Here is a 46,775-nt window from a genome sequence, read left to right as displayed (position 1 = left end):
TAGCTATCGTTTCCGATAGTTATCCCAGTCTTAAAGGCAGGTTACCTACGTGTTACTCACCCGTCCGCCGCTAGCTTAYCCCRAAGGATAAACCCGCTCGACTTGCATGTATTAGGCACGCCGCCAGCGTTCGTCCTGAGCCAGGATCAAACTCTCCATAGTAGAAAGATGACTTGCTCATTTGAAGCTAGCGAGATTTTGCAATCTCTTTTATAGTCGATTGCTCGACTGTGCTTACTCACTCGTTGTTCAGTTTTCAAAGATCAATTTCTTTCTTTTCCAATCCGCTCTCACGAACAGGAATTACAATATAGCATATTCATCCAACCAAATGCAAGCTTTATTTCTACAAATTCCGATAAAATTTGCGGCTCGTTTTGGCCGGACCAGTAATATACCATGGGTATTTGGATAATGCAATACCTTTTTAAAAAGAATATCGATTTAACTCTTGCACCACAAGTTCTTGCTCAAATTGCTCTTTCAATGAATCATTGCTCGGAGAAGTCGCAAGACCAATTTCCTTGAACTCACGAATTAGATTCTGAATCTCATGAAGATTACCCTGCTGCACATAGTGCTCTGTCTGATTAATGACGTGGAAGGCCATAGCCTGATAAGCATCCGTAAAACTTTGATCAACACCCTCTGCGCCTCGATAATCAGCATAATACCTCTTGAACGTATCCATTAAACTTTCTTCCATCCTAACCATCTCCTCTCCTGATATAGCATAGTTTCCCATTAACCTTTCCAATTTATACAATTTAATGTACAACAAGCCCCCTGCGAATTTATGCAAGGAGCTTGTTGTGGGAATCTAACCTTTTTCATCTCTTTATATATCTATAGTAAGAATGCAACTTATTAGCTTTATTTAACGTCAATTGTAGTAACGGATTGATTTTGGCCTTTAAGCTGAATCACATGACCTGCTGAGAAGTTAGCTAGGTTCCCCGTCAAAGCGAAAGTCGAAGACACATTGTATGTAGTTGATTGATCAACGCCATTGATATTTTGTGTGATCGTGATTGTTGCAATTTTACCTTGAGCGTTAATTGTTGTTGAAGTCAATGTACCCAAGATGTCGAATGAAGTGTTTACAGGTGCATTACCTGTTACTTCTACAAATACAACAGTATTGTTGAATGTACGTACTTTAACTGTATCGCCAACAGCAATTTCAGTTGCAGCTACCTTCACGCCATTACGCAAAACGAAAGCATCTGGGTGCAAGTTATACACAGTAGTTGTACCGTTCTTCGTTAGGGAAAGAACATTGTTGTACACAGCTGCATTTACAGTTCCTGTGTTTGAGTTTTGATCTTCGCCAGGCAATTGCTCGTTTGTACGATCTAGAAGAGCTGCCAATTGCGCACGTGTTACGCTTTGATTTGGTTTGAATGTGTTGTCTTCAAAACCGTCGATTAAGCCTTTATCAACAGCTACTTTCACATAACCAACAGATCCAGCTGGAATTTGCTTCGCATCCTTAAATGTAAGTGTGCTTGTCATGTTTGCTTTTGCTTCTGCTTCTAATTTCAATGCTTTCACTAGAAGTGTAGTCGCCCATAGACGGTTTGCATCTTCATTAGGTTTAACACTGTCATCACTCTCTGTGAACAGGTCGTTCTCAAGAGCTACAGCAACATAACCTACTGCCCATGCTGGAATTTTATCCGCATCTTTAAAATTCAATTTTGTTTGCTTTTCAGCATCGGACTCGGCTTGCTCACGCAATCCCATCAAACGAACAGCAGCTGTAATCGCTTCAATACGAGTTACTGTTTTCTCTGGTTTAAAGCTTCCATCTTCATATCCTTCAAAAACACGTTTGGATGCTAGGCTTGCAATGTAGCGCATTGCCCACTGAGAATTTTTCATATCGTTGAAATTAATGTTAATGGTAATGTTTGTGTTTCCTTTGGAGTCAAATTTATTGTTATCATATTTTTGCGTGTAGCTATTGTTATTGTTACCTTTACCACGATCATCATTTTTACTTCCATTTGCAAATGCGGCAGTTCCGCCACCTGCTACCATAGTTAGAACAAGACCTGTTGCTACGAATTTTTTCATTAGGTTTTTTTTCATTTTAAAATCTCTCCCTTAGTCATTTTATGGTTTATACATAAGATTAAGATGGAGCCTTCGCGAAGGGTTCCTGGTTATGCTACAAGGATTCGCCAATGCTTGTCAGTTTTTGGGGGTGCAGGTTGTAAATCTTTCAGAATCAATTCGCAAAGTCTATTAAATCCACCCTGAAACTGCTAAACTTAGACCATATAGTTTAACGCTAAAGGAGCTTATGTATGCGCTTACGAAACCCGCGAGTTCAGCTCGTTATTGCTCTGGCTGTACTCCTAATTGTTGTATCAGCCTTCTCATTCAGCAAGATTTGGTTCAAACAAGGAAGCATGAACGTAACCGCTGTAGTTCCAACTGTTACCCACCAAGATACCCCTCAAGTGAGCGAAGTACCTTCAGCCGTACCCAGTCCAGATACGAAAATAGCGAGCGTTGCCACATATCCAACTGAAAACGTAGATGTTGTTGTAATTGGTAGTGAGCTTGAAGGCCTCTATTTGGCCCGCGCTGCCATGGATGAAGGTCTCAAAGTGAAAATATTAGATCCCCATCAAGCCTTCGGCGGTCAAATCCTTCAAAGTCAGATGTTGTTTCTAGATGAAACACGAGATGAACAAGGACATTTACTCGTACAGGGCCGCGCTAAAGAACTATTCGATGGCTTCCGAAACGCTAAGATCCGAAAACTTTCTGAATTCACGACATACATGGACAAGTTAAGTAAAGATATCCCGATTGAGTCAGGCATCACGATTCAAGAGGTTGAACAAATTCAAACACCTGATTTTATGCACAAAATCCCATCCATCCTATATAAAACCAATAAAAATGAAATTAAGAAAATTACGGCCTCCTATTGGGTAGATAACAGTGATTTTGCCGCATTAATGAGCCGCTTGGATGCTAAACGTCTACCAGGTCTTGAGAAATTCTATGGGCAAAAAGATATTGAGTACATGAGCGCAGGCATGATGATGAAGTTTAAAAACGTAGATTGGAAGAAGTTCAATACGACCTTCAATGCATTAAAGCCAGAGGACAGATCGAAGCAATTCGGAGGTGGAAGTGTCAGCGATAGTTTCGCTATTGGGCTTAGCGGCATGACGAAGGCGTATCATCCTTCTAATAATCGTGTTTTCCTTAGAGGTTTGAATGCCGTGAATCAACGTGATGGCGAAGTCCTCATTAATGCGTTGCTAGTCTATACTGTGGATCCTGCCAAGCCGGCGTCTGTGCAAGAAGCAGTCTATTTGGGAAATAAGGAAACTGCCCTGATCTTGCAGCATTTCCGTAAAACATTACCAGGCTGGGAGAAAGCTGAACTAGGCGAACTGCCAACTTACCCTTATATTCGAGAATATAATCACTACGAAATGGATTACACTCTTAAACCATCTGATCTCCTCGCAGGTACGATGTTCTGGGACAATGTCAGTATTGGCGGTTATCCGCTTGATCTCCAGGGTACGAGTGCCAACAAATGGGGAATTGAGATGGGACGCCCTGACAAATACGGCATGCCGCTTCGCAGCTTTTTACTGAAAAATTATGAAAATGTCATAGCAGCAGGAAAAAATGTTGGTTCCTCCGCGATCGCATACGGCAGCACACGTATTCAGCCAAACACGAGTTTGGCCGCAGAGTCCATCGGTGTCATCTTGGGCCAGCTTCATGGCAAGCAGAAACTTCGCGAAATTAAGCCCGAAGACATGCTGAAGCTCCAAACGTACTTAGCTACTCGTTATCAAATCAAACTAACTGGCGTAACAGGAACCAACAAGATCACGGGTTGGAATGAAGAGGAAATTCGCAAACTGGATACTGGCGAAATCACTTATCCTAGCTATGTTCAAACACGTAAAAAACCAGCCGTTAAATGACATATAGATATTATTGACCGTGTCCTCGTTCAAGTAACGAGTGAGCACGGTTTTTCTTTTCAAAAAAGGATTGAAAGCCAAGCAACATGCGTATACAATAAGTAATATACTTATATTCACTTACAAACGCTTAAGTAAAGGAGGTTATCATCTTTGTTTCAAGAAGAACGACTCTTTTCCATCCTTGAATACTTAAAATCAAATAAGCGTATCTCCGTAGATCTGATTTGTGAGCTCTATGAAGTTTCTCGCGATACGGCTAGGCGGGATATGGTCAAATTAGAGGAGCAAGGATCCATCGTTCGTACGCGAGGTGGTGCAATTCTTCCCACACTTTCTAAAGAGGTCGGCAATTATGATCAGCGCCTTCAAGAGGAATCCTCTTCGAAACTGACGATAGGTAAAACAGCTGCAACCCTCGTTCAAGATGGCGATTATCTGATGATGGATGCTTCAACAACTGTTCTGCATGCAGCTACTGCCCTGGCCTCTAAAAACAACATTGTCATCACAAGTTCCATTCAAACTGCCGCTATCCTTACTCGTAAAGATGGTATTACGATTCATATGCTTGGTGGTGTGCTAGATAATAAGCAACATAGTGTCTACGGGGCTAAGGCGATTGAAATGTTAAACGAGTATCACGTCGATAAGCTTTTCATTGGCACTTGCGGCATTTCCGAAAATGGGCTATCCGCCCCCAATGAGGAAGATTGTTATTTAGTAAGAGCGATGATGGAGCATGCTGATCAAGTGATCGTTCTCGCAGATCATTCGAAATTCGGCAAGCGTCTGTTCCATCGTGTCGTAGGATTTGAAAGTATTGATATTCTGGTAACGGATCAAGCGCTGAGCGAGGAAATGAAAGAGCGCTTACTGGCCAGTGAGGTTGAAATTGTACTAGCAGGAGGAGAAGAACAACATGATTAAACTAATCGTAAGCGATCTGGACGGCACGCTGCTTGACCATCATAAGAAAGTCACGGAACGGGAGCTGAAAGCTCTACAACAAGTGAGAGACGCAGGAATAATGCTTTGTCTGGCCTCTGGTAGAATGAATTCGGAGATGCAGAGAGTACTTCAAGATATCAATCATCAAGCTCATTCTGTTTCCCAAAATGGTGCCTTCATCCATTTGATAGATGGTGCGCTTCTGCAAGCGAAGCTATTTGAGCCTTCCATTGCCCACCGAGTGTATCAACTCATCGAATCTTTCGATGTAGTTAAGTTTATATGCTCCGGAAGTGCCAATTATATTGAGCGCTTGAGTCCCGCTTCGGACGAGATTCAGAAGAGAATGTTCGAACCTTTTATCGTCAAAAGCGAGATGGAACAATCCCTGAAGGATGAGTTTCCGATTTGTAAATTCTCACTATTCGGGCAGGAAGACGATTTACTTGAGATCAAGTCGCTGTTAGAAAAAGAGCTCGCTGATCAATTGGATATCTATATGGCTGATACAGATTGCCTCGATATCATGCCTCACCAAGTTTCCAAAGGCAGCTCCCTCCTTACACTTCTTGCCCACTTGGGATTAAAACCTGAAGAGATCGCTTGTTTTGGAGACTCCTTTAATGATGTCTCAATGTTCGGTATTACTCCGCATAGCTTCGCCATGCACACAGCTCATTCTGATGTGAAAAAAGTTGCCTCGAATACGGTGAGCTCTGTTTCCGAAGCGATTGCCCATGTATTAACTTATAATGAAAAGTTTACGACTGAACGTAAAGGAAGCGCCACATTATGAAAAGATTATTAATTATGGGCTGTCTCTCCTACTTGTTAACAGGCTGCACGCACGTAATTTTTGGCGCGGTGTTACCTGAACTACTAGCCCATTACGGACGAAGCTACAGTGGTGGCGGCATGCTCGTCTTTTTGCAATTTGGAGGTTTCATGCTTGGTGTGCTTGCTATGCCTACACTCATTCGTACCATCAGTCGTCGAAGCACAATTACAATGGCATTTTGTTTACTCTTTATCGCTATGCTGGCTATAGGGTTGTTGCCCCCTTGGCCAATGGTCGTAGGTCTGACATTCATTGCTGGTATCTCCTTTGGACTTGTGGAGTCTAGTATCAGCACCTTTGTCCTCATGGCTGCCAAAGATCAACAAGCTGTTGCTTTCAGTAAGCTTGAGGTATTCTTTGGACTTGGCGCCTTATTCATGCCGCTTGTATCCAGTTTACTCATTGCAAATGGGCTATGGAAATTCGCCTTTATGCTGCTCGGACTAAGTGCTCTTGCAACAGGCATCATTTGGTCAAAGCTATCCTTAGGCGAGCATGATGAATTACTTGCACATAAAGCGGATCGTTCGCAGAAAGCAGATCGAGTTCCTGTACTTTCTAAAAAATCGTTCATTTTTTTATGCTTACTTATGACCGTATTCTTCTTGTATTGCGGCATGGAAAATACGATTGTAAATTTCTTACCGTCGATCTTTAAGGACCAGCTACAGGCTTCAAGCTCTGTCTCTACACTCGGTGTGACCGCTTATTGGTTAACCATGGTTGTGGGTCGCTTATTCGCGGGTGCACTAGCTGAGAAGATGACCTATTTCAAATACTTAGCTTTCTCGTTCGCTTTAAGCTTAATCACCGTAATCGTATGGGTTTTTAGCACGAATCTTTGGAGTAGCTTTGCCGTGATCCTCTTGCTTGGGTTATTCATGTCAGGTATGTTCGCCGTTGCCCTTATTTATGCGAATCAACTGTTGCCAGGACGTACAGAGCAAACGACGAGTGCGCTCATTGCCTCTGGTGGTTTAGGCGGAGCTATCTTGCCGCTTGGTGTTGGTTGGGGTATGGATCACTTCCATGTAGGTGTCTCGATCTGGTTTGTACTGATTAGCATGTGTGTTGTGTTTGGCATTATTATGTATACACGTAGATGGCAGGCTCCTGTGTTGGGTGCAAATTAACTGGATAAACTACAGCTGTTTTTTGAAGTTTTCGCTCCAAATTCCAATTAGATGGAAAATATGTAGGTAATTTTCGCCAAAACGACTAATCTAACCTTTTCGGGGTAAATTAACTGCATAAAATCCATCTACTTGCTAAATTTCCGTTAAACTAGTGAAATTAACTGTAGAAATTACAGCTACTGTGCCAGACGGGGTGTAGTGGGTGGAGAACAATCCAAAAAGCAAAAGACCCTTCACATCCACTTAGGTGGAATTGAAGGGTCTTTCGTTTTACTGAAATGGCTTTAGTTGAATGAGAATCGCATTGTCTTCAAACACAACATTTTTAATGCCAATTAATTTAGGTAAGTAAGATTGCAATGGAATTTCAATCGGAGCTAGTTGAAGCCACTCGCTAGGCAGTTGCCAATTCCGGATTTGAGTATTCACATGCTGAATGACCAAGTTAGGTGGATCCCATGCCAATGTGAATGTCGTGTGAGCACCAATTGGAATCCGATCGTGCCACCTTACGTTTACATCCGCCTCAACCCTAGCACCCTGCAGATCCAACTCTGCACCTTCCATCCGAAAGTCATGCGGCAGTGTGCTGTGCGAGGCTAACTGCTTTTTGAGCAAATGATTAACTTCCTCTTCCGAAAGCCGCACGTCGAGTTTTCGGGAGAGGATCATTTCTGCAATTTTGCTGCTTATGGCGATCTCTTTATATTGTAGATCTAGCGACTTTGTTGGTTTCACATACTGAATGATGATGAATAGCATCACCGCGGCGATGACAGCCAGCATCAGGAGTGTGATCGTAACTTTCTTCAGCATGCCAATACACCTCGCAGATCATGAGTAGTAGGCTTCGCGAGGAAGCGCGCTACTCATCTTTATTCTGCTGCTTCTCTTTCAGCCAGCGCGGAGCGCCCTTGCTCTTGCGATCGCGCTCGCGTTGCGCTTTGCTGACGGCCTTGCCTGCGGCGGCCGTCTTCCCTTGCGCTGCCGGCTTCGCCGGAGCAGCGCCCTGCTGGCCGCGCGCGTCAGGCGCCGCGGCACTTACACGCACCGCGCCCGCAGGCGCGGCAGCCTCATGCGCGCCGGCGGAGCCGCTGCGCGAAGGTGCTGCGCTTGGGCGCGCAGCTTCACGGCGGCTGCGCATCGTAGCCGCGCTGCGATCTTGGGCCGGGTCAACTAACCGGCCCTCGTACATGGCCTTCGGCTCGATCGTGATGCCGAGCTGTTTCTCGAATTTCTCGATGATGAAGAGCTCTCTCGAGGTCACGATAGAAATCGAAGTCCCCTCACGGCCCATCCGGCCTGTCCGACCTACACGGTGCAGGTAATACTCTGCATTCGTCGCCACATCCAGATGGAATACGTGCGTCACACCTTCAATATCAAGTCCTCTGGCTGCAACGTCAGTTGCCAACAATAATTGGAATTTCCCCTCACGGAAATTGCCCATCACTTTGGCACGATCCTGCTTGCTCGCTTCTCCATATAGAGCTTCAACAGAAAGCCCAACGTATTGAAGCTTACCAACGACTTGTGCAATATCATCAGTTACATTAATGAAGACAATCGCTGAAGTCGGCTTTATCATCCTAACAAGTCTTCGGAGTGTGTCAATCTTTTCACGTTCCTGACACACGACATAGTGATGCTCCAACGTTTCAGCCGTACGCTGGGAGGGGTTTATTTTGATAATAACCGGATCCTTCAACCACCTGCCTGCTGCTTGCTCCGTACTTTGAGGAATAGTCGCCGAAACAAACACCATTTGACTCGTGCGAAGCATACCTTTGAGTACCGCTTCTACATCCTGCATAGAGCCAAGTTCAAACACTTGGTCAACTTCATCAACAATGCCCATTTTCACATGATGCAGCGTAAGCTTGCGAACTTTCATTAATTCCAACAATCGTCCAGGCGTTCCAACTACGATATGCGGGTGAAGGCGCAGCTTTTCGATCTGTCTGGCAACAGCCGCTCCACCGATTAAGGATTGCGAACGAATAGGCCCCCCGCTAGTCAATTTCTCAATTTCCTGCATGATCTGCATGCCCAACTCTCGCGTAGGGACAATAACTATGACTTGCAATTGTTTCTGTGTTGGATCAATTCGCTCCAAGGCAGGCAGCAAATAAGCTAGGGTTTTACCCGTTCCTGTCTGGGATTGAATAATCGCATCTTTCCCTTGCAGGAGAACTGGAATACCTTCCGCTTGAATCGGTGTTGGCTCACCAATCCCTAATTCTTGTAATTTATCTAAATAAGCCTGTGCAATCTGCAGCTGTTCGAAACTCGTGCTCAATACGATATACCCCTTTTCTCTTCCAACCTCATGCCCATATTATATGCTAGAGTGCCTCAGCAAACAAATATGCAGACGCCGCCCTCTATCTATCTGATCCCCATTCGTCCAAAAACTTCTGTTTAATCGCATCCCGTGCACGAAAAAGCCTTTGTCGCACAACGCCTTCGGTCACACAAAGTTCACTAGCCATATCTTTATAAGATAAATTATGAATCCATTTCATAGCGATAATCTGTCTATAAGAAGGATTAAGTTGATTGATATAAGCAATAACGGCTTCTCTCATGACTTTCATTTCAACCTCTACGTCTGGCGCAGCCGAATAATCCGAAGTTGGAGCTGACTCCTTTAAGGAAAACAATACCTCTGTCTCGAGTTCATCACGGTTACGTCTATGTTTGCGCAAATGATTGAGAGTCACGTTCCGCGTAAGTCTCTTGAGCCAGCCCTCATATTTATCAATTTCCGTTAATAAAGGGGCTTTGTGAACAGCACGGAGAAAGGCTTCCTGGATAATGTCCTCCACGGCAGCGTGATCTCTCAAAATAAAATTAATCATCGGATAAACKAGCAAGTAAAATTCTTTATAAATTTGTTCCTGCAACCCTTTATCTAATGTATTAAAGTCCCTGTTAAATATCTCTCTCAGTGACTTCATTTTATCCCCCCTAGCCTACAGGTAAAAAGACCCATCGGTTATCTACCTTATTTTAGGTTAAAAAAGGGGAGTAAACAATCGTTACCGTTAAAATAACATGAAAAATTTTCCCTTCACGAGGATGCATTACATCTTGAAGGCAGAATACTTCGCGACATTTTGACAGCCTCATCTCCATCTATTAAACTAAAAGTGCTCCAACTATTCTATTTCCATCCGAAGGGATGACGTGCATGCCTACCAATTTCGAAAACGATTTTAACACGTTGGTCGCCAAGACCGCAGAACTTATTACAGGTGATACTTCCCCAGAAATGATCGAGAAAATCAAAATATGGGCTTTCTTCAATCATGTTCACAAGGCACTACCCGCACTCGCTTCCCACTGGAATCAATCTCATCCTGAGGGCAAGGCAGAAATGCGAAAGATTTTCGAAGAAATCCGCGCACTAAATCAAGCGAAGCAAGCAGCGAAGTCTGATTCATCCGAAACGTAGCAAAGGCAGAGAAAAAGCGACCCCAATGTGATTGGGAGCCGCTTTATTTTTTATTCATGATATGGGATGCCAGCTTGTTAAAAAGGCGTGGAAACAGATGAAATAATTTAATACCAACACCCGCTACAAAAGGCAGGTTCTTCTCTGGTATGTTTTTCTCGATCGCATGAATGAGCTCTTTGACTACTTTGTCCGGCTTTAACATAAACCAAGCGATGTTCTTGACATAATTACCGCTCGGATCCGCCTTGTCGAAAAATGGTGTCGCAATCGGACCTGGATTAATCGCTGTCACGGATACCCCTGTTCTCGCTAGTTCCATCCGCAAGCTATTCGTGAATCCTAGCACCGCATGCTTGGTTGCCGAATAGGCTGTTGATTTGGCTGAACCAATTTTACCTGCCATTGAGGCAACATTGACAATATGACCACTACCTGCCTTTAACATGTGCGGAAGCACTGCCTGCGTGCAACGCACGAGCCCCAGATAATTCACATCCATCATCTCTTCAAAATGAGCAAGTGGCGCTTCCGTAAATGATTCAAATATACCATATCCAGCGTTATTAATGAGTATATCAATTCGCCCAAACTCGGCGATGATGCGGCTCACAACTTGATTGACCTCATCTGTATGTGTAACATCCATGGCGTAGACAGCGTGTTTCCCCGCCAAGCTCGAAGCAATTTGTTTCAACATATCCGTACGCCGTGCCGTCAACACAGGAATAGCACCCTTAGCTGCAAATTGCTGCGCCATCAATGCTCCAATTCCACTTGAAGCCCCTGTAATCAAGACGACTTTGTTCTTGATTTCCAACTTATTCCACCCCCTTCGATACACAAAAAAAATGGAGCTACCATCATACTGGTACTCCAACGTTTCTACTTATATTACGTAATTAGCACTTGAATGTCTAGTTCACCAATGCCATCCATGATTAAAGGAATGGTTAATGCTCTCTTCGGCACAAATCCTGCTGCCGTTGCAGATTGGACTAACTTCGGTGGTGTAATGTCGACCCGAACGCCTTGGTTAAAGAGCATCGTGCTCGCATTACCACTAATCATATTGCCCAATTCAGAAATGGCACTCTTTCCCATTTCATCCATCTCAGTGATGACGAATCCGCCCATCATGGCAGAAACCATTTTTAGAGCAACATCTTCAGCCAAGCCGAAAACGACGTCGCCTTCCATTTGTCCAGTCATACCAATTTGGATCCAGATATACTTTTCCACAAATTTGACGTCTTTAATGCCGAGCTGTCCTGTCGTTGGGCGAATGTTAGCAACTTGCTCGATGACGATTCTAGCCGACTCCAAAAAGGGATTAATGTACTCAGCCTTCATAGCTCCGCTCCGATCTCATTTGTGAATAAGTTCCACAGAAAAACGACCTTTTTCAACATTATACATAATATTTTAGGACAAGTATACTGTCAATTTAACAAAAATAGTTCCATCTACTCAGTTACATGCCACAATTCTACCTTCATACTTAAATTGTCGAAACCTAGTATCGATGCCTCCAAATAATTAAAATCCAAAAACAATGGTAAATTATACAAAATAATAACTATTCCTGTTAAACTAAGAAAGAGAATCCCAATAAGGAGAGATGAGAGTCAATGACGATGAACCCCCCTCCTGCAAGTACCCAAAAATTCACGATTTACCTGATAGCCGTCATAGCGATCTTCGGTATTCATTTAATTTATTTGCACCATCTGCCTTTTTTTCAAAATAACCGCATGGCAAGCATCGCAATCGATAGTGGTTTGTTCGTCGTATTTATGTTACTCATCCTATTAGGAATACGGTTACTCAAGCGACGTGAAACGAGTATTTCGGAAAGTGCTGAGCGATATAAATCACTATTCGATAACCACCCTGATTCCATTATTTCCTTTAGTTTGGATGGAGATATCCTTTCTTCGAATCATGGACTTGAAAGCTTGCTCGGATTGGGTGAAGAATCGTCAAAATCTGCCTCGTTTCTTCCAATGATCCATCCTCCTGATCTACTCAAAACGCTGCACCATTTCCAAGTAGCTTCAGAAGGAACGCCCCAAAATTTCGATGCTTCTTTCTTACATCAAAATGGTTTCCCTATCCCTTCTAATGTCACTTTTGTTCCTACTAAGGTGGGCAACCAAATCATTGGGGTGTATGCTATTCTGAAAGATTTGACCGAGATCAGAGAACAGAAGAAAGAAATTGATAAGCTCTATAAGCAAAATCAACTTATTCTCAATTCGGTATCAGAAGGCATTTATGGCATTGATACGAATGGACGCACTATTTTCTGGAACAAAGCCGCAGAAGCCATCACCGGTTGGAAAGTGGATGAAATGCTAGGTAGACGCATACATAACCTAATTCGGCCGCTTCATGAGGATGGAACTTTGGTCATTCCTGAGGATAACGCGACAGTAAATACGATGCTTCAACGTGAAGGCGCGATCATGAATGAAGATTTGTTTTGGAAAAAAGATGGAACCAGCTTTCCAGTAGAGTACATGTCCAGTCCTATGTTAGATGGTGGTGGTCAGTTGCTGGGTACCGTCATTACATTCAGTGATATCACCGAATTGAAGAAGACGCAGGAATTGCTTATTAAATCAGATAAGCTATCTGCCGTTGGACAGCTGGCTGCTGGTGTTGCGCATGAGATCCGCAATCCGCTGACCGCGTTAAAAGGATTCCTCAAGCTGCTCAAGACAAGCTCTGCCAAGGAGCAATATTACATTGAAATTATGCAAAAAGAGCTGCAGCGTATAGAATTCATTGTGAATGAGTTTTTGTTTGTATCCAAGCCACAAGCTACCCACTTCGTTACTAGTACGTTATACACGATCATCATGAGCACGGTAGAGTTACTTCAACCACAAGCACTGCTCTCTAATATCGAAATTGAAGCAGAGGTTGACTCTGGGCTTCCCCCTGTCATGTGTGATGAGAATCAAATCAAGCAGGTCTTCATTAATATAATGAAAAATGCGATTGAATCGATGTCGCAAGGTGGGAGTCTGCGCATTCATGCAGAGCTGAAAGGTTCGGGCAATCAGATTCTTGTTCGTTTCGTGGATCAGGGCTGTGGCATTGCACCTGAACGTCTTCCCAAGCTTGGAGAACCTTTCTATAGTACAAAGGAAAAAGGAACAGGACTGGGCCTAATGGTTTGTTTTCGGATCATTGAAGCACACGGTGGGTTCATGAACATTAGCTCTAAACTTACGGAGGGTACGATCGTCGAGATCACACTGCCGACAACAACTTACCTATCTAAAGGAGAAGCAACAGGATGAACGGATTTCTAATCGATCTAGATGGCACACTTTACAGAGGGCACGAGCCAATCCCTGGTGCCGCTGCTTTCTTGCAATGGCTCCAGCAGGAGCAATTGCCTTACCTCTTGGTGACGAACAATTCGTCCCGCACCCCCGAGCAGGTTGCCGAGCATCTACAAGCGCTCGGCATGGAGGTACCCGCGGCAGCCGTCTATACGTCTTCGCAGGCGGCTGCGCAGTACTTGACCGAGCAGCGCGCTGGCCGGCGCGTGCATATGATCGGCGAAGACGGCCTGCGGATTGCGTTGGACGCAGCCGGCTTCGCGTTGGACGAGACGACGCCGGATTACGTCGTCCAAGGCATTGATCGCAGCTTCACCTATGGGAAGCTGACGGAAGCGGTCCGCCATCTGAAGCATGGCGCGACCTATGTCTTAACGAATCCCGACCGGATGCTTCCGTCGGATGGGGGGCTTATGCCAGGGGCTGGCTCCCTGGCAGCTGCGATCACCGCCGCCTCCGGCGTGGAGCCGGTGGTGATCGGGAAGCCTTCGCCGATCATCATGGCGTATGCCATTGAGCGGCTCGGTTTGCCTGCCGCCGATGTCTGGGTCATCGGCGATAACGTGCACACCGACATCCGCGGAGGCAGGGTGGCGGGGTGCCGCACTGCCCTTGTCTTGACGGGCGTCGCGACGCCAGACAATGTGCATGAGCAGCTGGCGTCGGCTGGCTTGACGCCGGACTTGGTCTGCACGGATTTGCCGCATTTCATAGCGCAGCTGAATGGAGATAACTAATCCTACTCTTGGTTGCTAAAGAGGACAGACTCACAGTGAACACACTGCGAGCCTGTCCTCTTTTTCTCAATCGTTAATCCTTTATTTCCCGTTGAGCTCGGTAAGCCGTCGGTGTAACCCCGAAAGATTCTTTAAACCGTTTCGTGAAATATGCCGGATTGCTATATCCAACCTGTAATGCGATATTCTCAATTGTTTCGTCTGTGGACACAATCATCTTTGCTGCAGCGTTCATACGTTCCTTCGTCACGAAATCAACAAAGTTCTCTCCAGTCTCTTGTTTGAAAATTTTACTCAAATATCGTGGACTTAAGAAGACGATACCTGCTGCAGCCTCTAGAGATAACTCTGCAGACAAATGAGTGGTTATAAAATCTTTCACCGTTTTTATAAAATCCGAGCTCTTGCTTTTCGTATTAACTTCGATAAAGCTGAACGTCGTTTCAATGACGTTTATGCTCCATCTTTCGAATTCATCCACGTTTCGGATTTTCTCGAATTCAGCGAACAGTTCCTGCGTCAATATATCACGTGTACTTAAATTCATATCCTTTACAAAGCGATAGTAAACATAAACAAAATCTCGCAGCAACTTATGATAGGAATCAGATGAACAACTTCCTGTCTTAACAATCTCCATGAATAATTGAAGTGAAGCCTTGACATCTTCCAGCCGCTTCCCTTTAAGCACACGAGCGAATTGCTCTAGAATCTCATCAAAGTTTTCTCCAATCTTTTGCTCTCTGCCAATTAGTTCCTCTACAAAGAACACCGACCGGGACGGTTGAAAGTATGAGTATTTAAACAATTTCTCCGATTGTTTATATAGTACCTCCATTTCCAGTGGATCCTTCTGCCAAGGACTTACTAAAGCCACTATGGTCACTAAAAAGTTGGCAGCCAAATAACCAGATATTTCATGAATTAATGTTACAATCTCATTTCGATCAGGCTCGCTCGAATAAATGAGTACTTCAATACGATAACGTGATGATGATTCACAGGCAAGATGATGCACCTTGGATGTACCATATCCTTCGATCAAATCAATCAAGCTATAGATGATAAACTGCCTATTTTCCAAGCTGAGATGATGCATGAACTCATAGTCCAGTTCAAGAATCACGAAACAATACTGCTGTGTTGTTGGCAAATTCGTTTTGAGAAGCTCAAAGCGCTCTGCTAGATCTTGATGGTTGTCGATATTTCCGTGGAACAAGTCATGAATTAGTTTGCTTTTGATCAGTGGCATATTGTTCTCAAGCGTTATTTCCAAGTTGGTCACTTTAACAGATAGGTTGTTAATAATTGCATTAATTTGAGCGTATTCATTGGAATACCCTGCGGTATCTGCCACGACTCCCGGAGTATCTCCAAATATTCTACGAGCCGTGTCCACAATCGACTTCAAGGGATGATAAATACGGAAAGTCAATACGTTTGAAATCCCATAGCCGATAAGTAGAGCAATGGCACCAATAAATATGAGCATATTTCTCATATACTTGCTCTTCGCATAAAATTTCTCAACAGAGGTCAGCCGTACGATTTTCCATCCGCTCGATTCTAACGTATGAAAGGAAACGATGGAGCTGATTCCGTCAATATCGTCAATCAAGTGTCCATCTGAGCCCGGGTAGCTCCGTATATTGTCAATGAAGGAAAGATCGATGGGAAGATTCCCACTCCTGGATACGATTTCATTAGGTGTAAGAATAAACAATTGACGTGTATCCTGATTAACTGATTGTTTTAAGACATTGGATAGCGCTATCTCATTAATATGAATGGCGATATAACCTTTTGCGTTTGCTTCCCCATCAACGGGATATGCACCGATATAAGTGATTGCGTTGATTTGGCGTCCATTAGAATCAATGGCTTTCGTTACAAACCAGTGGGTTTGATCCTTGACACGACTAATTTCATTGATCCATGAGTCCACCAAATCATTGCGAATGGAGTGAAGCGCTAGTGTGGAAGAAACGATCGAATCACTCTTTTTAAAGTAAAAGTCAATAGAGTCAATCACGTTATACTGTCCCTCGACGATTTCTTTCAAATATTGGTGCGCATCGTAGACATCAGATATACGGTCCTCAAGATTAGTTTCGTTGAAGAAAGACATCATATCAACGGTTTTGTAATGGGGAATTACAAGCTTTTGAAACAGCTTCTCAACTGTTGTGAATACGGTGTGCTCGGACATCGTCTCTACATAAGCCAGCAATTCCTTATCGCTTCTTTCTACTTCTTCATTCAAAATCTTGGAAATAATGAAATAGGACGCGATGCCAACGAAGAAGATCGTTACGATCAGGAGTATACTGTACGTAAACATTAATTTATAGAAAACCGTATTAAAGCGTTTTGGCACTTTCATGAGCTCAACCCCGATTTCAGAGAGCGTATCTAAATATCACAAAATGGATAGTCCCTCCTTATGCAGGCAGGTCCCATCCATTAGTATAATGTGCATTAATTATATTTCAACCCTTAATCAAGATTAACAGGGCCTCATAATATCTTATCCTTTCATACCTGAAGTAACCATACCTTTGACAAAATAACGTTGGAACGAAATGAATACGGCAAGCACCGGAATCATCGTTACGACGGACATGGCTAATAGGCTGCCCCAGTCAACGTTGTATTCGCCCATAAAATTGGACAGTGCAAGCTGAATTGTATACTTTCTAGGGTCGCTGATGACAATAAGCGGCCACAAGAAGTCATCCCATCTCCACATAAAGGAGAAAATAGCTAACACAGATAAAACCGGTTTTGAAAGCGGCAAAATGATTTTCCAATATATTTTCCATTCTCCAGCCCCATCTATCCTTGCAGCTTCAAGTAGTTCATCGGGAACAGAAAGTAGATATTGACGGATCAGGAACACACCCGTTGGCGTAGCAGCCGGTGGGATGATAATCCCCCATAAGCTATTAAACAGCCCCAGCATGCTAATTACTTTGAATATTGGAATCATAATCACTTCCAGCGGAATCATTAAGGTTGAGATAAAACCAGCTAAAAGAATACTATCTCCCTTAAAGCGGTATTTGGCTAGCGCAAATCCGGCCATAGAGTTTATGAGAAGCATCAAAAGTGTGGAAGTGACCGTCACAAAAATACTGTTCAAGAAGTAAGTCCCAAATTTACCTTTGTTAAAGGCAATCTCGTAATTTTCTAATGTAAAATGACTTGGAAAAATAGCTGGCGGCCATTGGTATAGATCTGTCTTATCCTTGAAAGAGGAAAGAACGACCCATAGGACTGGGAAAATAAACACGATTGTAAGTAGGATCAGCATAACGTAAAGGAGGACCTGGCTTTTTGTTTTCATGATATGGCTCCTCCCTTTGACAGCTTCAATTGGATGATACTAAGGACTCCGATGATAACAAGTAGTACGACAGACATTGCGCTTGCTAATCCGAGGTCCTGCTTCTCAAATCCAATCTGATAAATATACTGTACGACGTAAGTCGTATCTTTCCCTGGACCTCCGCCTGTCAAAGCTTTCATCAGAGGGTAAGCCTTAAACGCTTCGACTACGCTGAGCATAACGACAAGAATACTCGTGGGCTTGAGCAGTGGTAATGTAATACTCCAGAATGATCTCGTCTTCGAAGCACCGTCAATCATAGCTGCTTCATAGTAGTCCTGCGGAATCGCTTGTAAACCCGCAATAAATATTACCATATAGAAACCGAGCCTTGACCAAACGGTCGCTACGATAATTGTCATTTTTGCATTGAACGCATTAGTAAGCCAGTTAATGGGATCTATGCCTAATAACCCCAAAAAATAATTCATGACACCGAAGCTATCGCTGAATATCCACTTCCAAGTCAAACCCACGATAATGTAAGAGATTAAAGTCGGCCAATAGAAGACGGAACGAAAGAACCCTTTACCGACAAGTTCACGACTAAGTATCATTGCAATTGCGAGCGAACAAACATAGATAAGTGGTACGGCGACAACGACATATTGTGTTGTTCTTCCAAGCGCACTCCAAAATTCCGGAGTATTAAATACTTTGACATAATTGCGCATTCCAACATATTTCATCGGATTCAATCCGTCATATTTGGCAAAGGAATACATGAGTCCGAATATCGCAGGAATCACAATAAAGGTTGTGAAAATAATTAAGTTCGGCAAAATGAAAAGGTAAGGAGCGATTGCCCTCTTGAATTTGTCCTTGTTGAATCCAACATACAGCTTTTTCCCATTTTTTACAATACCATCCATGTTCAGTCTCCTTCCTTATTATCGTAAAAGAGAAAGGGGCTGAGCTCAGCCCCTTCGGTTAGGCCTACTTATTTTCACTAATAATCGTATCAACGGTTTTATTCATTTTTTCCAGCATAGCTTTACTTGTTGTCTTATTACCCAGCACTTCAACAATACCGGTCTTCAAATCTGCTTGGAATTTATTCGTCAGCGGGTTCGACCAGTCTGCGCCCGCCGATGCAGGAGTGGAGGCCAACTCATTGGCGAACACTTCAAATAAATCTTTGCCAAAAGAATAGTCAAGCTTGGCATTGTCTTTCCGAGGGCTCATAAATAGCGAATCTGTTGCATATTTGGCATTGGCTTCTTTCGTCGACAAGAATTTGATGAGATCTGCCGTTTCCTTCTCTACTTTGGAACCMTTAAAGCCCATAAGGTACTTACCACCTGGTACAGAGGAACGAGTCGCTTCTTTCGGCATATAAGTGACGCCCCACTCGAATGTGTCGATCGTCTTATAGTTGCCGAGCACCCAGTTGCCTGCCATGTGAGCCGCTACCGTACCGGAGCGGAACAGGTTATTGGGATTGTCACCGCCTAGCCAAACCGAAGTCGGCATGATGCCATCTTTGTGCAATTTGGCAAAGTAATCGACTGCTTTAACAGCATTGTCAGAATTTAATGCAGCTTTCGTACCGTCTGCAGAGAACAGGCTGCCGCCGAATTGATACAACATCGTCGTCCATCTGTGGGTGGAGAAGTCCCAAACGAGACCGTACTTAGCTCCGCCCTTCTCCATGACTTGCTTCAATGCCGCTTCGAATTCAGTCCAAGTCCATACGTTATCTGGCGAGGTCGGAACGGATACTCCGGCTTTCTTAAAGAGAGTCTTATTATAAATTAACCCATTTGCAGTAACGTCAAGAGGTACCGCAATCACTTTATTGTCTTTCGTCACATAATAAGGTTTCAACGTATCCATGAATTGTCCGGTAAACGCTTTCAAATCACCGACATACGGAGTGAGGTCCAAAGCCTGATTAGAGAACGTCGATGTATCGGTCATACGAGCAAGCGCCGGAGGATTGCCGCCAGAGATCATCGTCTTCAGCTTTGTACCAATATCCGCGAAAGCTACCTCTACTAGGTTGACTTTGATATTCGGATTCTTTTCTTCGTACTGCTTGAGCAAGCCTTTCATGACTTCACCTTCATTACCGTCCGAGAACCAGACGAAGTCAAGATTCGCCTGTTTTTTCGAAGCCTCTTTCGTAGCTTCCGCATTCGGCGAGCTTGCTTTTGGCTGCTCTGTCGATTGTCCGCAACCTGTTAACCCGAGTACAATCGATAAACTAAGCGCTGTTGTCCCAAGCCATTTGCTTCTTGCTTTCATCAATATCCCACTCCCCTATTATCTTGTCGGTGTTATGAACCCACAGAATGACTATAACTTGATCAATGCTCAACGTTCAATCCAACAATATCCGTTTTATGTAGAAGAGTGCATTTGTTATATCCAAACCCGCTACTAACKGATTATCATTATTTCGTCTTTCCGCGAGTGTGGAAAAAATGATAGTCGCGACTAAAATATGTAACCTTCTTATTTCAACGTCAGATGAAAAGGTGACAATACGATATAAAAGCCGTAGCCATCCTTGTATCCAAGGGCAGCCGCGGCTTCCATCAATCGATCCGATCCCAATCCACATCGAGCTCCGTATTTCGTTCCTGCAATCTACCGTCTCGGGCATCCTGTTGCAGCTCTTCTAGCCATTTCAACTCAGTGAAAGCACGTTTATAGCTGCCGACCATCATATGCAAGACGACGCGTGGAACGATGTTTAAGTGCTCGTAGTACAAACTTTTCATCTTATTCATGATCATTTTCTGTTCCAAAATTTTATGTTCAAGTATATCTGCAATTTTAGATTGATCACCATGAACGGTAAAAGGCAATGCCACATAGAGTGGATGATAATGTTTGATCTCTTCATGCAATTGATGAGACAACAGTTCTTGAAATTTTTGCTTACCCGCTTCCGTGATTTGATATATGGTTTTCTCGGGCCGATTCGTATCCCGCACGACTTCTAGCGCTTCCACATGACCATCTTTATGAAGTTGATCCATGGCATAATAGAGTGAACCGTCCTGCAGCTTCATATAATTCGCCATGCCTCGTTCTTTCATCGTTTGACGAATCTCATAGGTATGCCGATTGGCTTCCATTAAGAGTCCGAGAATGACCAGCTTCATCGACATTTGTGTTAACCTCCTAGTGTCCTACTGGTACATCTCCTTTAACAGGCGCTTTACCAACTTCTAGTTTAGCATTTCCCATCAATAAAATGAACGCGAGACCTAGTATAGCTAGAACAATCGTAGTTTGGAAAACTACGGCAATCGAATCCGCTAATGCGGTTAGAAGCTTATGCAATACCTCTTTGGGGATATTCGCTCGCACTTCGGGTTGAAGCAACATCCGCGCGTCATGGAATTTCTCAGCCATAGCTGGGTCATTCAACGATTTGGTAATGTTGTCTTTTAAAGCATTGACTTGAATGCTCCCGAATATCGCTACCCCAATGGCARAACCAACAGAACGGAAGAAAGCAACCAAGGATGTTACCGTCCCCCTGCGGCGGAAATCAACTTTATGAAGTGCAGACATCGACGTGATTGGGAAACATGCGCCAATACCTAGTCCGAGAATAATCATGTAGGTTGTGATAACCCATCTCTCAGAATCAATGGAAATGCCACCAAGTAGCGATGTCGCCAACAGAAGAAGAGCGACGGATACAAGAAGCACATTCCGATAGGAGAATTTACCGATGAAGCGACCACCTAATGCACTACTTACAACAACACCTAACATCATAGGAGTTAAAGTCGAACCAGCTGATGTCGCAGAACCTTCGAATACGCCTTGGATAAACAAAGGAATGTATGTCCCTGCCGAAATGAGAACCGCTCCATAAGCAAAGCTTACTCCCATGCTGGAAGTAAATAACCGATTTTTGAACAAATCTAGCGGTACAATGGGCTCTGCAGCGTTTTTCTCGATAAAAATAAACCCTGCTAACAGCACAACGAACCCTGCAAATAAACCAATAATCTGCATCGAACCCCAAGCATACTCTTTCCCGCCAAATTCCAATGCGAACATGAGCGAAACGATAGCTGCCGTTAATACAACTGTACCGCCCCAATCAATCTTAGCCTTACTATGTTCCACGGACTCGTGATAAGAGAAAATAATCATAATCAGAGAAATAATACCTAGAGGTAAATTGATGAAGAAAATCCATTCCCACGTCACATGATCTGTGAAGTAAGCCCCAATAATAGGACCAAGCACACTGGATAAACCGAAAACTGCGCCGAATAAGCCCTGCATTTTACCCCTTTTCTCAGGAGGAAAAATGTCAAAAATAATAGCAAAGGTAATCGGCATCAACGCACCGCCGCCAATACCTTGGATCGCACGGTAGATGATCAGCTGTGTCATCGACGATGCTGTTCCACATAACGCGGATCCGATCATAAAGACGACGATCCCAATAATGAAAAATAATTTACGCCCATACATATCCGAAAGTTTACCGAAGATGGGCATTGCCGCCACATTGGCAATCAGATAGGCCGAGAATACCCAAACAAATTGGCTAAATCCGCCCAGCTTAGATACAATCGTTGGCATCGCAGTCGATACAATCGTCTGATCTAGAGAAGCCAGCAAGAGCCCAAGCATCAAAGCTACAACCGTCACGGTCGGATTTGATTTACGAGATAAAGACATACGTGGAGTCTCCTTAATCGATATGTTTTAAATTACATAAATTATTATATTCAAATTTGAGTATTTTGCAAAGATAATTTTCAGTTATACGCTTCGCTTCTATTCATCAGTAGCTTACGCTCAGAGACCCGCAATTATCCCGCCTTGTTGCCTAGTTAGCACTTCCTATCATATAATAAAGTAAGAAAAGGTTTTTATGTCCTTTACAATTTCGATAAATTTTATTTGTACCTTTGATCTTACATCTAACTTGCAGGAGGTAATCTGATGAATATGAACCAGTTAGAAACCCTGCTCACGATTTCTAAGACGATGAGCTTTCGTAAAGCTGGTGAAATTCTAAACTTGACCCAACCTGCCGTTTCCGCGCAAATAAAAAGTCTTGAGGATGAATTCGGTACGATTCTCATTGATCGTAATCAGCCTGTTACTTTAACAGATAGTGGAAAGCTTTTCTTGGAACATGCGGAAAAAATATTACGGATCACGAGTGACCTGAAACAGCGTCTTTCCGATCTGAGTCAAACCCCTCAAGGTCATATCCATATTGGCACAACGACTTCCATTGCCATGCAGATCTTGCCGAGGGTCCTTTCCTATTTCCAGGATCAATTCCCGCTGATTAAAACGACCATTCATTCCATGACCTCTTCTCAGATCATGACATCCGTGGAAAACGGTCATATCGATATTGGGATCACGTATTTGTTTGAGAAGAATCCAGCTTTAGAGACTTCCGTGCTTTACTATGATAATTTTGAACTCATCGTCTCCACGCATCATCCTCTTAGTCGTTTCACGCATTTATCTATCGAGAAACTTAGAAATATTCCGTTTATTATGCTTTCCCCAGAAACTGCGGGTCGACGTTTCGTCGATCAAATCTTCAAATCCTATGATGTCTCGCCTCATATTGTCATGGAGTTGTCTAGCAGTGAGGAAGTGAAGCGCATGGTCGAGTTAAATCTAGGTGTTGCGATCATTTCCAAAATGTCTGTTGCGGATGAACTGCGACATGGCTCATTGAAGATGGTAAAAGTGAACGAACTGGATATTACTCATCCGGTAGGCGTAGTATATAAGTCAGGAAGATACTTGAATTCTGCCATGCAACAATTTCTTCGCGATCTCAAAGGAATGCCGGAAACGCAATTTATCGGTTCTGAATAGGAGGCCTTTCAGTGAAATTCGACTTACATACGCATCATGAGCGATGCGGACATGCGCAAGATACCATACGTGACTATATTGAAGCAGCCATTGCAGCTGGCCTTCAAGTAATTGGCATCTCCGATCACTCCCCCTACTTTGGAAGCTCGGAAGATCGTGCACAACCTGCCATCGCCATGGCAAAAAGCGAATTTCCCCGCTATATTGAGGAAGTACTTCAACTCAAACAAGCGTATGCAGGTAAAATCAATGTACTCTTAGGTGTGGAATCTGATTATTTCCCAGAGCACGTGGAGATTTATAAGCAAGAATACGCAAAGTATCCGTTCGATTACATCATTGGCTCCGTCCATCTATCCGGAGGTGTGAGTATCTTCAATCGTAACCGATGGAAGAAGTTGAATGACGCTGAGAAAGTTCAGCACAAGGAAGAGTATTATCGTCTGATTGCTGAATCCGCTCAATCCGGAATGTTCCAAATTCTAGGACATATCGATGCGATGAAAGGGTTCTACCCTGCCTTTTCCGATATCGCGACACCAAAGGTCGATGAGACTTTGAAAATCATCGGAGAATCCGGCGTTGCGATTGAAATTAATACGTCAGGCAAAACGAAAGATGTTGGCGGCTGGTACCCCTCGCATGAGATTCTAGAGCGTGCGCTGCATTATGGCGTCGAGGTTACTTTCGGTTCTGACGCCCACGTCCCTAGCCGCGTTGCTGACGATTGGGAAGAAGTTCAGAAAACTTTGAAGGAAATTGGCTTCCAGCATTGGGTCTATTTCGAAAATAAACAGAAGCAAATTGTCGCGCTGTAGCGGACTTTTTCTTATTCCATACTAAAGAGGTGCCCTAGTGAAGGGGCACCTCTTTGGTATTTATATATCATATTTATGAACAGAATTTGCTCCTAAGAATGCCAATTTATCATGGAGTTGATCATTCAGAATCGCTTGCAACTGTGCGGGTTTCATCGGCTTATAGAAATAATAGCCTTGGATGTGATGGCAGCCATTCGCCACCAAGAAGTCCGCCTGTTCTTCCGTCTCTACTCCCTCTGCAATCATTTGCAGCCCAAAAGCTTTCGCTACAGAAATGATCGCTTTGATCATAGCGCGATCCTTGTCATCGGTTTGAACACCACGAACAAAGGACTGGTCCAGTTTAATCTTCGTGACCGGAAACCTTTTCAGATAGCTTAAGGATGAATAATGCGTACCGAAATCATCCACGGAGATAGAGATTCCTAATTGGCGAAGTCTATTCAAAACGCCCATCTGTTCGTCCTGCATCGCTACATTTTCCGTGATTTCCATCTCCAAGTATCGTGCTTCCAGCCCGGTTTCTTCTAGAATCGCAATAACCTTATCCACAAAGCGTTCATCATGCAGTTGTTTGACTGAAATATTAACGGAGATCATCAGCGGTTCATCCGTTTGACGATGCCAAGCTTTCATCTGACTACACGCGCCGCGGAGCACCCATTCACCAATTACATCAATAAGTCCTATTTCCTCCGCTACTGGAATAAAATCGGACGGCGAAATGTAGCCTTTCGTCGTATGATTCCAACGTAAAAGTGCTTCAACGCCTGTAATTGCCCCCTTCATGCAATCCACCTGGGGTTGATATACAATCTCAAGCTCATTTCGATCCAATGATTGACGGAGATGATTCTCCATTTCCAACTTAGAAATGGACAACATCTCCATGTGTTGATTGAAGAAGCTATAGGAGCTGCCACTTTCTTTTTTAGCCATATACATCGCAATATCCGCATTTTTCAGCAGCGCTTCCCACGTTTCACCGCCATATGGATACTGTACAATGCCAATACTCGCATTTATAAAGAAAGAACGATTCGCCAATATACAAGGCGGTTTCAAGACAGCAATAAGTTGTTCGCAGAAAGCTTGAATTTCCTGCTGGCTAGAGCAATTCTCCAATAAAATCGCAAATTCATCTCCACCAAATCTAGCAAAAGTATGGAAAACCAAATGAGATTGCTGGATGCGTTGAACAACCTTTTGCAGCATATAGTCCCCCATATGATGCCCATGTGAATCGTTGACCATTTTAAAATTATCAAGATCAAAGAAAAGGACGACGAGTGAGGTCCCCCTCACCTGATTGTAAGTAATTTGTTCTTTCAACATCATCTGAAAATGAGCACGGTTATGTATGCCTGTCAGTACATCGTGGTAGGCCATATAGGACAACATTTGCTCCGATTCCTGCATCCGCTTCGTAGACTCCTGTAGTTCCTGCTGACCCGCAATCAACTCTTCATTGGCCGCTGTCAAATCTTCATTCGCGATCTGCAGCTCCTGTGTCCTTTCGTTCACAGCTTCACTGAGCCGATCACGTTGTCGAATGATATAGATAATGAAGAATAAGCCTAGAAATAAAACGAGAAGTATGGAAAAGCGGATGATGAGCATTTGAATATTGATCGTTTTTACCGCGCTAACGGGAGGGGTAGCTGCTAGTTCCCATTTCGTATCCTGAAGATCGATCACAGAGATCAATGGGGACTGCAAGAACGTTGTATTTCCCCCATAAAATGCTGTCATGCCTGGACTTCGAATGGCCATCCTCAGCCCTTCATCAGCATCGTCTTCAATCCCTGCTTCAATAAGCAACTTGTCCATGTTAATGGCAACGGAGACGAAGCCCCAGAAAACGCCATCTTGAAAAAGTGCTTTACGAGCTACCAAACCTTGCACACCTTGAAGCAGCATAAAAGGACCGTCGGTCGTCATTTTTTTCGTTTGCAGAGATTGATTGACTTGCGTCTGAACATTCTCTCGAGGATCCTTCAGGAGATCCCAATCCATAATATCCTCATTCCCTTTCAAAGGATAAACGAACTTCATAACCCCATGTGGTGCTATGACAACATTAAAGGCAGACGCTTGTGAACCTGCATATAACGCTTCAATATACGCATGAATCTCTTGATCACTTTTGTCTTTCAAATAGCCGGCGCTGACAAAGGCCTCTAAACTTAGCATCAAATTAAAATTACGATTAATGACAGACTGTAAGGCAACAGCTTGGCAGATAATTGGGCAGCCTCCGTACTTTGCAGTTCATTCAGAAGCGATTTTTTATAGGTAGTGAGCACCGATTCAGTTGAGGTAAACAGAAGGACAAAGATGAGGGATAAGAAGAAGTACTGCATTCTGTTCATAGGTCTTTCCTCCCAAATTTGACTTGAAGCAGGAACATAATTCGACAACTTTCACTATTATTTCATCTCTTCTCCCTTACTGGCAATACATTTATTTGCCTCCGGGCTTGTTTATACATGAGTTATGCACTTCGTGGTAACGCCTGGTCTTTCTGGGACTTAAGTCTCGCCATAAAGACTACTCGTGTAAATAGCACTATGCCATAACGCATGGTCCATAATCCCCCTACCAAATCCTTTCTAGCGAATTGACGTTCCCACACTTCCTTCCTTGATATATAATTAGACTAGATGACCCTGACGAATGGAGACATGAAGATGGACATACATAACATTTCTATGCATCTCATTGATGAGGACACGGACCAGCCCCGCTACCAGTTCGATGAAGAAGCACTGCAAGAATTAATGAAAAGTATTGGGGAAATTGGCTTACTCTCTCCGATCAAAGTGCGTACAACCGCCAACAACCGATATAAGATCATTTATGGCAATCGCAGATATAAAGCTACCAAAATGCTCGGGCTTCCAACCATTTCATGTATCGTGTCCACGGTAACGGATGAGATGGAAATCTATTTGGAGCAGATTGCTGAAAATCTAACACGGGAAGGCTTCTCTCCCATTGAGGAAGCCGAAGCTTTCMATAAGCTCATGCATGATGCGAAATTCAGCTCATCTATTAAATATCTTTCTGGTAAGCTTGGCAAACCTGAAACGTATATCAAAAACAAGTGTGAACTGCTTAAGTTTGGGAATTCCGTAAAGAAGCTCATCGTAGGCGGCACGGAGATTCGCAAAGATAAGCTTACGGAAGATCAATTGCTGCCGTTGAAGGATCTCCCATTGGAGCATCGTGATCCCTTAGCCCTGATCATGGCACGTGATGAAATGCCAGTCAGTGATGTGAAGAAAATTGCCAAGATGTTTAAGGATAAAGACATCTCTGACCGAATCAAGGGGCAGTTGCTCTATAAATCAGGGCCTGAACTAATCGAAACCTGGTCTACCTTCCAGAACAATCGGGCTGAACGAGCGAAGCCGATCGCTGCCAAGGCACCTGCGAAAGCAGAGAAGATCAAAGTTGAGGTTCAAGAAGTTGCCGTACCTGCTGCGCAGGGGATTGATGATAACAACGTGGGGCTGCCAGTAGAAGCTAATCCTGCTATATCGCAAGCTGATGTACCTGTTGCTGCTGGATCGCTGTTACAAGCTAGACTACAGCAATTGCTTCAAACGATTCCCACTCCACCTACTTCTAGCGAGCTGCAGCAGGAACAGATTGGGATGAATGAGCAACAAAGAGAGCAATTCTCCCAAGACGTCTCGACGTTAGTGAAACAATTAGAGAAGCAATTAGAAGCTTGGAGAACGGTACAAAGCTTCGCTGTCTCTCGTTAAAATTAACCTACACCGCATGTGATTCGTGTTACTCCTAGTGAGGAAAGCACGAGCTGCATGCGGTGTTTTTATTTTGTTCAAAACGGTAGGCGGCGTTCCGAATCTACGAAGATTCATTAATCAATTCTCCGCTTCCATACTACCATACAAGTATGGTAGTATAAGTTTTAAGCTTCATTTTGCAAAGGAGATCCCTATGGATTATTTCAAAAAACCACTGATTAGTTCGACACGTGATGCCGTTTACCACACGCTAAAGGCTCAAATTCTGAGTCTTGCCCTGCTTCCAGGTGCAACCATTTCGGAGAAAGAAATGTCGGTAAGCTTCAACGTGAGTCGGACACCTGTTCGGGAAAGCTTCGTCCAATTAGCACAGGAAGGCTTGCTGGATATTTATCCACAACGCGGTACGGTAGTCTCTCGTATTGATCTGGAGCTGGTGGATGAAGCTCGCTTCATTCGCGAACATCTAGAAAGCGCCGTTATTCGCTTGGCCTGTCTCTCTTTTCCGGAAGAGTCCCTACGCTTGCTTCAAATGAATTTAGCCTCGCAGAAAGTGTGTATGGATGAACAAGACTTCAAGAAAATGTTTGAGCTTGATGAGGAGTTTCATCGGACGATCTTCGAAGGCTGCAAGAAAATGAACACCTGGGCAGTCATTGGGCAAATTAATGTGCATTTGAACCGCACCCGTATGCTTCGCTTAGCGACTGATCATCATTGGGATGAGCTCTATGCGCAACATGGGCAGATTGTGGATGCCATCCAAGAGCAGCAGCCAGATAAGGCAGAAAAATTGATACGCGCGCATCTTCAAGTTGGCATTGCTGATCAAGCATTATTAAAAGAGAAGTTCCCTACGTATTTCAAATAGGTTGATTATATTGGAGGCGAATGTTCATCTATGAAAATGGTATTCCGTTGGTTTGGAGAGGGCAACGATACGGTCACTCTTAAGCAAATTAAACAAATTCCCGGTGTTGAAGGTATCGTCTGGGCACTGCATGATGTACCTGCTGGTGAAGAATGGCCGATGGATAAGATTCAGAAAATCAAAGCCGAGGCTGATCGTGTGGGGCTGCATATGCAGGTCGTGGAGAGCGTCAACATCCATGAGGATATTAAATTAGGACTGCCAAGTCGCGATACGTATATCGCTAATTATAAGAAAACGATCGCCACGTTAGCGCAAGTTGGAGTCAAAGTCATTTGCTACAATTTCATGCCTGTGTTCGATTGGGTACGGACAGATTTACATAAGGAGCTAGAAGACGGTTCGACGGCACTATTTTATGAAAGGAGTAAAATTGCCAACCTCGACCTCACTGAGCATGTTGGACGGATTAATGCCAACCCCGATTTCAGTATGCCAGGCTGGGAGCCTGAACGACTCGCTCATTTGACGGAGCTATTCGACGCCTATAAGGAAGTCACCGAAGAGCAGCTCTGGGCGAACCTCAAGTATTTCTTGGATGAAGTTATTCCCGTGGCCGCCGAGCACGGCATTCGCATGGCAATTCACCCGGACGACCCGCCTTGGTCCGTCTTCGGATTACCAAGATTAATGACGAACCAAGCAAATATTCGCCGTTTCTTAGCCTTACATGACAGCCCATATAACGGGCTTACGATGTGCAGTGGCTCACTCGGTGCGAATCCGAGCAATGATATTGTCTCGATCGTGCATGAATTCGCGGATCGGGTTCCTTTTGCCCATCTGCGCAATGTTCGTGTGTTTGAGAATGGTGATTTCATCGAGGCCTCTCATCGTACGCAGGACGGCACGGTGGATATGTCTGGCATTGTACAGGCGCTGCATGCGAACAAATTCGAAGGATTTTGCCGTCCGGATCATGGTCGACATATTTGGGATGAGCGTTGCCGACCTGGATACGGGCTGTACGATCGGGCATTAGGTATTATGTATTTATGGGGACTTTGGGACATGTTGTGTCGCCAAAGCGCTACTTTACAAGAAGGAGCTGTCACTGCAAATGAGCGGATTAACTAATTTTCCATCCCTGCAAGGGAAGGTCGTTGTGATTACAGGAGGCGCTGGCGTTCTGTGCCGCGTTATGGCATTAGAATTAGCTAGACAAGGCGCACACATTGCTATTCTGAATCGTACGCATGAGAAAGGGTTAGCCGTCGTAAACGAAATTCAAGCAGCTGGTGGCGTGGCCGTTGCTGTTGCTTGCGATGTAACTGTAACGGAAAGTGTAGAACAGGCTGCGGCCTCCGTGACGGAACAGTTAGGTACCTGCGATATTCTGATTAATGGCGCGGGTGGTAATCATGCTAGTGCGAATACGACGAATGAGATTTTCAAAATGGAAGACGTGGCGAATCCGGATGTGCAATCCTTCTATGATCTAAGTATCACTGGTTTCCGCAACGTGCTGGATCTTAATTTCGTGGGCACCTTAATTCCTACGCAAGTATTCACTAAGCATATGCATGGCAAAACCGGTGCAACTGTGATCAATATCTCTTCCATGAGTGCACCTTCGCCCATGACGAAAGTTCCTGCCTACAGCGCAGCCAAAGCGGCTATCGATAACTTTACAAAATGGCTAGCTGTTCATTTGGCAGAAAGCGGCATTCGTGTTAATGCCATTGCACCTGGGTTCTTTTTGACGGAGCAGAATGCCAAATTGTTGATGAAAGAGGATGGATCGCTGACGGATCGTTCCCATAAAATCATTGCCCATACCCCGATGCGCCGATTCGGCAAGCCTGAGGATTTACTAGGCACGTTGCTGTGGCTGGCGGATTCCGACATGTCCCGCTTCGTTACAGGTACGACGATTCCAGTGGATGGCGGATTTATGGCTTATTCGGGCGTTTAGATTAATTATACTGGTAAGTGTAGTAATCCGAGCCTTTTTCTTTTATACTCATTCTAATAAGGTAGACGGAGTGAAGCACACGCCGTTTCATTGCATAACGCTCATTATGAGCTATGCTGTGGAACGGTTTTTGTTTGTTTATTTACAATGAATAGGAGGCTGGGATGAATGTCATTTGAGGAAAAATATAACGAATGGATGCAGGCAATGATCGCGCACGCTAAGACTGGGACCGTAAATCATCGAAGGATCGAATTGTTAGAGAAAGGGTTGGGCCACGGAACAATTGAGTTTTTACGTTGCATTTGGTTTCCTGCCATCGGTAATTTCAATCACTTATACCCCGAGTGGGAGGTACGTGATTTCAATAATGGCTACCGCTATCTCGATCTTGCCTATATGCCTGGCGGCGTAAAAGGAGGAATCGAAATACAAGGATTTGGATCACATGCCAGAGATCTTGATGTTAGACGATTTAAAGATTTATGCATGCGACATAGCTTGCTAACCCTTGATGGGTGGACTTTTATGCCAATTGCTTACTTGTCCATCAAAGAAGATCCGAAGCAATGCCAACAACTTATCTTGTCATTCGTCGGAAAGTTCCTTTCAGCCGATGTGTCAGCTGGCTTGGATTGGGCAGAGGCAGAAGTTGTGCGTTATGCACGTCGCTTGCTTCGGCCAATTACGCCTATAGAAATTACTGAACACCTTCGGCTCTCCGACCGCCACGTAAGACGAGTGCTGCATCAACTAGTTGAGAAGCAACTCTTGACTGTCGTCGGAGGACGTCAGCGATACCGTACATTTCAGTTGAAATTGTGACTGTTGGCTGTGGCGCGGCGGGACACGGCGGGACGCGGTGGGGCGGGGCGGGGCGGGACGCGGTGGGGCGGGACGCGGCGGGGCGGGGAGTGGCCCGGCTAACGGACACAGGCGACGCTATTTGGCAGAATTCGATGCTCCTGCTTCGCTAACGGACACAGTGTACGCTATGGGGTGGGAATCGGGCTAGAATCAGGGTTTGGGGGCGAAATAGCGGCTGTAGTGGCCGTTAGCGTAGGATGGGCGCTGGATTGTGCTAAATAACGGCCATGGTGGCCGTTAGTGTGATGAGTAGCTACTCTTGATCGTTCATGCTCGCTCCTCTGATCCTTTGTGCTCTTAGTCCTATGTGCTCGCTCCGCTGATCCTTTGTGCTCTTAGTTCTATGTGCTCGCTCCCCCTCCCCCTGTTCGGTTGAGGCTATGATTGTTGGAGTGGCGCAGCGGGGTGGGGAGTGGCCGGGCTAACGGACATAGGCGACGCTATTTGGCTGAATTCGATGCTCCTGCTTCGCTAACGGACACAGCGTACGCTAGGGAGTGGAAATCGGGCTAAGATCAGGTGTTTTGGATGAAATAGCGGCTGTAGTGGCCGTTAGCGTAGGATGGGTGCTGGATTTGGCTAAATAACGGCCGTGGTGGCCGTTAGCAAGGATGGCCGCTAGATTCAGCTAAATAACGGCCGTGGTGGCCGTTAGCGTGATGGGCTGGCGGGCTACACATGTGKGAAACGGCTAACGGGCACAGCGTACGCTATAGAGTGGAAATCCGTCTAGGATCACGATGAGTCTACTCCATCATCAACGCTTACGCTTCATCCGGAATACAAACGATAATCCGCTCAATTTCCGCTGCAATCTCGGCGATCTGGTCCTCATAATTCTCATTCAGGAGAATTGTTGTTTGGAGCTTCACAGCTCCCGCATGCAGCGCTTCTGCCGATAGGCTGCCTGCTACACCGATTAGCGTATGCGCAGCTCGTTTGGCAGCGACCCAATCCCCTTCACGGTGATTGATCCGGAGCAGATCTGCGAAGTCACTATAATTCTTCTTGAACAGTTGCAGCATGACGAGAAGAATACTCTCTTTCCCCTCCACTCGGGCCAAAGCTCCCTTCCAGTCTATCGAGGGGATACCTTGATAATAAGGTGTCTCTTCTCCATCAACCGGTTGAGGATCATTGAAGCTTCGCTCCCGTTCCTTCCTCTTCTCGGGTTCCAGCCATTTGTGAATCACTCGAAACAGCAACTTCACATCCAGCGGTTTGCTTATCACATCGTTCATACCCATTCGGACGTATGCTTCTTGATCTTGTTTAACGACATTAGCCGTAAGCCCGATGATCGGTATTTCACGAAATCTAGGGTTCAGTCGTAGAAGTCTTGTAGCCTCGACACCATCCATAACTGGAATGTGGATATCCATGAGGACCAAGGCAAATTCGCCTTTTTCCAACTTGTCGAGCGCTTCTCGACCATTTGTCGCTAACGTGACTCTGTAGCCCCGCTCCTCAAGCAGCTCCATAGCCACTTGTTGATTAATTTCATTGTCCTCAACGAGTAGAATGTGCCMCCATTCTTCCACTTTAGCAGAAGGATTCAAAACCGATCCATGCTCCACGACCCGCGACTCATGCTTAGGATGGAACAAGTATTCCAACGTCTGATACAGCTCTAGTCGACTAATCGGTTTAACAAGTACCGCATCAGGCCTTATCTCCTCAGGGAGTGTAAGCAGCTCTTCCTTCCCCATTGAGGATGTCAGACAAATTAAGCGCGTTCGATCTCTTTGAATCAAAGCGAGAAGAGCATCCCATGTTTCTAGGCCATACATATCATCGCTTTCCATATCCAGGAGGAGACAATGGAAGTCATCTGCCCCGTTTTTTTTCCCGCCTAGCCGTTTGAACAACGAATCCCAAGAAGGAACCGTCGTTGCGATGAGTGCAAACGATTCTAAGGTATCCTGTAAGCTGTTTCTCATAAGGGGATGATCTTCAACAACCAACACATGATAAGGATCATTTCCCTCTCCAATATCCCACTCATCAGGATCGTCTTGCTCAATGATTTGAAAAGGTAAGGCAAAAGTGAAACGGCTCCCGCTTCCCATTATACTTTCTGCTTGGAGCACACCGCCCATTAACGTGATCAAATGTTGGCTGATCGGCAGTCCCAGACCAGTTCCTCCATACTCACGGCTCGTTGATCCATCCGCTTGAGAAAAAGGCTCGAAAATGTAAGAAAGCCGATCAGCCGAAATGCCAATCCCCGAGTCTTCGACGCTAAATCGCAGCATCATTTCCTCACTGGATGTCTGTGGGCCTAGCTCAATGTGAAGCCTCACATAACCTGCACGCGTAAATTTAATGGCATTGCTGCAGAGGTTCAGTAAAACTTGCTTCAACCGAAGCGGATCTCCGAGAAGTCGCCTAGGCAGCTCAGCAGGTGTACTAAAAATAATCTCTATGGGCTGGCTCTTCGATAGTACACTGCAAATACTGGAAAGTTCCTTCAACAGCTCGTCCAGATTAAAGCTCGTTCGTTCCACCTCTAATTTACCTGCTTCAACCTTTGAAAAATCCAACACATCATTAATAATACCTAACAACGTATGCGAAGAAGAGGTAATATTCGTTAAGTAATCCTTCTGGTGCTCGGAGAGCGGTGTCTTCCCTAACAGTTGAGACAGCCCGATAATCCCATTCAAAGGCGTTCGAATTTCATGACTCATTTTGGCAATAAAATGACTCTTCGCTTGATTGGCTTGATCAGCTGCATGACGCATAGAAGCTTCGGTAAAATCGTGAATCGTACCCACAATCCCTTTCACTTCACCAGAGGCATGATGATAAGCTGAAAGTGTTACCCGATAGTCTCTTCTTGGCCCCTCCGACGACGGAATCGCGATTTCGAATCTCACATTATCACCACTCCTTAGCACTTCTTGAAAGTGCTGCTCCCAAAGCTCCTGCTCGGATACGGGTAAAAAAGCAGTCATTGTAAGACCCAGCATGTCCTCAGCTCTGGTTTGTGATAGGTGACATGCCGCTTGATTCACTGACGTAATTTCGCCTTCTGTTGTGAAACCCAGAATGCCCTCCTGCGAGTTCTCTACGAGAATCCGATTCCGCTCTTCACTTTCCTGAATCCGACGTTCTGCCAGACTCTTCTCCGTAACATCCGTCGCCGAACCTATGACTTCAACCACTTCGGTGCCATCAAAAACAGGCTGTAACGTCGTGAAAATGATTTTTCCACGTACATCCATTTCATAGGCGACTTGATTCCCTCGGTAGGCTTCTTCATATTTGGATTGCAAAAATTGCGCAATGTCTTCCGAATACGATGGAATCGCATGCACATTCTTGTAGAAAAAGTCATCCGGTTTAATGCCGAGCTGATGCAATAATTGACCATCAATGATCGTATACACCATGGAATTCTGTATTTTTTTGAGCTTAAACATAAGCCCTGGTTGAAAACGCAAAATATCAGAAAGCTCTTGCTGTACCTGTCGTACTTGCCTTTTAAGCTCCTCGGAGCGCAAGAAATAGCGAATAAGTCCTGCAACGAACATGCCGGCCCCTAAATGCAAAAGTAAATTCGGAATGACAAGCTCCATAGCAGGAACTTTATAAATAAGGACCATATCAACAAATAACACAATGACAGGACATAATACGAGCAGCATCCATTTCTTCCAATAGTCGCGGATGTAAGAATGAATAAGTAAACCACCCGCATAAATAATAAATCCTATCAGCGATACACGAAACAAAACTGCTGGATCGATCATCGTCCGGCCAATAATGATGACTACCGTCGTTATAAAACCAGAAACACCGCCACCGATGAAAGTAGCCATCAGAATTGCAACCGCTTTCAAATCTAGAATGTGCCGTTCACTCACATGGACTCCAGTATAAGCAAGCATAACTCCGAATAGTCCGTGTGTTATGCCTGCCCAAATCTGAAATTTCCATCGGGCTGCCTTTTGTAATTTGGGGGAGTAAAAAATTTGAAGCGATATAAAAACAAATACGGCAACAAGCGAGAAATTGTTTAATAAGTCTCTCAACATCGTACTCACCCCATCGGATTGCAATCTCGTCCATCTACATCTATTATAGATGTCGAATTGTGTAAGGTCTACACGGTTTCATAATCGACTTGTTTAATCGCAGAGAAGACTAAATCAATCATCTCGGCACGTGCTTGGTGAATAAAGCCTAATGACGTTTGCTGTAAATTTTCAATGGAAACACATGATGTCAACATAATTTTACTTGAGAACACATACATGGACAGTTCGTAAGCAGAAGCAACATTTTTGATAACCTCGCTAATGTTCGTTCTTTTATAAGACTCAGGAAGCTCCATGGCATACATCAAATAAAGCGGTTCCTGTCTCGTTTGTGTCATTTGGAACATTTCTTTATACAAGGAACTCACATGTGAACGCCAAAGAAAACCAAATTTATAATGCGAATCTTCCTCCCACACTTTCTCAAACTGGGCTGTTAACTCGACAAACTGTTGACGGTAATAGTGGATTAAATTCATGAATAGCCCCTCGCAATCCCTTTAGAAGTTCTTACAATACTTAGATGATACCTAGTAAATGTTGTAAAACTTCTATCTAGACTTTTAGGGAAGCATGTTTTTTACTCATACTTCGCTAATGAATCTGGGAGAGGAATTAGCGTTTCTGTAAAGCAACCCACATCGACTTATTACGGAACTCTTCCTCTGAACCAAGTTCTCTTCCGAACCAGCTCGGCGGTACAAACTGCTGCGCAGTCTGCAAATCAGGAAACTCCACTTCAACGACAAGCAGGTCAATTTGTTTATACTCATCGATTTCATAAGTAACCCCATCTGCTTCGAGGGTCGTACGAATCTTCTCTAATGGAATTAATCCTGTGCGCTCAAGCAGCTGTTTGTAGATAGGCTCCGTGATGCTGTATTCGACTTCTTCTCGAACCATCCCATGTCCCGACTTGAACGTATGCGTAAAGTGTGCTTCTCCTGAACTATCCACTAGCTGGCGTACGCGAATTTCCTGATCGTCCGAGAAAGCCAAATACGTCTGATAAATATATTGTTTAGACACTTGCGTCAACTCATTATTTGCTAGTTCAGCCGCAGGAAATGCGGGCAATAAATACTTTCTTTCAATTTCGGCACCCATAAGTCGGTTAGCCCCTCTCTATTTGTTCATTGTTCGAAAACGAACCGGTGAAATCTCGTTCCATACTCGAAACATTTTACCAAAATGAAACTCATCTGCAAATCCACAAGCATCCGCGATCGCCTTCATGGGCTCATCTGTCAGTAAAAGCATCGTCTTCGCCTGCTCATTCCGAATCTGATTTAAATACGCTTTGGGCGAGATGCCCACATACTTCATAAACATTTTGCGTAATTGCGACACGGAGATATGGTAGGCTTTCGCCAGTTCTTCCAACCGAATAGGCTGATGATAACAGGTTTCCAACCACAGCTTCGCTTGCTGAAAGGCTTTCATGTAGGGATCGCTAGACGTATCCGTATCCTTCATAAATTGGATTAATCGTGATAATACATATTGGAATTCCGCTTGGCGTTCATGCGGGTCGGTTCCCCTCATTGACCACAAGCGAGTAAACTGCGCTTCCAGCCAATCTGACTGCTCTAACGTGTACGGTTTATAAAAGGGAATTCGCAGTTCCTCCACAGGAACTGGCTTCAGCCAATTGAGATGCTCATATGGGATATCAAACGCATCAAAAAGGAGCATCCTAATACATAACGGATTGTCTGTAGACGAAGTCATGTTCAGTTTAAACCCAGGCTTCAAATAAAACAAACTCCCGGCTTGTACATGCAGCGGAACTTCATTCATCTCATGGTGAAATTCCCCTTCACCACTCCGAATCCAATACAGTGAGTGCACATCTGTTGTATTTCGAATATCTTTCCAACCAGGATCGGGTGGCTTCTCATACGAAAGCCGATGATGATAAATACGGTGGTTATTCAATGGTTTTGTTCACCAACCCTGTAGCGATTTTGACAAATAGAGATGAGGTTTATCCATTCAAATGGACTCTTCTTCTATGATACGCTTTACGAAACATACATGAAAGGGGCTTAATGCTCGTGATACGTACTTTTCAGCAGCATAACTTACGACCTACTCGAATTTTGGACGGATTATGGGATTTCATCACGGATCCTGACAATAAAGGTGTTTCTGAGGGGTGGGCGTCAACCTTCCCTGCCGGGTCAAAAAAGTCCGTCGTCCCTTCTTGTTGGAATAACGAATTAGGTATTTACGATTATATTGGTGCCGCTTGGTATCGCACCTATTTTGATACGCTGCAAGACGCGAATATTCGACTGGTGTTTGAAGGCATTCTTCACCATGCTGATGTGTACGTGGATGGCCAGCATATTGGCTACCATTTTGGCGGGTTTACACAGTTCTCTATGATTCTCCCCCACCTAAGTGCAGGCAAGCATGAACTCGTGATTCGCGTTGATAATACGGTTGATTGGCAGACTTTACCGACAGATATTGCCGATTGGCACTCCTACGGGGGCATCATTCGTTCTGTTGAACTTCAGGAGCTGCCAGATGTCTACATCGACTCCATGAAAATTGATTATCAATTGAAGGACGATACAGCGGATGTTCAGCTGCAAATTCAAGTCAGTTCGTTAAGCCAAGAAGACTGTCAGATTGAGGTAAGTGCTCGTACGGAAGGACTTTCCCTCTCGGCTGATCATGTCGTGGTTGCTGCGGGTCAAACGACTAGCCTCACCCTAAGTGGCAGTCTGGCAAATATTAAGCGTTGGGATGTCGGCCAACCTGCGCTCTATACCTTCACTGTCCAAGCTGGTAAAGATGATCTTATCGATCGGACTGGCTTCCGTACGGTTGAAGTTCAGGGCAGTGATATCCTGCTGAATGGTAAAAAGCTGTACCTCCAAGGCGTAAATCGCCATGAGGAGCATCCGGAATGGGGATTTGCATTCCCGCCGAAGCTGATGCTGAAAGATTTGGACATTTTGACCGATATGGGCTGCAATATCGTTCGGGGCTCCCATTATCCGCAAAGCCAGTTCTGGATCGATCTGCTGGATGAGCACGGGATGCTCCTCTGGAGTGAGATTCCGATGTGGGGCTGTTTCATGAGTGTGGAAACGTTGGCAAGTCCGATCTTCAGAGAGCGCGGCGTTCATATGCTGGGCGAAATGATTAGCCGCGACTACCATCATCCGTCCATCATTTTCTGGGGAGCGCACAACGAAATCGATACGCGTACCCAAGAAGCACTAGAGCTTACGAAAGCTTTCGTGAGCAAAATCCGCAGCATGGACTCTAGCAGGCTCGTCACTTATGCCACTATGCAACCTGTGGAAGATATCGTGCTCTCCTACTTTGATGTCATCGGGATTAACAAATATTACGGCTGGTATGAAGGCAGCGTGGATGGATTTAGTACTATGCTGGAGGACTACTTCATCAATGCGGAGAAGCAAGGCGCTGCTGGCAAGCCTGTGATCATGAGCGAGTTCGGCGCGGCGGGGATTTTTGGCGATGCTGGCTGGGAGCCACGCCTGTTCAGTGAAGACTACCAAGCGGATGTCGTCACACGTGCTTTGAAAATCTTCCGCGACGACCCTCGCATCGTCGGGACGCTCATTTGGCACTTCGCCGACATTCGTGTCGATGTGCGGAGTGACCGACCTTACTTCCGCGATCGCGCGCGGAGCTTCAATAATAAAGGATTGCTTAGTGAGTATCGCAAGCCGAAATTGGCCTATCGCTTAGTGAAGGAGATTTATCGCTCGGAACGGTAAGGCGGTAAAGGGAAAGGAAAGGGACTCAGCCTTGGTGGCTGGGTCCCTTTATTTGCGTATATAATGACCTCGTGTACGCCACTCCTACGGTCAAAGATGCAAATATACACTTATTTTCGGGGAAAACAGCTCAACAGGAGGAATACGTGCAAAAAGGCAACCTTTTGGGCCGAAAGAGGACAATAGTAGGAATGCCCGCAAAAATAGTTGCACTTTCGCACGTATTTCATCTAAAGAGGTTAATTCGAAGAAAAAGGATGCCTTTCTGCATCTTCCACTGCTGTATTCACCAAACGGACTTCCTCCAAGTCCATTAACTCGCAAAAAAAGGATCCCCMGCCACATAGATAGCCATTGGGAATCCCTCCTTTTTAACAAACACTCATTTATGTAGAATATCGTCCTTCAATGTAGACACCTTCGCCAACACTTGATTGATCTCGTCTGCTCCCACCTTAAAATGAGCAAGCGCATCATGAAGATGAGTCGCAATCGCTTTGAAATGCTCTTCTTGCAGATTCATCCCTGCATGCGCCTTGGCCATAGATGCCCCGGTATATTGATTCGGCCCCCCTAACGCAAAACTAAAAAATTTCGCCTGATGCTTACGCTGCTTCTCCATATCCGTATTGTTAAAAAAGTGATTGACGGTTTCATCCGCCAAAACCAGCTCATAGAAGTAGTCCACCACTGCCGTGATCGCCCCTTCTCCGCCAAGCTTATCGTATAACGTTATTTCACTCACTATGAATCCTCCTTCAGGACTACACCTATCTATTTGGTTATATTATCCAAGAATATAGGGAATTATCTATGGTTTCTATTTCCGCCCTTGTCCAGCACACAGTTAATCTAGCATGCATTCTATATAGGGTTACAGATGCTAACTAGAAACGAGGTGATTGGAATGGCTTGTGTAAAAGTTAAAGCTGTTCATCAACCTGACTTAGTTTTGATCAGTTGGTCTAGAAACCCTCTTGTTGCAGGTTCCCCGCGGAGAATTACTTCGGTTCGTGTCATTGGTAGTTCGCAACCCTGCCGGGCAACATTGGTAAGAAATGGCTTGCTTAGTACGGCATTAGGTTGCTTATTGGACGATTTCAAAATCGTCTATCAAAAAAGAACCACTAGCATAAGTGGGTATTTGTTGCTGCAACGTTTTCGCATTCAATCATAGGTAATGAAGGAGCAGCTTAGGCTGCCGTCATCTTGTACCGTATCTGGCATCAGTAATCACAAAACGTCCAATTTCTTGAGAATAAAAAAAAGGGACCTAGCCAACGGGGCCAGGTCCAAAGTTTATATTAAAAAAGGGGGTCTTGTTTATTATAATACCCTTTCTATGTTAGAGGACTGTAACAGGAATGTTCCAATTGTGTTACAAATTTTTCTCGTTTCCAACCTGAAAGCCGCGCGCCCTATAATTCTCACTTCAGCAGCTTTCGAAGCCCTACCTGCGGTTCCTCCAATGGGAAATATTCCAGCCCCATATGCCCATCAAAACCGGTATCATCAATGGCTTTGAAAATCTGTTCATAATTAAGCTCACCATTGTCCAGTTCATGTCTACCAGGGTTGCCAGCCGCATGGAAATGGCCGATCAATCCGATATTCTCTCGAATGTTAGCGATCACATTGCCTTCCGTGATTTGTTGATGGTAGATATCAAACAAGATCTTCACATAAGGGCTGCCTACTTCGTTGATGATATGGAAAGCTTCTTCCGATGAAGCTAAGAAATACCCTTGATGATTAACACGCGTATTCAGCGGTTCAATCATCAGTGTTACGCCCTCTTTTTCCAAAATAGGCACACACGCCCGCAGCCCCTCAATTAGCGATTGCGTCTGAGCTTCTCGCGACACGCCTTCGAGTGCTTGTCCTACTTGCGAAATGAGCTTGGTGCAATTCAAGCGCTTCGCGACGGCGATCGATTCGACGAGCCCTTCGAGATAGACACTACGCTGAGTTGGATCAACCAAACTCGTGAACTTCGTGCAAAATGTCGAAATCGAAACTCCCGCTTCCGTCACAGCGGCCGCGACAACGTCAATATCCTTTTGCCACCAAGACCAGAACTCAATTGTATCGTAACCGATCTCCTTCAGTTCATTCACACTTTCCCGAAAATCACGCCCTTTATAGAGCGCATCCATACAAACGGAGAGCTTCATCCCAATCCCTCTTTCCATTCTAATCTTTCTCCATTGTATGGTAAAATGAAGCAAATGCCTACGATAAAATGATTTGCTAGGAGTCCTATATGATAAGAACGCTTGCCGTCACAACCGATTATGCTGTGATCCACGATCTCCCTCTTGAGGAATTATCCTCCCCCACAATTCGGTGGTACTGGGTTGATTTCTATAATCCAGATGACAAAGAAGCCTTAAATTTGAAGGATCATTTCCACTTTCATCCCCTCACCATCGAGGACTGTTTTCATTTCATGCAACGACCGAAAGTAGATCACTATCAAGACGTTCATTTCTTCGTCATGCACGCCATCGATCCGAAGACACTGGATGCGGAAGAAGTGGATCTGTATCTCGGCAGCAACTATATTGTCACCTTCCATTTGCATGAATCCAGAGAAATAGAAGATGCTTGGGCCCGGGTGTCCCAGCAAGAAAATCTGCGAAATCAGGGGCAAATCCATGCAGCGTATTTAATTCTAGATAATCTTGTCGATCAATATTTCCCTAGTGTCTATCAAATTGAAGATCTGCTCGATGATATGGAGAATAAAATGAATGCTGAAGCAATCGATGCGTTGATGAACCAGGTTTTTGAAATTCGTTCCCAGCTGTTGAAATTACGTCGTACCATCGTCCCAATGCGTGACCTGCTGTATCGCATTATCAGTACAGATCGCATTGAACAGGTGCGTGAGCATCTCGTTTTTTTCACGGATATTCACGATCATCTACTCAAGCTCTCTGAAATGGTGGACTCCAACCGTGAGATTACAGCGGATATTCGGGATAGCTATATCTCGCTCAACTCGAATCGAATGAATACGATTATGAAAACATTGACGGTCATTACGACGATTTTCATGCCACTAACGTTTATCGCTGGGTTGTATGGGATGAATTTTGCTTACATGCCTGAACTAGAATGGCATTGGGGGTATTTCGCCATACTCGCCATCATGGTTGGCATTGGCATCGGTATGTTTGCGTGGTTCCAGAAGAAGGGCTGGTTTAAATGAGGATGGGAAATGAACCGGTTAACTTCGCTATCGATGATTATACGAATCATTTTCTGGCTACTTATCCCATATACTGTGAATTTCGGACGATTCCGCTTGATCAGGAGCACCAGTTACTGCATTCGCATAACGGATATGAGATCTATCTGGTTTTACAAGGTACAGGCACTTATATCGTTGGTGATCGTTTGTATCCGCTTCATGCAGGCAGCCTTACGATCATTCATCCGAATGTCATTCATCGGCCATTCCACGGACATAGCAAAGAATTTCATCGTTATGTCTTTTCCATAGATGAATCCTATTTAGATCAACTGCACACCATTTGTAAACTGTCTGATCTCTCCATTCCTCGATTACTTGCCGAGCGCCATCCGGATTCTAGTCATTTTTTCCTAAGCGCCCCGCAGTTAGATCGTGTCCAGACCCTACTTGCTGAACTGGCACAGGCACTAGTTAGGCAGGAGATGGGCTATGAGCTAGCTGTGCTGCGATGCATCGCCGACTTTTTCCTTTTTTCTTTTGGATTACAAAATGAGTACACGACAACGCTAACTACAGGTGACCAGTATCTCGCCCGTGATGTGCTTTCCTATTTGATTGCACATTATCAGGAGCCCTTACACATTGAAGATCTTGTGACACATTTCCCGGTCTCACGTTCGCAACTCTTTACGTTGTTTAAAGAGACAACCGGAACGACGATTAAACAGTTCCTGATTGAATATCGGCTGAATAAAGCGAAGCGATTGTTGATGGAGACCGATTTAGCTATCTCGGAAGTCTCAGCTGCCGTCGGGTTTGGCGACATGTCGCATTTCTTCCACGTGTTCAAAAAGGAAACCGGCTTGACGCCGAAGCAGTACAGGGGTGAGGCTTTTAAACGAAACATTAAATCTAACTAGTACCAAACGCTTGCTGCCAGTTATGACCACCTCTGCTGCCAAATAACTGGATTTTATGCAGCTAAATTGGCCCGATTCCGCTCGAATTAGGAAATAACTGGATTTCCTGCAGCTAAATTCGGCCAAATAGTTCAATATCGCCTGATTCGGCTAGATTAGCTACATATAATCCATCTAAATTGAAATTAATGGCAACTTCGGCGAAATTAACAGCCTATTTTCCAGTTAAAATGGCGAACGCGCAAAAAGAAGCGCAGGAAAGCATTCCTGCACCTCTTTAACACCTTACTTACTATACGCTTTCAAGTAAATTCTGAGGTAACTGAACACGATTATTTCGGTAGAAGTCCCACGTCTTCCCTGGCGCTATCGGCACCGTGATCGACATCTGCTCCTCCTGAGCACCTATTGTAGCTATCACAGAATTGGCCCCAAGTCGAATATCAACCGCCGATAGCGTGCCATCAACCTCGCCAAGCGCCCATAATCGCAATGTTCGTATAATGCGGTCCCACATTTCGCCGGATAATCGCTTGGCAGGCGTGATAAATAGCTTCACGGATCAGTTCGACTAATGCCACAGGAAGAGATTCCGCATAATTTTTCAAGATAAGAACTAATTTCTTCCCTTGAAAATCCGCCATATTCCAGTCCGGTCGATCCATTTCATCCAGTGATTCTTCATAATTGTAGGGCCAAATGCCATATGTGGCTCGCGATGAATCCTTATCCTGCCGCTCCATCACAACTTCAAGGATATCAACTGCTCGTTGAATATTAGCCTGACCGCCATAGCATAAAAGATCATAATTGCCTCCAAGAGTTGCTCACTACTCATCACTTACTTCTCCTCTCGCAGTGCCTCAACCAAGAGCATTAACACAAGGCCTTGTCCATATAACGTTGGATACGTTGGAATATCATCTTGGTAGGCCTGAATCGTTGGCATCACTGGCGTCCCCCCGGATACCCCCTTCACGATACCTTCCTCCGTGATATACGGCACAATCGAAGTAAATACGAGCTCCACGGAGGCGGCTGTCTCTTCAAGACGAGGGATTAATCCCAGCTCCATGCCTTTCATAAGGCCATAAGCAATTCCCGCACTGCCCGACACTTCCCGATAAAAATGTGGTTGATCCATAACCGTACTCCAAAGTCCGTCTTCCTGCTGGTACGCAAGCAGTCCTGACATTAAGCGTCCATATCGTTCCTTAAGCTCATCCGGGATGGCAACAAGCTGATCAATCTCCTTCACGATCATCGGAATCCCTGCAGCAATCCAAGCATTCGCTCTCGTCCAACGCGCCGCTGACATATGATCACCCGATCCGCAGTTCCAACCGTGGAAAAGAACATTCGTCTCCTCATCCTGCAGCAATCGAAGGTGGATAAGCACCTGCTTCAATGCTTCCTCCGCATACATCTTACTGCCTACCAACGACGCTGTGCGCGCTAGAAACAGTACAGCCATAAATATCGTATCCGCCCATACCTGTTCAGCGAACGCCACATTTTCCGTCACCGTATGCTCGAAGGCTTCTTCGCGAGTTCGTGGTGTGTCCTTAATCAGCCACTCCGCTACCCGATCCGCTTCATCTCGGAACCAAGCATCATCCGTAATCCGGTACAAAGCTGGGAAAATGGCGTAAGGCGCGATCGAATTGATCACCTTCGTCCCTTTCGCTTTTTCACTATTGTGCTTCACCCACGCCTGCAAATAAGCCAATACTTCAGGTTTACCCGTTGCTTCGTAATATTCCAGCATGGCAATCACACCCACACCAGGCACCCAGTCCCAGTGATGAATGTCCATTCCCCATTCGCCGGAATGATCCTTCATCATTTCTTGCCATACCTTATTGGCGTGATTTGCATACGTCGAATTCATTGTTTGGGCAGCTCCTTTTTATAAAAAGATTACCTAAAGAGTAGCACCATTCGAACGTGTCCTGCTTGGGCTTCCGTCCCAAAAACATGGGGAATCGTCCAGAAGAACAGCTGAACTTTTCACAAAACTTTTCCAACCTCTCATTAACCGGTATAATACATGGATACAATTGGAAAATGGAGGTACATGACGATGGGTTGGTCCGAAATGCATTTGGTACCCAATGAATACAATGATGAAATGAAGAAAATTGATGAATCGCTTCTGCAACTGCTAACGGAGCGCAAATCCATTGCCAAAGGCAGACGATTTTACCCGCAAAAGGAAGTCCTTCAAGAATGGTCAACGCGATTCGGTATTGAAATTCCACAAATCAACTGGCTCCTTAACAGTCTGAATGAGCATTACCCTGTTATGCCGAATGAACCAGGTGATTTGGAGCACGTCGTGCCCATCATGAAGAAAACCGTCGTCGGTGACTTTTCGTATACATTGACACATACCATGCAGCACCAACACAGCAGTATTGTCTACGTTGAAATCAAACTCATACAACTCGATGGACATTTTGGCAACTTCCGGCCACAACTCCAGCTTGATATCATTGGTGCTGAGCTCTATCGTGTCATGAGAAATGGCGCAAGCGGCGGCGGCGGGCAAACCCAGATAACCTACCTTGTCACACCGCGTTTACCTGACAACTTAGAGGGCTTACATTTTGCCTTAATTCCGTATGCCAGCCCGATGGAGTCTCCGCCTAAAGAGATTATTTTGAATCAGGAAGTTCAATTTGATTAAAATGAGGGGAAAAGATCCATGCGGCTAGTACTCTCTCGTGTCTATAATGCTCTGATAGCAAAAAAAGCCCATGCATTGGGCTTTTTTCTATTTCATATAAGTACGCAAGGAAAAACGCTTAAGCTAGCTCTTTGCTTCTATATGACTGATCGCCACGGTAATTGTAAGTGCTGCAAGATATAAGGCTAGA

General features: G+C 44.7%; 43 protein-coding genes and 1 rRNA gene. 19 read left to right on the top strand and 25 right to left on the bottom strand.

Going from position 1 to position 46,775, the window contains the following annotated elements; all coding sequences use genetic code 11:
- From AB4114_RS12380 to AB4114_RS12370, 3 genes are all read right to left on the bottom strand, one after another.
- A 16S ribosomal RNA gene (locus tag AB4114_RS12380) occupies window positions 1–162 on the bottom strand; the annotation flags it as partial.
- A 265-nt stretch (window positions 163–427) separates the two neighbouring features.
- The gene (locus AB4114_RS12375; protein ID WP_236288685.1) at window positions 428–706 is read right to left on the bottom strand and encodes a hypothetical protein; all 279 of its coding nucleotides are present in this window, start codon (window positions 704–706) and stop codon (window positions 428–430) included.
- Between the two features lie 167 nt (window positions 707–873).
- Window positions 874–2,094 carry an S-layer homology domain-containing protein gene (locus AB4114_RS12370; RefSeq protein WP_441988728.1) on the bottom strand — a complete coding sequence of 407 codons (1,221 nt, stop codon included), beginning with the start codon at window positions 2,092–2,094 and terminating at the stop codon, window positions 874–876.
- 218 nt (window positions 2,095–2,312) lie between these two features.
- On the opposite strand from AB4114_RS12370, the gene AB4114_RS12365 reads away from it, so the two are divergent.
- The 4 genes from AB4114_RS12365 (at window position 2,313) to AB4114_RS12350 (ending at window position 6,890) form a co-directional block, all read left to right on the top strand.
- Window positions 2,313–3,968 (top strand): FAD-dependent oxidoreductase, encoded by a 1,656-nt coding sequence (locus AB4114_RS12365; protein ID WP_441988727.1) that lies wholly within the window; start codon window positions 2,313–2,315, stop codon window positions 3,966–3,968.
- Between the two features lie 153 nt (window positions 3,969–4,121).
- Entirely contained in the window at window positions 4,122–4,898 is a 777-nt protein-coding gene (locus AB4114_RS12360; RefSeq protein WP_441988726.1) for a DeoR/GlpR family DNA-binding transcription regulator, read from the top strand.
- Window positions 4,891–5,715 carry an HAD family hydrolase gene (locus tag AB4114_RS12355; RefSeq protein ID WP_441988725.1) on the top strand — a complete coding sequence of 275 codons (825 nt, stop codon included), beginning with the start codon at window positions 4,891–4,893 and terminating at the stop codon, window positions 5,713–5,715. Before AB4114_RS12360 ends, AB4114_RS12355 begins: the two co-directional genes overlap by 8 nt.
- Complete coding sequence (locus AB4114_RS12350; protein ID WP_441988724.1) at window positions 5,712–6,890, top strand: MFS transporter; 1,179 nt, start codon at window positions 5,712–5,714, stop codon at window positions 6,888–6,890. The genes AB4114_RS12355 and AB4114_RS12350 overlap by 4 nt, the downstream gene beginning before the upstream one ends.
- Window positions 6,891–7,163: 273 nt before the next feature.
- Here the strand turns inward: AB4114_RS12350 and AB4114_RS12345 are convergent, their stop codons facing one another.
- The 3 genes from AB4114_RS12345 to AB4114_RS12335 all read right to left on the bottom strand — a co-directional run bounded on the left by AB4114_RS12345 (window position 7,164) and on the right by AB4114_RS12335 (window position 9,853).
- On the bottom strand, window positions 7,164–7,709 hold the full coding sequence (locus AB4114_RS12345) for a hypothetical protein (protein WP_441988723.1): 546 nt from the start codon (window positions 7,707–7,709) through the stop codon (window positions 7,164–7,166).
- Window positions 7,710–7,758: 49 nt separating this feature from the next.
- The gene (locus tag AB4114_RS12340; RefSeq protein ID WP_441988722.1) at window positions 7,759–9,192 is read right to left on the bottom strand and encodes a DEAD/DEAH box helicase; all 1,434 of its coding nucleotides are present in this window, start codon (window positions 9,190–9,192) and stop codon (window positions 7,759–7,761) included.
- A gap of 85 nt (window positions 9,193–9,277) precedes the next feature.
- A complete protein-coding gene (locus AB4114_RS12335) occupies window positions 9,278–9,853 on the bottom strand; it encodes an RNA polymerase sigma factor (protein ID WP_171631800.1) in 576 nt (191 codons plus the stop codon).
- 233 nt (window positions 9,854–10,086) lie between these two features.
- Between AB4114_RS12335 and AB4114_RS12330 the strand changes: the two genes are divergently transcribed.
- The gene (locus tag AB4114_RS12330) at window positions 10,087–10,350 is read left to right on the top strand and encodes a DUF2573 family protein (protein ID WP_441988721.1); all 264 of its coding nucleotides are present in this window, start codon (window positions 10,087–10,089) and stop codon (window positions 10,348–10,350) included.
- 43 nt (window positions 10,351–10,393) lie between these two features.
- On the opposite strand, the gene AB4114_RS12325 is transcribed toward AB4114_RS12330, so the two are convergent.
- Together AB4114_RS12325 and AB4114_RS12320 are read right to left on the bottom strand one after the other, a co-directional pair.
- The gene (locus tag AB4114_RS12325; protein ID WP_441988720.1) at window positions 10,394–11,170 is read right to left on the bottom strand and encodes an SDR family NAD(P)-dependent oxidoreductase; all 777 of its coding nucleotides are present in this window, start codon (window positions 11,168–11,170) and stop codon (window positions 10,394–10,396) included.
- 74 nt (window positions 11,171–11,244) lie between these two features.
- Window positions 11,245–11,703 (bottom strand): chemotaxis protein CheX, encoded by a 459-nt coding sequence (locus AB4114_RS12320; RefSeq protein WP_056613703.1) that lies wholly within the window; start codon window positions 11,701–11,703, stop codon window positions 11,245–11,247.
- 278 nt (window positions 11,704–11,981) lie between these two features.
- Between AB4114_RS12320 and AB4114_RS12315 the strand changes: the two genes are divergently transcribed.
- Both AB4114_RS12315 and AB4114_RS12310 read left to right on the top strand, forming a co-directional pair.
- Window positions 11,982–13,661 (top strand): PAS domain-containing sensor histidine kinase, encoded by a 1,680-nt coding sequence (locus AB4114_RS12315; RefSeq protein WP_441988719.1) that lies wholly within the window; start codon window positions 11,982–11,984, stop codon window positions 13,659–13,661.
- Complete coding sequence (locus AB4114_RS12310; RefSeq protein ID WP_441988718.1) at window positions 13,658–14,443, top strand: TIGR01457 family HAD-type hydrolase; 786 nt, start codon at window positions 13,658–13,660, stop codon at window positions 14,441–14,443. The genes AB4114_RS12315 and AB4114_RS12310 overlap by 4 nt, the downstream gene beginning before the upstream one ends.
- 73 nt (window positions 14,444–14,516) lie before the next feature.
- Here AB4114_RS12310 and AB4114_RS12305 read toward each other — a convergent pair whose 3' ends face one another.
- The 6 genes from AB4114_RS12305 to AB4114_RS12280 all read right to left on the bottom strand — a co-directional run bounded on the left by AB4114_RS12305 (window position 14,517) and on the right by AB4114_RS12280 (window position 22,490).
- Complete coding sequence (locus AB4114_RS12305) at window positions 14,517–16,826, bottom strand: helix-turn-helix domain-containing protein (protein WP_441988717.1); 2,310 nt, start codon at window positions 16,824–16,826, stop codon at window positions 14,517–14,519.
- Window positions 16,827–16,970: 144 nt separating this feature from the next.
- Window positions 16,971–17,789 carry a carbohydrate ABC transporter permease gene (locus AB4114_RS12300; RefSeq protein ID WP_441988716.1) on the bottom strand — a complete coding sequence of 273 codons (819 nt, stop codon included), beginning with the start codon at window positions 17,787–17,789 and terminating at the stop codon, window positions 16,971–16,973.
- Window positions 17,786–18,703 carry a carbohydrate ABC transporter permease gene (locus AB4114_RS12295; RefSeq protein ID WP_441988715.1) on the bottom strand — a complete coding sequence of 306 codons (918 nt, stop codon included), beginning with the start codon at window positions 18,701–18,703 and terminating at the stop codon, window positions 17,786–17,788. Before AB4114_RS12295 ends, AB4114_RS12300 begins: the two co-directional genes overlap by 4 nt.
- A 64-nt stretch (window positions 18,704–18,767) precedes the next feature.
- Window positions 18,768–20,078: an ABC transporter substrate-binding protein gene (locus AB4114_RS12290; RefSeq protein WP_441988714.1), complete on the bottom strand. Its 1,311-nt coding sequence runs from the start codon at window positions 20,076–20,078 to the stop codon at window positions 18,768–18,770.
- 293 nt (window positions 20,079–20,371) lie between these two features.
- Window positions 20,372–20,950, bottom strand: coding sequence for a PadR family transcriptional regulator (locus AB4114_RS12285; RefSeq protein WP_441988713.1), 579 nt, complete (start codon window positions 20,948–20,950; stop codon window positions 20,372–20,374).
- A 13-nt stretch (window positions 20,951–20,963) separates the two neighbouring features.
- On the bottom strand, window positions 20,964–22,490 hold the full coding sequence (locus AB4114_RS12280; RefSeq protein ID WP_441988712.1) for an MDR family MFS transporter: 1,527 nt from the start codon (window positions 22,488–22,490) through the stop codon (window positions 20,964–20,966).
- Window positions 22,491–22,757: 267 nt separating this feature from the next.
- Here AB4114_RS12280 and AB4114_RS12275 point away from each other — a divergent pair, with 267 nt between their 5' ends.
- Together AB4114_RS12275 and AB4114_RS12270 are read left to right on the top strand one after the other, a co-directional pair.
- Entirely contained in the window at window positions 22,758–23,660 is a 903-nt protein-coding gene (locus tag AB4114_RS12275) for a LysR family transcriptional regulator (protein WP_056613689.1), read from the top strand.
- Between the two features lie 11 nt (window positions 23,661–23,671).
- The gene (locus AB4114_RS12270; protein WP_441988711.1) at window positions 23,672–24,478 is read left to right on the top strand and encodes a histidinol-phosphatase; all 807 of its coding nucleotides are present in this window, start codon (window positions 23,672–23,674) and stop codon (window positions 24,476–24,478) included.
- Between the two features lie 60 nt (window positions 24,479–24,538).
- On the opposite strand, the gene AB4114_RS12265 is transcribed toward AB4114_RS12270, so the two are convergent.
- Together AB4114_RS12265 and AB4114_RS12260 are read right to left on the bottom strand one after the other, a co-directional pair.
- Complete coding sequence (locus AB4114_RS12265) at window positions 24,539–26,674, bottom strand: bifunctional diguanylate cyclase/phosphodiesterase (protein WP_441988710.1); 2,136 nt, start codon at window positions 26,672–26,674, stop codon at window positions 24,539–24,541.
- Window positions 26,674–26,853 carry a hypothetical protein gene (locus tag AB4114_RS12260; protein ID WP_441988709.1) on the bottom strand — a complete coding sequence of 60 codons (180 nt, stop codon included), beginning with the start codon at window positions 26,851–26,853 and terminating at the stop codon, window positions 26,674–26,676. The genes AB4114_RS12265 and AB4114_RS12260 overlap by 1 nt, the downstream gene beginning before the upstream one ends.
- 318 nt (window positions 26,854–27,171) lie before the next feature.
- Here AB4114_RS12260 and AB4114_RS12255 point away from each other — a divergent pair, with 318 nt between their 5' ends.
- The 6 genes from AB4114_RS12255 to AB4114_RS12230 all read left to right on the top strand — a co-directional run bounded on the left by AB4114_RS12255 (window position 27,172) and on the right by AB4114_RS12230 (window position 32,118).
- Window positions 27,172–28,254, top strand: coding sequence for a ParB/RepB/Spo0J family partition protein (locus tag AB4114_RS12255; protein WP_441988708.1), 1,083 nt, complete (start codon window positions 27,172–27,174; stop codon window positions 28,252–28,254).
- A gap of 196 nt (window positions 28,255–28,450) precedes the next feature.
- Window positions 28,451–29,128 (top strand): GntR family transcriptional regulator, encoded by a 678-nt coding sequence (locus AB4114_RS12250; RefSeq protein WP_441988707.1) that lies wholly within the window; start codon window positions 28,451–28,453, stop codon window positions 29,126–29,128.
- Window positions 29,129–29,158: 30 nt separating this feature from the next.
- Entirely contained in the window at window positions 29,159–30,265 is a 1,107-nt protein-coding gene (gene uxuA / locus AB4114_RS12245) for a mannonate dehydratase (RefSeq protein ID WP_441988706.1), read from the top strand.
- A complete protein-coding gene (locus AB4114_RS12240) occupies window positions 30,249–31,103 on the top strand; it encodes an SDR family oxidoreductase (protein ID WP_441988705.1) in 855 nt (284 codons plus the stop codon). The genes uxuA and AB4114_RS12240 overlap by 17 nt, the downstream gene beginning before the upstream one ends.
- 168 nt (window positions 31,104–31,271) lie before the next feature.
- Window positions 31,272–31,928, top strand: a complete 657-nt coding sequence (locus AB4114_RS12235) for a transcriptional regulator (RefSeq protein ID WP_441988704.1) — start codon at window positions 31,272–31,274, stop codon at window positions 31,926–31,928.
- A 37-nt stretch (window positions 31,929–31,965) separates the two neighbouring features.
- The gene (locus AB4114_RS12230; protein WP_441988703.1) at window positions 31,966–32,118 is read left to right on the top strand and encodes a hypothetical protein; all 153 of its coding nucleotides are present in this window, start codon (window positions 31,966–31,968) and stop codon (window positions 32,116–32,118) included.
- A 616-nt stretch (window positions 32,119–32,734) separates the two neighbouring features.
- Here the strand turns inward: AB4114_RS12230 and AB4114_RS12225 are convergent.
- The 4 genes from AB4114_RS12225 to AB4114_RS12210 form a co-directional block, all read right to left on the bottom strand.
- The gene (locus AB4114_RS12225) at window positions 32,735–36,010 is read right to left on the bottom strand and encodes a response regulator (RefSeq protein WP_441988702.1); all 3,276 of its coding nucleotides are present in this window, start codon (window positions 36,008–36,010) and stop codon (window positions 32,735–32,737) included.
- Window positions 36,011–36,078: 68 nt separating this feature from the next.
- Complete coding sequence (locus tag AB4114_RS12220; RefSeq protein ID WP_171631822.1) at window positions 36,079–36,492, bottom strand: hypothetical protein; 414 nt, start codon at window positions 36,490–36,492, stop codon at window positions 36,079–36,081.
- A 136-nt stretch (window positions 36,493–36,628) separates the two neighbouring features.
- Window positions 36,629–37,120, bottom strand: coding sequence for a CYTH domain-containing protein (locus AB4114_RS12215; protein ID WP_441988701.1), 492 nt, complete (start codon window positions 37,118–37,120; stop codon window positions 36,629–36,631).
- A gap of 18 nt (window positions 37,121–37,138) precedes the next feature.
- Complete coding sequence (locus AB4114_RS12210; RefSeq protein ID WP_441988700.1) at window positions 37,139–37,951, bottom strand: AraC family transcriptional regulator; 813 nt, start codon at window positions 37,949–37,951, stop codon at window positions 37,139–37,141.
- A 119-nt stretch (window positions 37,952–38,070) separates the two neighbouring features.
- Here AB4114_RS12210 and AB4114_RS12205 point away from each other — a divergent pair, with 119 nt between their 5' ends.
- Entirely contained in the window at window positions 38,071–39,777 is a 1,707-nt protein-coding gene (locus AB4114_RS12205) for a glycoside hydrolase family 2 protein (RefSeq protein ID WP_441988699.1), read from the top strand.
- 382 nt (window positions 39,778–40,159) lie between these two features.
- On the opposite strand, the gene AB4114_RS12200 is transcribed toward AB4114_RS12205, so the two are convergent.
- A complete protein-coding gene (locus AB4114_RS12200; protein ID WP_441988698.1) occupies window positions 40,160–40,522 on the bottom strand; it encodes a group I truncated hemoglobin in 363 nt (120 codons plus the stop codon).
- Between the two features lie 682 nt (window positions 40,523–41,204).
- Window positions 41,205–41,969, bottom strand: coding sequence for a hydroxypyruvate isomerase family protein (locus AB4114_RS12195; protein ID WP_441988697.1), 765 nt, complete (start codon window positions 41,967–41,969; stop codon window positions 41,205–41,207).
- A 71-nt stretch (window positions 41,970–42,040) separates the two neighbouring features.
- On the opposite strand from AB4114_RS12195, the gene corA reads away from it, so the two are divergent.
- Both corA and AB4114_RS12185 read left to right on the top strand, forming a co-directional pair.
- The gene (gene corA / locus AB4114_RS12190) at window positions 42,041–42,991 is read left to right on the top strand and encodes a magnesium/cobalt transporter CorA (RefSeq protein ID WP_441988696.1); all 951 of its coding nucleotides are present in this window, start codon (window positions 42,041–42,043) and stop codon (window positions 42,989–42,991) included.
- Entirely contained in the window at window positions 42,988–43,896 is a 909-nt protein-coding gene (locus tag AB4114_RS12185; RefSeq protein WP_441988695.1) for a helix-turn-helix domain-containing protein, read from the top strand. The genes corA and AB4114_RS12185 overlap by 4 nt, the downstream gene beginning before the upstream one ends.
- A gap of 292 nt (window positions 43,897–44,188) precedes the next feature.
- On the opposite strand, the gene AB4114_RS12180 is transcribed toward AB4114_RS12185, so the two are convergent.
- The 3 genes from AB4114_RS12180 to AB4114_RS12170 form a co-directional block, all read right to left on the bottom strand.
- Window positions 44,189–44,317: a hypothetical protein gene (locus AB4114_RS12180; RefSeq protein WP_441988694.1), complete on the bottom strand. Its 129-nt coding sequence runs from the start codon at window positions 44,315–44,317 to the stop codon at window positions 44,189–44,191.
- A gap of 43 nt (window positions 44,318–44,360) precedes the next feature.
- Window positions 44,361–44,639 (bottom strand): hypothetical protein, encoded by a 279-nt coding sequence (locus AB4114_RS12175; RefSeq protein ID WP_441988693.1) that lies wholly within the window; start codon window positions 44,637–44,639, stop codon window positions 44,361–44,363.
- Between the two features lie 98 nt (window positions 44,640–44,737).
- Entirely contained in the window at window positions 44,738–45,787 is a 1,050-nt protein-coding gene (locus tag AB4114_RS12170) for a glycoside hydrolase family 88/105 protein (RefSeq protein ID WP_441988692.1), read from the bottom strand.
- 192 nt (window positions 45,788–45,979) lie between these two features.
- Here AB4114_RS12170 and AB4114_RS12165 point away from each other — a divergent pair, with 192 nt between their 5' ends.
- A complete protein-coding gene (locus AB4114_RS12165) occupies window positions 45,980–46,585 on the top strand; it encodes a hypothetical protein (protein ID WP_441988691.1) in 606 nt (201 codons plus the stop codon).
- Window positions 46,586–46,775 lie beyond the last annotated feature (190 nt).

It is taken from the genome of Paenibacillus sp. 2RAB27 (assembly GCF_052115445.1).
Lineage (GTDB): Bacteria > Bacillota > Bacilli > Paenibacillales > NBRC-103111 > Paenibacillus_E.
Note: the sequence above shows the minus strand (reverse complement) of the source record. Positions and strands in the feature narration are given on the sequence as shown.

Coding starts and splice junctions, on each gene's coding strand:
- AB4114_RS12370 (WP_441988728.1), bottom strand. CDS start 2,094: ATGAAAAAAAACCTAATGAAAAAATTCGTAGCAACAGGTCTTGTTCTA.
- AB4114_RS12330 (WP_441988721.1), top strand. CDS start 10,087: ATGCCTACCAATTTCGAAAACGATTTTAACACGTTGGTCGCCAAGACC.
- AB4114_RS12355 (WP_441988725.1), top strand. CDS start 4,891: ATGATTAAACTAATCGTAAGCGATCTGGACGGCACGCTGCTTGACCAT.
- AB4114_RS12275 (WP_056613689.1), top strand. CDS start 22,758: ATGAATATGAACCAGTTAGAAACCCTGCTCACGATTTCTAAGACGATG.
- AB4114_RS12305 (WP_441988717.1), bottom strand. CDS start 16,826: ATGAAAGTGCCAAAACGCTTTAATACGGTTTTCTATAAATTAATGTTT.
- AB4114_RS12320 (WP_056613703.1), bottom strand. CDS start 11,703: ATGAAGGCTGAGTACATTAATCCCTTTTTGGAGTCGGCTAGAATCGTC.
- AB4114_RS12345 (WP_441988723.1), bottom strand. CDS start 7,709: ATGCTGAAGAAAGTTACGATCACACTCCTGATGCTGGCTGTCATCGCC.
- AB4114_RS12265 (WP_441988710.1), bottom strand. CDS start 26,674: ATGCTAAGTTTAGAGGCCTTTGTCAGCGCCGGCTATTTGAAAGACAAA.
- AB4114_RS12315 (WP_441988719.1), top strand. CDS start 11,982: ATGACGATGAACCCCCCTCCTGCAAGTACCCAAAAATTCACGATTTAC.
- uxuA (WP_441988706.1), top strand. CDS start 29,159: ATGAAAATGGTATTCCGTTGGTTTGGAGAGGGCAACGATACGGTCACT.
- corA (WP_441988696.1), top strand. CDS start 42,041: ATGATAAGAACGCTTGCCGTCACAACCGATTATGCTGTGATCCACGAT.
- AB4114_RS12185 (WP_441988695.1), top strand. CDS start 42,988: ATGAGGATGGGAAATGAACCGGTTAACTTCGCTATCGATGATTATACG.
- AB4114_RS12285 (WP_441988713.1), bottom strand. CDS start 20,950: ATGTCGATGAAGCTGGTCATTCTCGGACTCTTAATGGAAGCCAATCGG.
- AB4114_RS12300 (WP_441988716.1), bottom strand. CDS start 17,789: ATGAAAACAAAAAGCCAGGTCCTCCTTTACGTTATGCTGATCCTACTT.
- AB4114_RS12310 (WP_441988718.1), top strand. CDS start 13,658: ATGAACGGATTTCTAATCGATCTAGATGGCACACTTTACAGAGGGCAC.
- AB4114_RS12295 (WP_441988715.1), bottom strand. CDS start 18,703: ATGGATGGTATTGTAAAAAATGGGAAAAAGCTGTATGTTGGATTCAAC.
- AB4114_RS12350 (WP_441988724.1), top strand. CDS start 5,712: ATGAAAAGATTATTAATTATGGGCTGTCTCTCCTACTTGTTAACAGGC.
- AB4114_RS12195 (WP_441988697.1), bottom strand. CDS start 41,969: ATGGAAAGAGGGATTGGGATGAAGCTCTCCGTTTGTATGGATGCGCTC.
- AB4114_RS12250 (WP_441988707.1), top strand. CDS start 28,451: ATGGATTATTTCAAAAAACCACTGATTAGTTCGACACGTGATGCCGTT.
- AB4114_RS12220 (WP_171631822.1), bottom strand. CDS start 36,492: ATGAATTTAATCCACTATTACCGTCAACAGTTTGTCGAGTTAACAGCC.
- AB4114_RS12365 (WP_441988727.1), top strand. CDS start 2,313: ATGCGCTTACGAAACCCGCGAGTTCAGCTCGTTATTGCTCTGGCTGTA.
- AB4114_RS12240 (WP_441988705.1), top strand. CDS start 30,249: ATGAGCGGATTAACTAATTTTCCATCCCTGCAAGGGAAGGTCGTTGTG.
- AB4114_RS12175 (WP_441988693.1), bottom strand. CDS start 44,639: ATGGAGCGGCAGGATAAGGATTCATCGCGAGCCACATATGGCATTTGG.
- AB4114_RS12165 (WP_441988691.1), top strand. CDS start 45,980: ATGGGTTGGTCCGAAATGCATTTGGTACCCAATGAATACAATGATGAA.
- AB4114_RS12260 (WP_441988709.1), bottom strand. CDS start 26,853: ATGAACAGAATGCAGTACTTCTTCTTATCCCTCATCTTTGTCCTTCTG.
- AB4114_RS12215 (WP_441988701.1), bottom strand. CDS start 37,120: ATGGGTGCCGAAATTGAAAGAAAGTATTTATTGCCCGCATTTCCTGCG.
- AB4114_RS12375 (WP_236288685.1), bottom strand. CDS start 706: ATGGAAGAAAGTTTAATGGATACGTTCAAGAGGTATTATGCTGATTAT.
- AB4114_RS12170 (WP_441988692.1), bottom strand. CDS start 45,787: ATGAATTCGACGTATGCAAATCACGCCAATAAGGTATGGCAAGAAATG.
- AB4114_RS12235 (WP_441988704.1), top strand. CDS start 31,272: ATGTCATTTGAGGAAAAATATAACGAATGGATGCAGGCAATGATCGCG.